The sequence below is a fragment of the Bradyrhizobium shewense genome, from assembly GCF_900094605.1.
In the GTDB taxonomy this organism is placed as follows: Bacteria; Pseudomonadota; Alphaproteobacteria; order Rhizobiales; family Xanthobacteraceae; genus Bradyrhizobium; species Bradyrhizobium shewense.
The window spans coordinates 217,933-275,243 of the sequence record NZ_FMAI01000007.1; the positions used below are offsets into that span (position 1 = coordinate 217,933).

51 protein-coding genes and 1 tRNA gene (2 of these 52 only partly in view) are annotated in these 57,311 nt (G+C 63.3%); 23 read left to right on the forward strand and 29 right to left on the reverse strand.

Annotation, left to right across the window (positions count from 1 at the left end; translation table 11 throughout):
• Both rpsG and rpsL read right to left on the reverse strand, forming a co-directional pair.
• On the reverse strand, nt 1–350 hold the 5' portion of the coding sequence (gene rpsG, locus GA0061098_RS16055; RefSeq protein ID WP_018322260.1) for a 30S ribosomal protein S7. It extends 121 nt beyond the left edge of the window; only the first 350 of its 471 coding nucleotides appear in the window; its start codon is at nt 348–350; the stop codon falls past the left edge of the window.
• Between the two features lie 15 nt (nt 351–365).
• Nucleotides 366–737 carry a 30S ribosomal protein S12 gene (rpsL, locus tag GA0061098_RS16060; protein ID WP_007603006.1) on the reverse strand — a complete coding sequence of 124 codons (372 nt, stop codon included), beginning with the start codon at nt 735–737 and terminating at the stop codon, nt 366–368.
• 685 nt (nt 738–1,422) lie between these two features.
• On the opposite strand from rpsL, the gene GA0061098_RS16065 reads away from it, so the two are divergent.
• Complete coding sequence (locus tag GA0061098_RS16065; protein WP_091957437.1) at nt 1,423–2,667, forward strand: FAD-dependent oxidoreductase; 1,245 nt, start codon at nt 1,423–1,425, stop codon at nt 2,665–2,667.
• Here the strand turns inward: GA0061098_RS16065 and GA0061098_RS16070 are convergent.
• The 14 genes from GA0061098_RS16070 to GA0061098_RS16135 all read right to left on the reverse strand — a co-directional run bounded on the left by GA0061098_RS16070 (nt 2,589) and on the right by GA0061098_RS16135 (nt 23,178).
• Nucleotides 2,589–4,616, reverse strand: coding sequence for an ABC transporter ATP-binding protein (locus GA0061098_RS16070; RefSeq protein ID WP_091957440.1), 2,028 nt, complete (start codon nt 4,614–4,616; stop codon nt 2,589–2,591). The two genes, GA0061098_RS16065 and GA0061098_RS16070, sit on opposite strands and share 79 nt — an antisense overlap.
• Before the next feature lie 134 nt (nt 4,617–4,750).
• Nucleotides 4,751–6,811 (reverse strand): FAD-dependent oxidoreductase, encoded by a 2,061-nt coding sequence (locus tag GA0061098_RS16075; protein ID WP_091957445.1) that lies wholly within the window; start codon nt 6,809–6,811, stop codon nt 4,751–4,753.
• 191 nt (nt 6,812–7,002) lie between these two features.
• The gene (rpoC, locus tag GA0061098_RS16080) at nt 7,003–11,199 is read right to left on the reverse strand and encodes a DNA-directed RNA polymerase subunit beta' (RefSeq protein ID WP_091957448.1); all 4,197 of its coding nucleotides are present in this window, start codon (nt 11,197–11,199) and stop codon (nt 7,003–7,005) included.
• Nucleotides 11,200–11,327: 128 nt separating this feature from the next.
• Entirely contained in the window at nt 11,328–15,446 is a 4,119-nt protein-coding gene (gene rpoB / locus GA0061098_RS16085) for a DNA-directed RNA polymerase subunit beta (protein ID WP_091957451.1), read from the reverse strand.
• Nucleotides 15,447–15,929: 483 nt separating this feature from the next.
• On the reverse strand, nt 15,930–16,307 hold the full coding sequence (rplL, locus tag GA0061098_RS16090) for a 50S ribosomal protein L7/L12 (protein WP_091957455.1): 378 nt from the start codon (nt 16,305–16,307) through the stop codon (nt 15,930–15,932).
• A gap of 54 nt (nt 16,308–16,361) precedes the next feature.
• On the reverse strand, nt 16,362–16,880 hold the full coding sequence (rplJ, locus tag GA0061098_RS16095; RefSeq protein WP_091957815.1) for a 50S ribosomal protein L10: 519 nt from the start codon (nt 16,878–16,880) through the stop codon (nt 16,362–16,364).
• 583 nt (nt 16,881–17,463) lie between these two features.
• Nucleotides 17,464–18,417, reverse strand: coding sequence for a 2-hydroxyacid dehydrogenase (locus GA0061098_RS16100; RefSeq protein WP_091957459.1), 954 nt, complete (start codon nt 18,415–18,417; stop codon nt 17,464–17,466).
• An 89-nt stretch (nt 18,418–18,506) separates the two neighbouring features.
• Nucleotides 18,507–19,199, reverse strand: a complete 693-nt coding sequence (rplA, locus tag GA0061098_RS16105) for a 50S ribosomal protein L1 (protein ID WP_014494487.1) — start codon at nt 19,197–19,199, stop codon at nt 18,507–18,509.
• Between the two features lie 6 nt (nt 19,200–19,205).
• On the reverse strand, nt 19,206–19,634 hold the full coding sequence (rplK, locus tag GA0061098_RS16110) for a 50S ribosomal protein L11 (protein ID WP_006611824.1): 429 nt from the start codon (nt 19,632–19,634) through the stop codon (nt 19,206–19,208).
• A gap of 134 nt (nt 19,635–19,768) precedes the next feature.
• Nucleotides 19,769–20,323 carry a transcription termination/antitermination protein NusG gene (nusG, locus tag GA0061098_RS16115; protein WP_008136441.1) on the reverse strand — a complete coding sequence of 185 codons (555 nt, stop codon included), beginning with the start codon at nt 20,321–20,323 and terminating at the stop codon, nt 19,769–19,771.
• The gene (gene secE, locus GA0061098_RS16120) at nt 20,323–20,514 is read right to left on the reverse strand and encodes a preprotein translocase subunit SecE (RefSeq protein ID WP_026202711.1); all 192 of its coding nucleotides are present in this window, start codon (nt 20,512–20,514) and stop codon (nt 20,323–20,325) included. Before secE ends, nusG begins: the two co-directional genes overlap by 1 nt.
• 366 nt (nt 20,515–20,880) lie before the next feature.
• Nucleotides 20,881–22,149: a class I SAM-dependent methyltransferase gene (locus GA0061098_RS16125; protein ID WP_091957819.1), complete on the reverse strand. Its 1,269-nt coding sequence runs from the start codon at nt 22,147–22,149 to the stop codon at nt 20,881–20,883.
• Between the two features lie 85 nt (nt 22,150–22,234).
• On the reverse strand, nt 22,235–22,543 hold the full coding sequence (locus GA0061098_RS46105) for a hypothetical protein (RefSeq protein ID WP_245323358.1): 309 nt from the start codon (nt 22,541–22,543) through the stop codon (nt 22,235–22,237).
• Between the two features lie 47 nt (nt 22,544–22,590).
• Nucleotides 22,591–23,178, reverse strand: coding sequence for an SIS domain-containing protein (locus GA0061098_RS16135; protein ID WP_245323364.1), 588 nt, complete (start codon nt 23,176–23,178; stop codon nt 22,591–22,593).
• Between the two features lie 158 nt (nt 23,179–23,336).
• On the opposite strand from GA0061098_RS16135, the gene GA0061098_RS16140 reads away from it, so the two are divergent.
• The 16 genes from GA0061098_RS16140 to GA0061098_RS16220 all read left to right on the forward strand — a co-directional run bounded on the left by GA0061098_RS16140 (nt 23,337) and on the right by GA0061098_RS16220 (nt 38,976).
• On the forward strand, nt 23,337–24,362 hold the full coding sequence (locus GA0061098_RS16140) for an SDR family oxidoreductase (RefSeq protein ID WP_091957463.1): 1,026 nt from the start codon (nt 23,337–23,339) through the stop codon (nt 24,360–24,362).
• Between the two features lie 87 nt (nt 24,363–24,449).
• Entirely contained in the window at nt 24,450–26,018 is a 1,569-nt protein-coding gene (locus tag GA0061098_RS16145; protein ID WP_091957466.1) for a PfkB family carbohydrate kinase, read from the forward strand.
• Between the two features lie 28 nt (nt 26,019–26,046).
• Nucleotides 26,047–27,048: an NAD-dependent epimerase/dehydratase family protein gene (locus GA0061098_RS16150; RefSeq protein ID WP_091957469.1), complete on the forward strand. Its 1,002-nt coding sequence runs from the start codon at nt 26,047–26,049 to the stop codon at nt 27,046–27,048.
• Nucleotides 27,049–27,053: 5 nt separating this feature from the next.
• Nucleotides 27,054–27,656, forward strand: a complete 603-nt coding sequence (locus GA0061098_RS16155; protein WP_245323366.1) for an HAD family hydrolase — start codon at nt 27,054–27,056, stop codon at nt 27,654–27,656.
• Nucleotides 27,653–28,702: an aminoglycoside phosphotransferase family protein gene (locus GA0061098_RS16160; RefSeq protein ID WP_165637393.1), complete on the forward strand. Its 1,050-nt coding sequence runs from the start codon at nt 27,653–27,655 to the stop codon at nt 28,700–28,702. Before GA0061098_RS16155 ends, GA0061098_RS16160 begins: the two co-directional genes overlap by 4 nt.
• Nucleotides 28,677–29,525 carry a transketolase gene (locus tag GA0061098_RS16165; protein WP_091957477.1) on the forward strand — a complete coding sequence of 283 codons (849 nt, stop codon included), beginning with the start codon at nt 28,677–28,679 and terminating at the stop codon, nt 29,523–29,525. The genes GA0061098_RS16160 and GA0061098_RS16165 overlap by 26 nt, the downstream gene beginning before the upstream one ends.
• Before the next feature lie 10 nt (nt 29,526–29,535).
• Nucleotides 29,536–30,495 (forward strand): transketolase family protein, encoded by a 960-nt coding sequence (locus GA0061098_RS16170; protein ID WP_091957479.1) that lies wholly within the window; start codon nt 29,536–29,538, stop codon nt 30,493–30,495.
• 8 nt (nt 30,496–30,503) lie between these two features.
• Nucleotides 30,504–31,610, forward strand: coding sequence for a DegT/DnrJ/EryC1/StrS family aminotransferase (locus GA0061098_RS16175; RefSeq protein WP_091957480.1), 1,107 nt, complete (start codon nt 30,504–30,506; stop codon nt 31,608–31,610).
• Nucleotides 31,600–32,718 (forward strand): DegT/DnrJ/EryC1/StrS family aminotransferase, encoded by a 1,119-nt coding sequence (locus tag GA0061098_RS16180; RefSeq protein ID WP_091957481.1) that lies wholly within the window; start codon nt 31,600–31,602, stop codon nt 32,716–32,718. Before GA0061098_RS16175 ends, GA0061098_RS16180 begins: the two co-directional genes overlap by 11 nt.
• Nucleotides 32,715–33,521: a sporadic carbohydrate cluster 2OG-Fe(II) oxygenase gene (locus GA0061098_RS16185; RefSeq protein ID WP_091957482.1), complete on the forward strand. Its 807-nt coding sequence runs from the start codon at nt 32,715–32,717 to the stop codon at nt 33,519–33,521. The genes GA0061098_RS16180 and GA0061098_RS16185 overlap by 4 nt, the downstream gene beginning before the upstream one ends.
• Nucleotides 33,514–33,906, forward strand: a complete 393-nt coding sequence (locus GA0061098_RS16190) for an LIC12192 family sporadic carbohydrate cluster protein (protein WP_018322238.1) — start codon at nt 33,514–33,516, stop codon at nt 33,904–33,906. The genes GA0061098_RS16185 and GA0061098_RS16190 overlap by 8 nt, the downstream gene beginning before the upstream one ends.
• Before the next feature lie 25 nt (nt 33,907–33,931).
• On the forward strand, nt 33,932–34,597 hold the full coding sequence (locus GA0061098_RS16195; RefSeq protein ID WP_091957483.1) for a class I SAM-dependent methyltransferase: 666 nt from the start codon (nt 33,932–33,934) through the stop codon (nt 34,595–34,597).
• Nucleotides 34,575–35,192, forward strand: a complete 618-nt coding sequence (locus GA0061098_RS16200) for a WbuC family cupin fold metalloprotein (protein ID WP_091957484.1) — start codon at nt 34,575–34,577, stop codon at nt 35,190–35,192. The genes GA0061098_RS16195 and GA0061098_RS16200 overlap by 23 nt, the downstream gene beginning before the upstream one ends.
• A 332-nt stretch (nt 35,193–35,524) precedes the next feature.
• The gene (locus GA0061098_RS16210; protein WP_165637394.1) at nt 35,525–36,742 is read left to right on the forward strand and encodes a class I SAM-dependent methyltransferase; all 1,218 of its coding nucleotides are present in this window, start codon (nt 35,525–35,527) and stop codon (nt 36,740–36,742) included.
• The gene (locus GA0061098_RS16215; RefSeq protein WP_091957828.1) at nt 36,735–37,928 is read left to right on the forward strand and encodes a class I SAM-dependent methyltransferase; all 1,194 of its coding nucleotides are present in this window, start codon (nt 36,735–36,737) and stop codon (nt 37,926–37,928) included. The genes GA0061098_RS16210 and GA0061098_RS16215 overlap by 8 nt, the downstream gene beginning before the upstream one ends.
• A gap of 13 nt (nt 37,929–37,941) precedes the next feature.
• The gene (locus tag GA0061098_RS16220) at nt 37,942–38,976 is read left to right on the forward strand and encodes a Gfo/Idh/MocA family protein (protein WP_091957488.1); all 1,035 of its coding nucleotides are present in this window, start codon (nt 37,942–37,944) and stop codon (nt 38,974–38,976) included.
• 1,971 nt (nt 38,977–40,947) lie between these two features.
• Here GA0061098_RS16220 and GA0061098_RS16240 read toward each other — a convergent pair.
• Complete coding sequence (locus tag GA0061098_RS16240; protein ID WP_129590870.1) at nt 40,948–41,169, reverse strand: hypothetical protein; 222 nt, start codon at nt 41,167–41,169, stop codon at nt 40,948–40,950.
• Between the two features lie 204 nt (nt 41,170–41,373).
• On the opposite strand from GA0061098_RS16240, the gene GA0061098_RS45000 reads away from it, so the two are divergent.
• Nucleotides 41,374–41,529, forward strand: coding sequence for an SGNH/GDSL hydrolase family protein (locus tag GA0061098_RS45000; protein ID WP_165637395.1), 156 nt, complete (start codon nt 41,374–41,376; stop codon nt 41,527–41,529).
• A gap of 330 nt (nt 41,530–41,859) precedes the next feature.
• Here GA0061098_RS45000 and GA0061098_RS16245 read toward each other — a convergent pair.
• Nucleotides 41,860–41,935: transfer RNA gene (locus tag GA0061098_RS16245), tRNA-Trp, on the reverse strand.
• Nucleotides 41,936–42,084: 149 nt separating this feature from the next.
• On the opposite strand from GA0061098_RS16245, the gene GA0061098_RS16250 reads away from it, so the two are divergent.
• Nucleotides 42,085–43,317, forward strand: a complete 1,233-nt coding sequence (locus tag GA0061098_RS16250) for a serine hydrolase domain-containing protein (protein WP_165637396.1) — start codon at nt 42,085–42,087, stop codon at nt 43,315–43,317.
• Between the two features lie 170 nt (nt 43,318–43,487).
• Here the strand turns inward: GA0061098_RS16250 and GA0061098_RS16255 are convergent, their stop codons facing one another.
• From GA0061098_RS16255 to GA0061098_RS16265, 4 genes are all read right to left on the reverse strand, one after another.
• Entirely contained in the window at nt 43,488–44,297 is an 810-nt protein-coding gene (locus GA0061098_RS16255) for an IS4 family transposase (protein WP_245323369.1), read from the reverse strand.
• A 10-nt stretch (nt 44,298–44,307) separates the two neighbouring features.
• On the reverse strand, nt 44,308–44,670 hold the full coding sequence (locus tag GA0061098_RS46115; protein ID WP_245323372.1) for a hypothetical protein: 363 nt from the start codon (nt 44,668–44,670) through the stop codon (nt 44,308–44,310).
• A 272-nt stretch (nt 44,671–44,942) separates the two neighbouring features.
• Complete coding sequence (locus GA0061098_RS16260) at nt 44,943–45,710, reverse strand: SDR family NAD(P)-dependent oxidoreductase (RefSeq protein ID WP_091957501.1); 768 nt, start codon at nt 45,708–45,710, stop codon at nt 44,943–44,945.
• A 139-nt stretch (nt 45,711–45,849) separates the two neighbouring features.
• The gene (locus GA0061098_RS16265) at nt 45,850–46,548 is read right to left on the reverse strand and encodes a histidine phosphatase family protein (protein WP_165637397.1); all 699 of its coding nucleotides are present in this window, start codon (nt 46,546–46,548) and stop codon (nt 45,850–45,852) included.
• A 134-nt stretch (nt 46,549–46,682) separates the two neighbouring features.
• Here GA0061098_RS16265 and GA0061098_RS16270 point away from each other — a divergent pair, with 134 nt between their 5' ends.
• The 3 genes from GA0061098_RS16270 (at nt 46,683) to GA0061098_RS16290 (ending at nt 50,033) form a co-directional block, all read left to right on the forward strand.
• A complete protein-coding gene (locus GA0061098_RS16270) occupies nt 46,683–47,468 on the forward strand; it encodes an SDR family NAD(P)-dependent oxidoreductase (protein WP_091957509.1) in 786 nt (261 codons plus the stop codon).
• A 979-nt stretch (nt 47,469–48,447) separates the two neighbouring features.
• On the forward strand, nt 48,448–49,620 hold the full coding sequence (gene argE, locus GA0061098_RS16285; RefSeq protein WP_091957517.1) for an acetylornithine deacetylase: 1,173 nt from the start codon (nt 48,448–48,450) through the stop codon (nt 49,618–49,620).
• Nucleotides 49,621–49,682: 62 nt separating this feature from the next.
• Nucleotides 49,683–50,033 carry an immunity 8 family protein gene (locus tag GA0061098_RS16290; protein ID WP_091957521.1) on the forward strand — a complete coding sequence of 117 codons (351 nt, stop codon included), beginning with the start codon at nt 49,683–49,685 and terminating at the stop codon, nt 50,031–50,033.
• 14 nt (nt 50,034–50,047) lie between these two features.
• Here the strand turns inward: GA0061098_RS16290 and GA0061098_RS16295 are convergent, their stop codons facing one another.
• The 3 genes from GA0061098_RS16295 to GA0061098_RS16305 all read right to left on the reverse strand — a co-directional run bounded on the left by GA0061098_RS16295 (nt 50,048) and on the right by GA0061098_RS16305 (nt 53,183).
• Nucleotides 50,048–50,674, reverse strand: a complete 627-nt coding sequence (locus tag GA0061098_RS16295) for a LysE family translocator (protein ID WP_091957524.1) — start codon at nt 50,672–50,674, stop codon at nt 50,048–50,050.
• A gap of 74 nt (nt 50,675–50,748) precedes the next feature.
• On the reverse strand, nt 50,749–51,807 hold the full coding sequence (locus tag GA0061098_RS16300; protein WP_091957528.1) for a phosphotransferase family protein: 1,059 nt from the start codon (nt 51,805–51,807) through the stop codon (nt 50,749–50,751).
• 140 nt (nt 51,808–51,947) lie between these two features.
• Nucleotides 51,948–53,183: an acyl-CoA dehydrogenase family protein gene (locus GA0061098_RS16305; protein WP_091957532.1), complete on the reverse strand. Its 1,236-nt coding sequence runs from the start codon at nt 53,181–53,183 to the stop codon at nt 51,948–51,950.
• Nucleotides 53,184–53,407: 224 nt separating this feature from the next.
• Between GA0061098_RS16305 and GA0061098_RS16310 the strand changes: the two genes are divergently transcribed.
• Entirely contained in the window at nt 53,408–54,070 is a 663-nt protein-coding gene (locus GA0061098_RS16310) for a TetR/AcrR family transcriptional regulator (protein WP_091957537.1), read from the forward strand.
• 4 nt (nt 54,071–54,074) lie between these two features.
• On the opposite strand, the gene GA0061098_RS16315 is transcribed toward GA0061098_RS16310, so the two are convergent.
• From GA0061098_RS16315 to GA0061098_RS16330, 4 genes are all read right to left on the reverse strand, one after another.
• Nucleotides 54,075–54,467, reverse strand: coding sequence for a RidA family protein (locus GA0061098_RS16315; RefSeq protein ID WP_091957541.1), 393 nt, complete (start codon nt 54,465–54,467; stop codon nt 54,075–54,077).
• Nucleotides 54,468–54,564: 97 nt separating this feature from the next.
• Nucleotides 54,565–54,780: a hypothetical protein gene (locus tag GA0061098_RS16320; RefSeq protein WP_018322217.1), complete on the reverse strand. Its 216-nt coding sequence runs from the start codon at nt 54,778–54,780 to the stop codon at nt 54,565–54,567.
• A 203-nt stretch (nt 54,781–54,983) separates the two neighbouring features.
• Nucleotides 54,984–56,213, reverse strand: a complete 1,230-nt coding sequence (locus GA0061098_RS16325) for a CaiB/BaiF CoA transferase family protein (protein WP_091957544.1) — start codon at nt 56,211–56,213, stop codon at nt 54,984–54,986.
• 191 nt (nt 56,214–56,404) lie between these two features.
• Nucleotides 56,405–57,311 carry the 3' portion of an MFS transporter gene (locus tag GA0061098_RS16330; protein ID WP_091957548.1) on the reverse strand. Its footprint extends 299 nt past the window's final position, so only the last 907 of its 1,206 coding nucleotides appear in the window; its start codon lies beyond the right edge, outside the window; its stop codon occupies nt 56,405–56,407.

Consider the following 57,311-nt stretch of genomic DNA (forward strand, 5'->3'; position numbering starts at 1 on the left):
GTCATGGTCTTCTCGTTGCGATCACGCGCAGCGGAGATCAGCCAGCGGATGCCCAGCGCCTGACGGCGGGTCGAACGAACTTCGACCGGAACCTGGTAGGTCGCGCCGCCGACGCGGCGGGAGCGCACTTCGATCGTCGGCATGACGTTCTCGAGTGCCTGCTCGAACACGCCGAGCGGGTTCTGCTTGGTCTTGGTTTCGATGATACCGAACGCACCGTAGACGATGCCTTCGGCGACCGACTTCTTGCCGGCGTACATCACCGAGTTCATGAACTTCGTGACGATGATGTTCCCGAACTTCGGATCGGGAAGGACTTCGCGCTTTTCCGCTGAGTGGCGACGAGACATGGACCTGGTTCCCGCTTACTTCGGACGCTTCGCGCCGTACTTCGAACGACGCTGCTTACGGTTCTTGACGCCCTGGGTATCCAGAACGCCGCGGAGGATGTGATAGCGCACGCCGGGCAAGTCCTTGACGCGACCGCCGCGGATCATGACCACCGAGTGCTCCTGGAGGTTATGGCCCTCACCGGGGATGTAACCGATCACCTCGAAGCCGTTGGTCAGGCGCACCTTGGCGACCTTACGAAGCGCCGAGTTCGGCTTCTTCGGGGTCGTGGTGTAGACGCGGGTGCAAACACCACGCTTCTGCGGCGACTGCTGCAGCGCCGGCACCTTCTTGCGCGACTTCTGCACTTCACGCGGTTGAGCGATCAGCTGGTTGATCGTCGGCATCCTGGCCTTACCCTTTGTTCTGTCGCAGACCCTTTTCGGATCCGCTGTCTTGCCGCAGCCCGTTGCCGGGACTGCAAATTCTTTCGAGCTACCCGCCCGACGAGGTCGCCTTCCGCGGAACAATCCGCACAAAGCGAAATCGCGCCAACCGCCCCATCAACGGGCGGAAAGCGCTTCGACGCCACAGAGGACCGCAGTATTGAGGCCGGTCAGCATAAAGCCGCGGCCCGCGCACTGAGGTCATGCATCCGAATTCGATCTCAAGAGAATAAGCTCAAGAGAACTAGAATCGCACTGGCATTGCCTAGCTATGATCGACAGCGTTTGAGCGGCATTCGTCGAGGTTGGTGCCCGCCTTGAGCGATCCCTATTGGCTTTAGTCCTTGGGGATCTAACGGGTGGCCCGTTCCGACGCTGGCGATGCTCACCGCCTGTCGTAAGTGAGGCGCTTTCTATAAGTGAGAATCGATCAAGTCAAGGCGAAACGACAGCCACGAAGCGCTTCAGGAGCCTGTCAAAATCGCTGTTTGCCGCCCTCGCCGCGTTACTCCGATATGGGAACGGACTCTCGGTTCCGCCAGCCTGAGAATTATTATATCCGGGTGAAAAGTACTTTTATAACCAGAGCTAAGGCTTTTTTTCCTGTTGATGCGCCAATCTGCGGCCTTCGGCAGGGATCAGCGCCATGCAGTACACCGACATTGCCATTATCGGCGGCGGATTGGCTGGCTCGACCGCCGCCGCGATGCTCGGCCGGGCCGACATTTCGACCGTCCTGGTCGATCCGCATGAGAGCTATCCGGCGGACTTTCGCGTCGAGAAACTCAGTGGCCAGGAGCAGATTGGGCGATTCCTGAGGACCGGAATCGCAGAATCAGTGCTGCGCCGCGCGACCTTTGCCGGCGAGAACTGGATCGCCCGCTTCGGCCGCCTGCTCGACAAGGCGCCGAGCCAGCAGTTCAACATCCTGTACGATTCCCTGGTCAACGCCGTCCGCGACGAAATCCCCACTTCCGTCGAGCGCATCTGTGCCAAGGCCATAGCCGTCGAGACGAGCGAGGAGCGGCAAAGGGTCGTGCTCTCCAATGACGAGACGATCTCGGCCCGCCTGGTGGTGCTCGCCAATGGCTTGAATGTCGGCCTGCGCCACCAGCTCGGCATCGTCCGAAAAGTCATCAGCGCCTGCCATTCGATCTCGATCGGGTTCGACATCGTTCCGGTCGGGTGCCCAGCATTCGCCTTCCCGGCCCTGACCTACTTCTCCGAACGTCCGAGCGACCGCATCCCGTACATCACGCTGTTTCCGGTCGGCACGCGGATGCGCGCCAATCTGTTCGTCTATCGCGCCTGCGACGACCCCTGGCTGCGCGAGCTGCGCCGCGCCCCGACCGAGACGCTGGATGCGGCCCTGCCCCGGCTCAAGGCCATCACCGGCCCGTTCGAGATCCCCGGCGAGATCAAGATCCGCCCTGTCGATCTCTATGTGAACGATTGCCGCGGCCAGCCCGGCCTCGTGCTGGTGGGCGATGCCTTCGCGACCTCCTGCCCCGTCGCCGGCACCGGCTGCGACAAGGTCTTCACCGACGTCGAGCGGCTCTGCAACGTCCACGTCCCGGACTGGCTCGCCTGCGACGGGATGAGTGCGGCCAAGATCGCTGCCTTCTACGCAGATCCGGTCAAACGGGCCTGCGACGAATGGTCGGCGGCGAAGGCGTTCGACTTCCGCTCAGTCTCAATCGCGACGAGCCCCTACTGGACGGCGCAGCGCTGGGCCCGCTTCATCGCCTGGTCGGCTCAAGGCCTGCTGCGGCCGCTTGGAGGCGCCTTCGAGCTGGAGCCGAACTTGCTCGGTCATTCCTCCTCGTCGTCCTCGTCCTCGGCATCCTCGAGGTCGTCTTCGTCCTCATCGTCCCTGCCGTCGTCGGCGTGAGCCGCCGCGCCGTGCGGCTGGTGGATCTGGTCGTTCCAGAGCTTGCGATAAGTCCCGTTCTTGGCGAGCAGCTGGGCATGCGAGCCGCGCTCGATCGCCCTGCCACCTGAGATCACGATGATCTCGTCCATCTCCACCACCGAGGTCAGGCGGTGGGTCGACCAGATCATGGTGCGGCCCTTCGCGACCTTGAGCAGCGTGCGGTTGATGGCGGCTTCCGTGGTCTGGTCCAGCGCCGAGGTGGCTTCGTCCAGCAGCAGCACCGAGGGGTTGCGGATGACCGCGCGCGCGATCGCGATGCGCTGGCGCTGGCCGCCCGACAGGGTGTCGCCGCGCTCGCCGACCGGCGTGTCGTATCGCTGCGGCAGGCTCATGATATAGCGGTGGATCTCGGCCTTCTTGGCGGCCTCCTCCACCTCCTCATCGGTCGCGCCCTCCTTGCCGAGCCGGATGTTCTCGCGGATCGACATGTTGAACAGCATGTTCTCCTGGAACACCACCGCCATGCTCCGGCGCAGCGAATCCAGCGTCACCTTGCGGACGTCGACACCGTCGATGGTGACCCGCCCCTCGTCGGGCACGTAGAGCCGCAGGATCAGGTTGAGCAACGTGCTCTTGCCGGAGCCGCTCGGGCCGACGATCGCGATGCGCTTGCCCGCGTTGAGCTTGAGACTGAGATTGTCCAGCACCGGCGTCTGGCTGCCCTCGTACTGGAAGGTGACGTGATCGAAGGTGATGTCGTTGGTGATGCGCGGCAAATCGGGCGCGCCGGGGCGGTCGGCGGCGCGGGTCGGCTCGTCCAGCAGCTCCTGCATGTGCCGGATCGCCGCCGCCGAGGAGATCGACACCGGGATGAAATGCATCACATGGGCGATGTTGTAGGAGACCTCCCAGAACGCGCTCTCGAAGGTGACGAAGGTGCCGATGGTGATCTGGCCCTTGGTGGCGAGATAAGCGCCGATCGCGAGCACCACGAGGTGCAGCATCAGCACCGAGATGGTGACCGTCCGCTCCACCATGGTCGACAGGAACGCGGCGGAGGCGATCTTGTCGCGCGCCTCGTGGTTACGGAAGGTGAAGAAGCCGAACATCTTGCGCTGCAGGCTGAACGCCTTGATCACGGCCTGCGCCGCCACGTTCTCCTGCACCATGCCGAGCAGCGCGCTTTCGTTGAGCTTCTGCTCGTAATTGGCCTGCACCGCCTTGGGCGTCAGGATCCGCGGGCCGATCAGTGTGATCGGGAACACGAGCAGCGCGACCGCCGCGAGCTGCCAGTTCAGGAACACCATCAGGATGATGCCGGCGATCAGCTCCAGAAACGGCAGCGCGGCACTGTTGGCAAACGTCTTGACCGAGCCTTCAAAGGCCGAGAGGTCGACGGAGAAGCGCGACAGGATCTCCCCGCGCTTGGTGCGGCCGAAATAGGCCGCCGGCAGGTCCTGAACGTGCTCGAACAGGCGCTTGCGGACGTCGGAGATGATGCAGGCCGCCAATCGCGCGTCCCAGCGCTCGTACCAGACGGCGACGATCGAGGTGAAGATGCCGGCGACGGCGAGCACGCCGAGGATCTTGTACAGCGCCTGGAAGTCCTCCTCCCCGAGCGCGTCGTCGATCAGGAACTTGAGGCTGAGCGGCATGATGACGTTGAACAGCGTCTCGACGCAGACGCCAAACGCCACGAAAGACAGCATCCGCTTGTAGTTCGCCAGGAACGGCTTGACGAACCCGACGATGGTCGCGAGCGCGCCGGCGGCTTCGCGGGCGGTAAAGACGACGAGGTCCTCGTCCTCATCATCGTCGTCGAGCTCCACCTCGTCATCCGCCTCGTCTTCGGCATCCTCGTCGTCTTCGAGGTCCGGCTTGGCAGTCGAGGCGAGCTTGTCGTCGAGCTCGGCCGCCTCATCGGCGGCGAGCTTCTGTTTGTCGGGCGAAAGAGGCTTGGATGCCATGAAACCAACCGATGCTGACGGCCGGCATGACCGCAGAGAAAGCAGGACATAGCGGAAAGCCGCTATTGCACCGATTCTATGCGATCAGGATGAATTCGGCAAAACAATTGGCGAATTCAACGCGCGCCCCGCGGCTAGTCCTCGTCCTCCTCCTCGACCTTGTCGAAGAAGGAATAGCGCAGACTGTCGGCGTCGGCGTACCACTGCCCCGGCCCCTTGTTGGCGGCGAGCGTGGCCTCCCAGAGCGCATCGGTGCAATCCTTGCGGTGCATCGAGAGGTCGAAACCGTTGCCGAAGAACAGTTCGGACCATTCCCACCACGTGCCGAGTTTCTTGACCCCGCGCAGGAGGTCGTAGCGGTCGATCAGCGCCGGCGCCATGTCCGAGGTAATCGAGCCGAACACGAGGCCGGTCTTGACCACGCGGTTCAGTTCCTTGATTGCGCGGACCACCTGCTTCGGGGAAACGTGGCAAAGGCTGGTCTCGAACACGAAGTCGAACGCGCCGTCCTTGAACGGCATGTCAGTGATCGAGCCGAGCTTGTTGTACTTCTTCAGCGCCTTCGGCGTCCTGGCGTGGATGGCGCGGTTGCTCTCGATGCCGAAGGCATCGATGCCGCGCTCGCGCAGCGCGCCGACCAGTTCGCCGCTGGCCGAGCCCGCGACGAGCAGCTTGGCGCCCTTGGTCTTGCCCCAGACGATGCCGAGCAGCCGGGTGAGGTAATCGGGATCGGTGAAGTGGCGCCACGCCTCATGATAGGGGCCGAGGCCGCGATAGTTCTCGAAATAGTCGCGATCGATCTTGTCGGAGAGCGGCTTGTCGTCCTGCGCGCGCTCGCGGCGCAGGCGCATCATCTCAGTCAGGATGATGTCGGTTGCCGCATCCGAGGAGTCGAGCAGGCCGTTCAGCGTCGAATCGAACAGATAGTCGCCGACCACCACGATGCCGGGATGCTCCTTCGGCTCGGGCCGGTGATTGGTCATGACGTCGCGCACCGGCAGGCCGCCCGGAATCGCGTTCACCGACGACAACCAGCGATGGATCTTGCCTTCCATGAAATGCAGGCGCGCATCGCCGAGCGAGGCCGGCAGCGATTTCAGCGCGGCATCGATCAGCTCCTGGTCGGACAGATTGGCGAAGGCCAGCGCGTCGGAGCCGGGAATCAGCCAGTTCAGCACGCCGTGCTTGCCGACGTCGTGGCGCGCACCCTCGTTGTAGACGCAGCAGCCGCCGAAGGCTTCCGACATGAACCAGGCGCCGGGAATCTTCTCGCCCCAGAACGGCGTGTCGAACAGAATCGAGACGCGCAAATAGTGCGCGGGACGGTCGAAATAAGAAACGTGCTTGACCATCGACTTGCGGAGCTGTTCGCCTTCCCACCCCATGGTGGCGAGCCAGGAATGCGGCAGGCAGACCAGCACGAGATCGAAGTCGCGCGTCTCCGGCCCTTTGCCGTTCATCATCTTGAGCTGGTAGCGGCCGGTCGGCGCCTTGCCAACGGTGAGCACGCGGTGATTGAGCTGGATGTCGGCGTTGACCTCCGACTGCAGGCATTCGATCAGTTGCTCGTTGCCGTTCTGGATGGAATAGAGGCCGATATAGCCGTCGACATCCATCAGATAGTTCTTGAGCGCATTGAGGCCGTTGGTGTTGTGGCTTTCGGTCGCGATGTCGGAGCGCGCCATCACCTTGAAGAAGCGCTTTGCGGTTTCGTCCTCGACCTCCTCGTCGAGCACCTGCTCGGCGGTCTTGTAGGCCCAGGGATTCTCGTTGTCGTGCGCGCCGACGCCCTCGTAATATTCGATCGGTGACATCGCCTCGGCACAGCGCTTGCGGAACGCCTCGATCGCCGCGGCGGTCTTGGCGCCATACTTGCGGCGCACGCCCGGCACGTCGTCGAGAAGCTCGCCGCCGAACTGCACCTGCTCGGCATCCATCGGAATCGTCTGCAGCCCGAAATGCTGGATCAGCTCGCGCAGCGGATCCGGCCCGGTCATCGAGTAGTCGTAGATCTCGGCAACGCCGGCCTCGTACATCGCGGGCGCGGAATCGAATTTACGGGTGACGATCTTGCCGCCGAGCCGATCGGAGGCCTCGTAGATGGTGACGCGACAGAGGTCGCCGAGCTTGCGCTTCAGATACCAAGCGCTCATCAGCCCACCGGGGCCGCCGCCTACGATTGCGAGATCAAGCATGTGAGTTCCGTGGTCTCCGGCCCGCCCCCTTCACGGGACCACCGGTCTAAACTCTCCTAGCAGAAGCGCTTTTGCGGCTGAAGGAAAGATGAACAAAGGTTGATCCCGCATCGCAACAGACAAGCAAAGCAACAAAAAGGCCGGCTTTCGCCGGCCTTTTCATTGTCCTCGGTAGTCCTACGGATGAACGATCATTCCGCGGGCGGCAGCGCAGGAAGCTCCGCTTCCGGCGCGGGCGACACGACCGCCGCCTGCTTCTCGCGCTCGTCCAGGATCAGCTTGTCGCGCTTCATGGCGACTTCGCGAATCTTGGCCATGGAGGCGCCGGTGCCTGCCGGGATCAGCCGGCCGACGATGACGTTCTCCTTGAGGCCTTCGAGCGGATCGACCTTGCCGTTGACCGCCGCTTCCGTGAGGACGCGGGTGGTCTCCTGGAACGAGGCCGCCGAGAAGAAGGAGCGGGTCTGGAGGCTCGCCTTGGTGATGCCGAGCAGAACCGGCGTACCCGTGGCGATCTTCTTGCCCTCTTCCTTCGCCTTCTCGTTGAGCGCGTCGAACTCGATCTTGTCGACCTGCTCGCCGGAGATCATGTCCGTGTCGCCCTGGTCGGTGACTTCCACCTTCTGGAGCATCTGACGGACAATCACCTCGATGTGCTTGTCGTTGATGAGCACGCCCTGGAGCCGGTAGACCTCCTGGATCTCGTTGACCAGGTAGGCCGCGAGTTCCTCGATGCCCTTGACCGCAAGGATGTCGTGCGGTGCCGGGTTGCCTTCCACGATGAAGTCGCCCTTTTCGACGACGTCGCCGTCCTGAAGGTGGATGTGCTTGCCCTTCGGGATCAGGTACTCGCGCGGCTCGTCGGTCTTGTCCATCGGCTCGATCGAGATGCGACGCTTGTTCTTGTAGTCGCGTCCGAACCGGATGGTGCCCGAGATTTCGGCAATGATCGCCGCATCCTTCGGACGCCGTGCCTCGAACAGTTCCGCCACCCGCGGCAGACCGCCGGTGATGTCACGCGTCTTGGCGCTTTCGGTCGAGACACGGGCCAGGATGTCGCCCGGGTTGACCTTGGCTCCGACGTCGACCGAGAGAATGGCGTCGACCGACAGCATGTACCGGGCATCGCCGCCACGGGCGAGCTTGAGCACCTTGCCGTCCTTGCCCTTGACCACGATGGCCGGACGCAGGTCCGCGCCGCCGCGGGTCGAGCGCCAGTCGATGACCACGCGCTTGGCGATACCGGTGGCCTCGTCGAGCGTTTCCGAGATCGACTGCCCCTCGACCAGATCCTCGAAGCCGATCGTACCTTCGACTTCGGTGAGGAGCGGACGGGTGTAGGGATCCCACTCGACGATGCGCTGGCCACGCTTGACCATGTCGCCTTCATCGACGTGCAGGCGCGAACCGTACTGGACACGGTGCGTCGCACGCTCGGTGCCGTCGGCATCGACGATCGCCACCACCATGTTGCGCACCATCGCGACCAGATGGCCTTCGCTGTTGCGGGCGATGGCCTTGTTCCGGATCACGATCTTGCCGTCGAAGTTGGCTTCGACGAACGACTGCTCGTTGAGCTGCGCCGCACCACCGATATGGAAGGTGCGCATGGTGAGCTGGGTGCCCGGCTCGCCGATCGACTGCGCCGCGATGACGCCGACCGCTTCGCCGTGGTTGACCGGCGTGCCGCGGGCGAGGTCGCGGCCATAGCACTTGCCGCAGATGCCGTTGACGAGTTCGCAGGTCAGCGCCGAGCGGATCTTCACCTCCTGCACACCACCCTGCTGGATGGCGTCCAGATGGCTTTCTTCCATCAGCGTATCGCGCTTGATGATCACCTTGCCGGAGCTGTCACGGATATCTTCGCAGGCCGTGCGTCCGAGGATGCGCGAACCGAGCGAAGCCACCACGGTGCCGGCATCGACGATGGCGCGCATCTTGATGCCGAGCTTGGTGCCGCAGTCGCTCTGCGTGATGATGCAGTCCTGCGCGACGTCGACGAGACGACGGGTCAGGTAGCCCGAGTTCGCGGTCTTCAACGCGGTGTCCGCGAGGCCCTTGCGGGCGCCGTGGGTCGAGTTGAAGTACTCGAGAACCGAGAGACCTTCCTTGAAGTTCGAGATGATCGGCGTCTCGATGATCTCGCCCGACGGCTTGGCCATCAGGCCGCGCATGCCGGCGAGCTGGCGCATCTGGGCCGGCGAACCGCGGGCGCCGGAGTGAGCCATCATGTAGATCGAGTTGATGTCGGCATCCGCTCCGGCCGCCGTCTTCTTGGTGGAGGAGATTTCCTTCATCATCGCCTTGGCGATTTCTTCCGTGGCCTTCGACCAGGCGTCGACGACCTTGTTGTACTTCTCGCCATGGGTGATCAGGCCGTCGTTGTACTGCTGCTCGAAATCCTTCGCCAGCGTACGGGTGGTGTCGACGATCTTCCACTTGGAGTGCGGCACGACCATGTCGTCCTTGCCGAACGAGATGCCGGCCTTGAACGCGTTGTAGAAGCCGAGCGCCATGATGCGATCGCAGAAGATCACCGTCTCCTTCTGGCCGCAGTGACGGTAGACCTGGTCGATGACGCCCGAGATCTCGCGCTTGGTCATCAGCTTGTTGATGATCTCGTAGGGGACGCGCGGGTTCTTCGGCAGGAGGTTACCCAGCATGACGCGGCCGGCGGTGGTCTCGATCCAGCGCTTGGAGATCTTGCCGGTCTCGTCGATGCCTTCCCACCGGTACTTGATCTTGGTGTGAAGGTGGATGACCTTCGCGTGCAGCGCGTGCTCGAGCTCGGCCATCTCGCCGAACACCTTGCCCTCGCCGGGCAGGCCTTCGCGCATGATCGACACGTAGTAGAGACCGAGCACGATGTCCTGCGACGGCACGATGATCGGCTGTCCGTTCGCCGGATGCAGGATGTTGTTGGTCGACATCATCAGGACGCGCGCTTCCAGCTGCGCTTCGAGCGACAGCGGGACGTGCACGGCCATCTGGTCGCCGTCGAAGTCGGCATTGAACGCGGAGCAGACCAGCGGGTGAAGCTGGATCGCCTTGCCCTCGATCAGCACGGGCTCGAACGCCTGGATGCCGAGACGATGCAGCGTCGGTGCGCGGTTGAGCAGCACCGGGTGCTCGCGGATGACCTCGTCCAGGATGTCCCAGACCTCGGGCCGCTCCTTCTCGACCAGCTTCTTCGCCTGCTTCACGGTGGTGGACAGGCCCTTGGCGTCAAGCCGCGAGTAGATGAACGGCTTGAACAGCTCGAGCGCCATCTTCTTCGGCAGGCCGCACTGATGCAGACGCAGCTCGGGACCAACCACGATCACCGAACGGCCCGAATAGTCGACGCGCTTGCCGAGCAGGTTCTGACGGAAGCGGCCCTGCTTGCCCTTGAGCATGTCGGCGAGCGACTTCAGCGGACGCTTGTTGGCGCCCGTGATGACGCGGCCGCGGCGGCCGTTGTCGAACAGCGCATCGACCGCTTCCTGAAGCATGCGCTTCTCGTTGCGGATGATGATGTCGGGCGCGCGCAGCTCCATCAGCCGCTTCAAGCGGTTGTTGCGGTTGATGACGCGGCGGTAGAGGTCGTTGAGGTCCGAGGTCGCGAAGCGGCCGCCGTCGAGCGGCACCAGCGGACGCAGGTCCGGCGGGATCACCGGAACCACGGTCATGATCATCCACTCCGGCTTGTTGCCGGAGTGGCGGAACGCTTCCACGATCTTCAGGCGCTTGGCGAGCTTCTTGTGCTTGATGTCGGAGTCGGTCTCCTGCATCTCGAGGCGCAAGGTCGCCTCGAGCTTTTCGAGGTCCATGCCCTTGAGCAGCTCGCGGATCGCCTCCGCGCCGATCATGGCGGTGAAGCTGTCCTGGCCGTACTCGTCCTGCGCCTTCAGATACTCGTCTTCCGACAACAGCTGGCGGTCCTTCAGCGCGGTGAGGCCCGGCTCGAGCACGACGTAATATTCGAAGTAGAGGATCCGCTCGAGATCCTTCAGCGTCATGTCGAGCAGGAGGCCGATGCGCGAGGGCAGCGACTTCAGGAACCAGATGTGGGCGACGGGGGCAGCGAGCTCGATATGGCCCATGCGCTCGCGCCGGACGCGCGACAGCGTGACCTCGACCGAGCACTTCTCGCAGATGATGCCCTTGTACTTCATGCGCTTGTACTTGCCGCACAAGCACTCGTAATCCTTGATCGGCCCGAAGATGCGGGCGCAGAACAGGCCGTCGCGCTCGGGCTTGAAGGTGCGGTAGTTGATGGTCTCCGGCTTCTTGATCTCGCCGTAGGACCAGGACAGAATCTTCTCTGGAGACGCGATCGAGATCCGGATCTGGTCGAAGACCTGAGCCGGCGTCGTCGGGTTGAAGAGATTCATAATTTCTTGGTTCATCGTCTTCTCCTCGCGTGCCGGTCGCCTCCGGCCGCAAATTCGAAAATCACTTAGCAGGGCGCCCTGCCCTCAAGGCATCGGGAGGGGCGCCAATGCCCGGCCGTGAAGGCCGGGCATGACAGGTCGTGTTACTCGGCCGCTTCCGACGTAGGCGCCGGTCCAACCTTGGAGTTGTGCAGGTCGACGTTGAGGCCGAGCGAGCGCATTTCCTTGACCAGCACGTTGAACGATTCCGGAATACCGGCCTCGAACGTATCGTCGCCGCGCACGATCGCCTCGTACACCTTGGTACGGCCGGCGACGTCGTCCGACTTCACCGTCAGCATTTCCTGGAGCGTGTACGCCGCGCCGTAAGCCTCGAGCGCCCACACCTCCATTTCGCCGAAGCGCTGGCCACCGAACTGCGCCTTGCCGCCCAGCGGCTGCTGGGTGACGAGCGAGTACGGACCGATCGAACGCGCGTGGATCTTGTCGTCCACGAGATGGTGCAGCTTGAGCATGTAGATGTAGCCCACTGTCACCTTGCGATCGAACGCATCGCCGGTACGGCCGTCATAGACGGTCGACTGACCCGAAGCGTCGAGGCCGGCAAGCTTCAGCATCTCCTCGATGTCGGCTTCCTTGGCGCCGTCGAACACCGGCGTCGCGATCGGCACGCCGCGGCTGAGGTTATGGCCGAGCTCGATCAACTCGTTGTCGTTGAGCGTCTTGATCGTCTCGTCCTCGCCGTAGACCTTCTTCAAGGTCTCCTTCAGAGGCTTGATGTCCTGCTTCGACAGGTACGCATCGACGGTCTGGCCGATACGTTTGCCGAGGCCGGCGCAGGCCCAGCCGAGATGGGTCTCGAGGATCTGTCCGACGTTCATGCGCGAAGGCACGCCGAGCGGGTTGAGCACGATGTCGGCGTGCGTACCGTCTTCGAGGAACGGCATGTCCTCAATCGGCACGATCTTCGACACCACGCCCTTGTTGCCGTGGCGGCCGGCCATCTTGTCGCCGGGCTGGATCTTGCGCTTCACCGCGACGAAGACCTTGACCATCTTCATCACGCCGGGCGGCAATTCGTCACCGCGCTGAAGCTTCTCGACCTTGTCGAGGAAGCGCTGTTCCAGCCCCTTCTTCGACTCGTCGTACTGCTTCCGCATGGCCTCGATCTCGGCCATCAGCTTGTCGTTCGGCGAGGCGAACAGCCACCACTGCGACTTCGGGTACTCCTCGAGCACCGCACGGGTGATCTTGGTGTCCTTCTTGAAGCCCTTCGGGCCGGCAATGCCCTGCCGCCCCTCGAGGAGCTCGGCAAGACGGTTGTAGACGTTGCGGTCCAGGATCGCCTGCTCGTCGTCGCGGTCCTTGGCCAGACGCTCGATCTCTTCCCGCTCGATCGCCAGCGCACGCTCGTCCTTGTCGACGCCGTGACGGTTGAACACGCGCACTTCCACGATCGTGCCCTGCACGCCCGGAGGAACGCGCAGCGAGGTATCGCGAACGTCGGAAGCCTTTTCGCCGAAGATGGCGCGCAGGAGCTTCTCTTCCGGCGTCATCGGGCTCTCGCCCTTCGGCGTGATCTTGCCGACCAGGATGTCGCCGGCGCGGACTTCCGCACCGATGTAGACGATACCGGCTTCGTCGAGGTTCTTCAGCGCTTCTTCCGAGACGTTCGGAATGTCGCGGGTGATTTCCTCAGGTCCGAGCTTGGTGTCGCGGGCCATCACCTCGAATTCCTCGATGTGGATCGAGGTGAAGACGTCTTCCTTCACGATCCGCTCGGAGAGCAGGATCGAGTCTTCGAAGTTGTAGCCGTTCCACGGCATGAACGCGACGAGCACGTTGCGGCCGAGCGCGAGCTCGCCGAGATCGGTCGACGGACCGTCGGCGATGATGTCGCCCTTTCTGACGATGTCGCCGACCTTCACCAGCGGACGCTGGTTGATGCAGGTCGACTGGTTGGAGCGCTGGTACTTCATCAGGCGGTAGATATCGACGCCCGACTTGGTCGGATCGAGATCTTCCGTGGCGCGGATGACGACGCGGGTGGCGTCGATCTGGTCGATCACGCCCGAACGACGCGCCGCGATCGCGGCACCCGAGTCACGCGCAACCACGCCTTCCATGCCGGTGCCGACGAACGGCGCCTCGGCGCGAACCAGCGGCACCGCCTGGCGCTGCATGTTCGAGCCCATCAGCGCGCGGTTTGCGTCGTCGTTCTCGAGGAACGGGATCAGCGCCGCGGCGACCGAAACGAGCTGCTTCGGCGACACGTCCATGTAGTCGACCTTGTCCGGCGTCACCGGCAAGACTTCGCCAGCGTGACGGCAGACCACGAGGTCTTCGGTGAAACGGCCCTTCGGGTCGAGCGGCACGTTGGCCTGCGCGACCGTGTAGCGGCCCTCTTCCATCGCCGAGAGGTACACGACCTCGTCGGTGACGCGACCGTCCTTGACCTTGCGATACGGCGTCTCGACGAAGCCGTACTTGTTCACGCGCGCGAAGGTCGCGAGCGAGTTGATCAGGCCGATGTTCGGACCTTCCGGCGTCTCGATCGGGCAGATGCGGCCGTAATGCGTCGGATGCACGTCGCGGACTTCGAAGCCGGCGCGCTCGCGGGTCAGACCGCCCGGTCCAAGCGCCGAGAGACGGCGCTTGTGGGTGATCTCCGAGAGCGGATTGGTCTGGTCCATGAACTGCGAGAGCTGCGAGGAGCCGAAGAACTCGCGCACGGCGGCAGCCGCCGGCTTCGCGTTGATCAGGTCCTGCGGCATGACCGTGTCGATATCGACCGAGGACATGCGCTCCTTGATCGCGCGCTCCATGCGCAGGAGGCCGATGCGGTACTGGTTCTCCATGAGCTCGCCGACCGAGCGCACACGGCGGTTGCCGAGATGGTCGATGTCGTCGATCTCGCCCTTGCCGTCGCGCAGGTCCACCAGCGTCTTGATGACGGAGAGGATGTCTTCCTTGCGCAGCGTGCGCTGGGTGTCGGGCGCATCGAGGTCGAGGCGCATGTTCATCTTAACGCGGCCGACCGCAGAGAGGTCGTAGCGCTCGGCATCGAAGAACAGCGACTGGAACATGGCCTGCGCCGAATCCAGCGTCGGCGGCTCACCCGGACGCATCACGCGGTAGATGTCGAACAGCGCGTCTTCACGCGTCATGTTCTTGTCGGCCGAGAGCGTGTTGCGGATGTAGGGGCCGATATTGACGTGGTCGATGTCGAGGAGCGGCAGCTCCTTGTAGCCGTGCTCGTTGAGCACCTTCATCGACTTGTCGGTGATTTCCTCGCCGGCTTCAGCGTGGATCTCGCCCGTCTTCGGGTTGACGAGGTCCTCGGCGATGTAATTGCCGACCAGCTCCTCATCAGCCAAGCGCAGCGCCTTCAGCCCCTTTTCCTGGAGCTGGCGGGCGGCACGGACGGTGAGCTTCTTGCCGGCCTCGAGCACGACCTTGCCGGTATCGGCGTCGATCAGGTCGTTGACGGTCGAGTAGCCGCGGAAACGGTTGGCGTCGAACGGAACGCGCCAGCCTTCCTTGGTCCGCTTGTAGAGGATCTTCTTGTAGAACGTGGACAGGATCGCCTCGCCGTCGAGGCCGAGGGCGAACATCAGCGACGTCACCGGAATCTTGCGGCGACGGTCGATACGCGCATAGACGATGTCCTTGGCGTCGAACTCGATGTCGAGCCAGGAACCGCGATACGGGATGACGCGGGCAGCGAACAGCAGCTTGCCCGAGGAATGGGTCTTGCCCTTGTCGTGATCGAAGAACACGCCGGGCGAACGGTGCATCTGCGAGACGATGACGCGCTCGGTGCCATTGACGATGAAGGTGCCGTTCATCGTCATGAGCGGGATATCGCCCATGTAGACGTCCTGCTCCTTGATGTCCTTCACCGACTTCGCGCCGGTTTCCTCGTCGATATCGAACACGATGAGGCGCAGCGTCACCTTGAGGGGAGCCGCGAAGGTCATGCCGCGCTGGCGGCACTCGTCGACGTCGTATTTCGGCTGCTCGAATTCGTAACGGACGAATTCCAGCATCGAGGTGCCCGAGAAATCGGAGATCGGAAACACCGAGCGGAATACCGCCTGCAGACCCTCGTCGAGACGGCCACCCTGGGGTTCATCGACCATCAGGAACTGGTCATAGGACGCCTTCTGAACCTCGATGAGGTTCGGCATCTCGGCGACTTCCTTGATGTGTCCGAAGAACTTGCGAACGCGTTTGCGACCGGTGAATGTCTGCTGCGCCATCGTGGCCTCTCATTTTCGTCGCCCGCTCTGGGCGCGCCCTCCGGAACGCGGCTGCCACCGCTCCCCGGGTTGAATTTTTCGAACCCGCTTTGGGGGCCGGAGACTCAAGTTCAGGCCGGAATGTCCTGAATCTGTTCTTCAGACCTTCAAAACGCAAAACGACGCGCGGGGCGCTGATGCGCGCCCGCCCGTCACAACCATCCTCTTCACGGACTGCAAAAGCCCGAAATAGCCTGCTCTCCCAACGGCTTACAGGGAATCCGGTATCCCTGCCCACCGCGCTTTCGTGCTGCCGAACCGATATGGGGCGACAATAGTGGAGATTCGAGGGGTGAACCCTCAAATCCCCACACTTTTTCGTGTTCGACCTGCGTCGGGACGTTCCGTCGCACGCCTTTTGCATCAGGCTCCCCCCTTTTTGAGGGGCAAGCCAGGATCTCGGGCCTGCTTACGCTCGCCCGAGACCTCGCCAGTAAGCGGTGCTTACTTGAGCTCGACCTTCGCGCCAGCCTTCTCGAGCTGGGCCTTGATCTTCTCGGCTTCGTCCTTGTTCACGCCTTCCTTGACAGGCTTCGGCGCGCCCTCGACGAGGTCCTTTGCTTCCTTCAGGCCCAGGCCGGTGATGGCGCGGACTTCCTTGATGACCTCGATCTTCTTGTCGCCGGCGCTGGCGAGAACGACCGTGAACTCGGTCTTCTCTTCCGCCGGAGCGGCGGCAGCGCCACCACCAGCCGGGCCGGCCACGGCGACAGCCGCGGCAGCCGAAACGCCCCACTTCTCTTCGAGGAGCTTCGCGAGTTCAGCAGCTTCGAGCACGGTGAGGCTCGAGAGGTCGTCAACGATCTTCTGCAAGTCAGCCATTGTTCAGTTTCCTTACGTGTAAGTCTGGTTCGGGTTTGAGTTTTGCGAAGGGCGTCAGGCCGCTTCGCCCTTTGAGGCATGAGCCTGGATGACGCGCGCGAGCTTGCCCGCGGGCGCATTGGCGAGCTGAGCGATCTTGGTCGCCGGGGCCACAAGCAGGCCGACGATCTTGGCGCGCAGTTCATCAAGCGACGGCAGCGAGGCGAGAGCCTTCACACCGTCGACATTCAGGACGGTCTTTCCCATCGAGCCGCCAACGATGACGAACTTTTCGTTCGCCTTGGCGAATTCGACGGCGACCTTTGGCGCCGCTACCGGATCGTTCGAAGTGGCGATCACAGTCGGTCCCTTCAGCATGGGGCCGATGGCAATGACGTCAGTGCCTTCAAGAGCAATTTTGGCGAGACGGTTCTTCGAGACCTTCACCGAGGCGCCAGCCTGCTTCATCTGCATGCGCAGCTTCTGCATCTGGGCAACGGTCAGGCCGGAATATTGAGCAACGACCGCGACGCTCGTGGTCTTGAAGACCCCGTTGAGCTGTTCGACCGCTTCCTTTTTTGCCGCTCGTTCCACAGCAAGCTCTTTCCGGTTGGCGGTCATCGCGAAAAGCGGGACCGCCGGGTTGCACCCATCGTCCCACCCAAAACCTGAACCTCCGGGTCAATACCCATCGGACACGCGCCGGGCGAGACGACGATTCAAAGCCTGCCCTCCGGGAGCTCGTGAGAGCCCACGGCGTGTCGAGGTCCGAACCAAACCCATTCCGCAACCACCTTAAGGCGGAACGCGAAGTGAAAATTCGGTCTTCACCCGTCTATGCAGGCCATGCGATTAAGCCGTTGAGAAGTCGAAACTTCCCGCGAGCGCCTGCAGTCTTGGACAGGACAAGGTCAGCCGGCGAACCGTCCGACCTCTGCCCGCACTCCACCAACCGACGGGTTTTCCTTCCTTTTCGGGCAAATCCTCACGGACGTCCTGAAAAGGAATGATCTCCTGTCTTGTCGGGTTTTCGGAATGCGTGCACGAACGCGCCAGCCGAGGCCGGCACGTCCGGAAGCGGTTCTTTAACCGCTCTCCGCCTGCTTGCCAAGAGCAAAATTCGCACCAGTTCCAATCTGTTGCCCTGGGCGCTTGATCCGGGCCGATAAGGACCGATTCAGACCGATTTGACCGCATAAGGCAGCGGCTTGCCCTCGAAGAATGCGGTCAGGTTCGCCAGCACGCAGTTCTGCATGGCGACGTGCGATTCGAGGGTATGGCCGCCGATGTGGGGGGCGAAGACCACGTTCGGGAGCGCGGTCAGGGCGTCGGGGGCGTGCGGTTCCTTCTCGAAGACGTCGAGGCCGGCGCCGGCGATGGTCTTGTCGGTCAGGGCCGCCACGAGCGCCTTCTCATCGATAACAGAGCCGCGGGAGATGTTGACGACGTAGCCGTGCTCCCCGAGGCGCTTGAGGATATCGGCATTGACGACATGCTGAGTCTCGGCCCCTGCCCGGACCGCGATCATCAGCACGCTGCACCAGTCGGCCAGGGCCTCCAGCGTCGGGAAATATTGATAGGGCAGATCGTATTTGCTGCGACTGAAATACCCGACCTCGCTCTCGAAGGCGGCGCAGCGGCCTGCGATCTTGCGGCCGATCTCGCCCATGCCGTAGACGCCGATGCGGCGGCCGGGCATGCCCGCCTGCGGGCGCATCATCGGCGATTGCTTCGACGCCGCCCAGTCGCCGCTGCGGACATATTGGTCGGCGACCAGGATCCGCCGCGTCGTCGCCAGCATTAGGGTCATCGCGATATCGGCGACCGAAGCCGCATTGGCGCCGGGACTGTGACCGACCGCGATATCGCGGCTCGCTGCCGCCTTCAGATCGACGCCGTCATAGCCGGTGCCGTAGCAAACGATCGCGCCGAGCTTGGGAAACAGGTCCATCGCCTCCGCGCCGAGCGGCGAGCCGCCCGCGGTCAGCATCGCGCGGATGCCGCTCAGCTCCTCCGCCGAAAACACCTCCCCGGCGGGCTTGCCGCCGGTGTCGAGCAATTCGAACCGTTCGGCAAAGCGCGCCATCATCGTCTTGGGAAAGCGCGAATAGATCAGGACCTTGTCAGTCATTGTTCTTGTTTCCGGTGAGCCCTGCCACAAACGACGAGGGGCGGAATCGGTTGCCCAATTCCGCCCCTCGCCTCATGCAATTTCCAGACTTAGCCGAGAATGGTGCCCGGCTCGACCTTCACGCCCGGGCCCATCGTCGAGGACACCGCAACGCGCTGGATGTAGGTGCCCTTGGAACCGGCCGGCTTCGCCTTCGAGACAGCATCGGCGAGAGCCTTGATGTTCTCGACCAGCTTCTCCTCGGAGAACGAGGCCTTGCCGACGCCGGCCTGCAGGATGCCGGCCTTCTCGACGCGGAACTCGACCGAGCCGCCCTTGGCACCCTTCACCGCACCGGTGACGTCCATGGTCACGGTACCGATCTTCGGGTTCGGCATCAGGCCGCGCGGGCCCAGCACCTTACCGAGACGGCCGACGAGCGGCATCATGTCGGGGGTGGCGATGCAGCGGTCGAAATCGATCGAGCCATTCTGAACCTTCTCGACCAGGTCTTCGGCGCCGACGACGTCGGCACCTGCAGCCTTGGCCTCATCGGCCTTGGCGCCGCGGGCAAACACGCCGACGCGGAGCGTACGGCCAGTGCCGTTCGGCAGGGTCACGACGCCACGGACCATCTGGTCGGCGTGACGCGGATCGACGCCGAGATTGATCGCGACCTCGATGGTCTCGTCGAACTTCGCTTTCGCGCGTTCCTTGACCATCTTGATGGCGTCCGCGAGCGGATAAAGCTTTTCGCGGTCAACACCTTCGCGGGCTTTGTTCAAACGCTTTCCGATTGCCATGACCAATTACCCCGCCACTTCCAGGCCCATCGAACGGGCAGAGCCCTCGACCATCTTCATGGCCGACTCGATGGAATCGCAATTGAGATCCTTCATCTTCTTCTCGGCGATCTCGCGCACCTGCGCCTTGGTCACCTTGCCGGCCTTGTCACGGCCCGGCGCCTTCGAGCCGGACTGGATCTTGGCGGCCTGCTTGAGGAAGAAGGACATCGGGGGCGTCTTCATCTCGAACGTGAACGAACGATCGGCGTAGATCGTGATCACGACGGGAATCGGGGTGTTCTTCTCTTCCTTCTGGGTCTGCGCGTTGAACGCCTTGCAGAACTCCATGATGTTGAGACCGCGCTGACCGAGCGCGGGACCGATCGGGGGCGAAGGATTCGCCGCACCGGCCGGGACCTGAAGCTTCAGGTATCCGGTCACTTTCTTTGCCATGTATCACTCCTGTTGTGCCGGCTGGCTGCCAGCGGTTTCAGGTTCGTGGTCTGGGTCGGATGCGGCTGGCAACCGCCCTCTCCCTCCCACGGCCTCTCTTTGCGCGAAGCTTTTCGGCTTCACGCGCTACCCGGTCAGACCTTCTCGACCTGACCGAATTCCAATTCGACCGGCGTGGCACGGCCGAAGATCGACACAGCGACCTTCACGCGCGAGCGCGCCTCGTCGATTTCCTCGACGACACCCGAGAACGAGGCGAACGGGCCATCGGCCACGCGCACGTTCTCGCCGATCTCGAACGACACCGACGCCTTCGGCCGTTCCACGCCTTCCTGCACCTGGTGCAGGATGCGCATGGCCTCGGATTCCGAGATCGGCATCGGCTTGTTTTCGGCGCCGAGGAAGCCCGTGACCTTCGGCGTGTTCTTGATCAGGTGAAACGCTTCGTCGGTCAGCTTCATCTTCACCAGCACGTAGCCGGGGAAGAACTTGCGCTCGGCGTCGATCTTACGGCCGCGGCGCACTTCGGTGACCTTCTCGGTCGGAACCAGCACCAGTTCGAACAGCTCCTCGAGCCCGCGCTGCTTGGCCTGCTCGCGGATCGATTCGGCGACCTTCTTCTCGAAGTTCGAGTAGGCGTGGACGATGTACCAGCGCTTGTCGGACAGTTGAGCGGTTGCGGTTGCCATCAGTGAATGCCCAGAAGGTAAGTGATGAGGACACGGATGATCTGGTCGGCGGCGAAGAAGAAGATCGAGGCCACGGCGACCATGACGAACACCATGATGGTGGTGATCGTGGTCTCGCGGCGGGTCGGCCAAGTGACCTTGGCGGTCTCCGAGCGCACTTCCTGCAAGAACTTGAACGGGCTGACTGCCATCGTTTTGATGTCCAACGTCCGTCGACAGACGCGAATGAATTTCAGGGATCCGAACAGCCGCCGTTGGCCCAGCCCTCTGTCTCGAAGGATGAGCCGGAAACCGGGCTCGATTGTTCGGGGATTTCAAAGCCGCGCCGGAGATCCGCGTCTAACGGGCCGGCTGCGAGTGCGGGGTATCTACTGCGGATAGGACCAAAGGTCAAGATATAGAGGGCCCGACTGGACCAGCCGACCTTCCCGGGCGCTAGAGTAGAGCCCAGCCGGATCAACGGCTTATCCACCCACCCTTCAGGGCGCAATCGCAGCGCCCGTCCGGTTCCTCCCAGACGCTCCCCCGGAGCGTCCGCCTCGGCCCTATTGCGCGGGTCAGTCGGCCCGCTCGACCATGGAAATGCCCGGCAGCGGCACCACGAACTTTCCGCCTTCGGCGAAGTAGCGGGCGTGCTTGGCCCGGATCGGGTCGACGTAGCGCCAGGCGAAGACGACGACGAACGCCGGCTTGCGCTCGTAAAGGGCGGCAGGCGGCAGGATCGGGATATCGTAACCCGGGCCGGCCATCACGTTCCCCTTCTTGGGATCGTCGTCGACCAGGAAGTCGATCTTGTTCTCCAGACCGAACTGCGGCAGCAGCATCGTGGTGCCGACCGAGACGCCGTAGCCGGCAACGAGCTGCCCGCGCGCATGAGCGGCATCAGCCATCGCGACCAGCTCGTCGCGGATCGCGGCGATCCGCTTCACATAGGGCGCATAATAGGCCGGCTGATCGACGCCCAGCCGTTCTTCCTCGGCGACGAAGCGCGCGACCTCAGCCGACGGCTTCTTGGCGCCGCCGGCGCGCTGCACGGTCACGCGGATCGAGCCCCCCTTGGTCCAGATGTGCTGGACGTCGATCAGCTCCATGCCGAGCCGGGCAAAGAAACGGATCAGCGGCTTGATGTTAAAATACGACAGATGCTCGTGATAGACGGTGTCGAGCAGGTTCTTCTCGGTGACGTCGACGCCGTATTGCGTTTCGAAGACGAACAATCCGTCCGGCGCGAGCACGTCGCGAACCCCGATCACCAGTGGATCGAGATTGTCGACATTGGCGATCATGTTGTTGGCGATCACGACGCTCGCCGCACCGTGGCTCTGCAGGATGCGGTGACCGATGGCATCGGTGAAGAAATCGCCGATGGTCTCGATCCCCGCCTCGGTCGCGCGCTTCGCGATATCGACAGCGGGATCGACACCCAGCACCCGCATGCCGCGCTCTTTGAAGAAGCCGAGCAGCGATCCGTCGTTGCTGCCGAGCTCGACGACCAGCGAGCCCGGCGCGACGCCGAAGCGGCTGACGACGTCGTTGGCATAGCCCGCGAAGTGCTCCCGCAGACCGAGCGAGAGCGAGGTGGTGTAGACGTAGTTGCGGTACTGGATCTCGGGATTACCGACATGGAGAATCTGGAGATGGCCGCAATCCCTGCACAGATGCAACGCCATTGGCACCGCAGCGCGGAACACGGGATCGTCGACGCTGGCGTCCGGGACCTGGAAGTTCGGCGTGCCGATCGGCATGCCTGCCATCGGGACGACAAGCTCCTGCTTGTCCGAATGACAGAGGCGGCAGGTGTGGCGGACGTAGAACAGGTTTTTCATTGCGGAACCAGAAAACGGAGACATGCGCGCGGGTGAGGCAATCCCATACCGTAGAGATGAGATCGACGGCAATGGTTCAAGCGACTCAAGGGTGTGGCTCGATGCCTCCTCGGCCTTCGCCAGCAACCAGGTCAGCGATTCGTCCGCGGCCTTCGCCGCTGAATACAAGCCGCGCTCCGGATTGACCAGCCAGATCACGCCCCCAGCGAGACTGCGATCGCGGGAAGCACGATGAGGCGCGTGGACCGTTGAGCACGAAGGTCTGAAAGAAGATCAGCGCCAGCGCGAGGACGAACAGCAAGGGATCGACCGAGACGAGATGGTTGCGCAACTGGGGCAGGTCGAGACCGCGCGCGATGTAGACCAGCGAGGCAATCGACAGCAGCAGCTTCACCGAAAACGGGGCCGCCTGCTTGCACCGCGACTGCATCGGATGCCGCCTCAGGATGCCGGATATTCCGCGCGACCGATGACGAGGTCGATCGCGGCCATCATCCAGAACTGGTGCGTGGTCTCGACAATATTGTAGCTGCGGCTGTCGACGTAAAAATTGACGTCGCCGAGATTGCGCAGCGGATTGCCCGCATTCATGCCCGACAGCGTGATCACGTCGAGCTTCATCGTCCGCGCCTGCGCGACTGCATTAAGGATGTTCTTCGAACGTCCCGACGAGCTGATCGCAACGAGGCAGTCGCCGATACGCGCGCTCAGCCGCACGGCGTGCGCAATCCAGTCCTCGAATCCATAATCGTTGGCGAGGCACGACATCATGCTCGCGTCGCTGAAGCAGAGCGCAGGCACCGACGCGTTCTTCGCTAGATCGATCGCGAGATGCGAGGCGATGCCGGCCGAGCCGCCATTGCCGATGAAGATGACGCGACCGCCCTGCTCGCGCGCGCGCAACCAGGTCGTGCGGGTGGCGGAGATCCTGGCGAAAACCCCGTCGTCAATCGCGGTCGCGCGATGGAGGCGCCCCACGTAATCGTCGAGAAAAGACTTGTGATCGGGATCGACGGACTCGGCGGGCATAGGTTGGCGGCTCGACTGCAACATGAGTCGTGATACCGATTATTACTAGGGATTGCAAAGGTATCTTGCTTGCAAAACACGCGAACCACTGTTAGTCGGCGTCAGGGTTCACTTAACATTGGCGACGCCCGCAGGGCATTCGCGCATGGATGTTCCCAATGAAATGCATCGTTACTGGCGGCGCCGGCTTCATCGGCAGTCATCTCGTCGATCGCCTCCTTGACGACGGCCACGACGTTGTCGCACTCGACAATTTCGTCATCGGACGCCCCGAAAATCTATCGTCGCGCGCCGATTCGGGACGGCTGAAGATCGTGCGGGCCGACGTCACCGACCTCCAATCGATCAAGCCGTATTTCTACGGTATCGACTGGGTCTTCCACCTCGCTGCGCTGGCCGACATCGTTCCCTCGATCGAGTCACCGATCCCGTATCACCGCGCCAATGTCGACGGCACCGTGAATGTGCTCGAGGCTGCGCGGCTGGCAGACGTCCGCCGCTTCGTCTACGCCGCGTCGTCGTCCTGCTACGGAATTCCCAACGCCTATCCGACGCCGGAGAGCGCCGAGATCAGGCCGATGTACCCCTATGCGCTGACCAAAAATCTCGGCGAGCAGTGCGTCATGCACTGGTGCCAGGTCTACAAGCTGCCCTCCGTCGCGCTGCGCCTGTTCAATGTGTACGGACCGCGCCATCGTACCACGGGCACCTACGGCGCCGTGTTCGGCGTGTTCATGGCGCAGAAGCTCGCCGGAAAGCCCTTCACGGTGGTCGGCGATGGCGAGCAGACCCGCGACTTCACATTCGTCAGCGATGTCGCCGATGCCTTCGTGACCGCGGCGCGCTCCGAGGTCTCGAACGAAATCTTCAACGTCGGCTCCGACAACACCTACAGTGTCAACCGGCTGGTCGAGCTTCTCGGCGGCGACAAGGTCCACATTCCTAAGCGTCCCGGCGAGCCCGATTGCACCTATGCCGACATCACCAAGATCAAGCGGATCCTGAAATGGACGCCGATGGTGAAATTCGAGGACGGCGTCGCGACGATGCTGAAGTCGATGGATCAGTACAAGGACGCGCCCCTGTGGACGGTGGACAAGATCGCGAACGCCACGAAGGACTGGTTCAAATATCTTGGTGACGACAACGACGCGTCCGGCACGCCGCGGAACGCAAGCTATTGAACAGGTTCGCTAGGTATCGTTGCCGCGAATCGATCAATTCCGGGCCCGCCGGCCGAGGCGGACCGGCGCCTTGGGGTAATATGATACATGGGTAATTTTCCGACCGACAATCCGGCGTCGACCGACCAACTGGCGCACGAAAAGATCAAGACAATCGAGGAACTGGGCGAGATCGCGCGGTCCGCACAAGCGCATGGCCGGGCGGTCGCACTCTGCCACGGCGTCTTTGACCTCGTGCATCTCGGCCATATCAGGCACATCCAAGCGGCGCATAACGAGGGCGACATCGTCATGGTGACGATCACCGCCGACCGTTACGTCAACAAGGGCCCGGGGCGGCCGATCTTCCCCGAAAACATGCGTGCCGAAATGCTGGCCTCGCTCGCGAACGTCGATTGGGTCGGTATCAATCACGCCTCGAGCGCCGAGCCGATCCTGGATACGGTGCGGCCGGACATCTACGTGAAGGGGTCCGACTACGAGAACCCCAAAGACGACGTGACCGGCAAGATCCGGACCGAGCGCGAAGCCGTCGAGCGTCACGGCGGACGCATCGTGTTCACGCGCGACCTGACGTTCAGCTCCTCGTCACTGGTGAACCGCTATTTCGACATCTACGATCCGCCACTGCGCGACTATCTGCAAAAGGTCCGTGAAGGTGGCGGCTCCGATCGCCTACTGAAGCTGATCGACAAGGTGCAGGACATGCACGTCGTGCTGGTCGGCGACACCATCATCGACGAATACCAGTACGTCACTGCGCTCGGAAAGTCCTCGAAGGAAAACATCGTCGCCACGCTGTTCAAGAACGGCGAGCAATTCGCCGGCGGCGTCATTGCCGCGGCCAACCATGTCGCGAGCTTCTGCAAGTCGGTGGAGATCGTCACGACGCTGGGTGGAAACGACTACCCCGAAGAGTTCATCCGCGCGCATGTCCGCCCGAATGTCATGTTGACGCCGATCCGCATTCAGGGCCGTCCGACGACCCGCAAATCGCGGTTCGTCGAGCTGGGCTATCTGCACAAGCTCTTCGAAGTCTACACCATGGACGACACGCCGCTCGACGAGGCCGATCGGAATGAGATCGACCGTGTCATCGCCGATCGCGTTCGTGGCGCCGATGTCGTGATCGTCACAGATTTCGGTCACGGGATGATCGCCTCGAGCACGATCGATGCCCTGAACGCTAATGCCAAGTTCCTGGCGGTCAATGCCCAGAGCAACAGCGGCAATCACGGCTACAATCTGATCACGAAATATCCGCGCGCTGATTATATCTGCATCGACGCGCCGGAGGCGCGTCTGGCGGCAACCGACAAGTTCAGCGACATCGCGTCCGTGATCGAGACCGGCCTGCACGGCAAAATCGACTGCGACAACATGATCATCACGCACGGTTCCTTCGGCTGCTACCCGTTCTCGTCGAAAACCGGCGTCGCGCGCGTTCCCGCTTTCACCAAGACCGTCGTCGACACCGTCGGCGCGGGAGATGCTTTCTTGACGATCACCGCGCCACTGGTCGCCGCCGGCGGCAATATCGAGGACGTCGCCTTCATCGGCAACGCGGCCGGCGCGATCAAGGTTGGGATCGTCGGCCACCGCAGCTCGGTCGAGAAGGTGCCGCTGGTCAAGTTCGTCACCGCGTTGTTGAAGTAGCGCGAACGGCAAATACTGGAGAACGACAGTGATCGATCAAAAATGGAATGTGATGGTTACCGGTGGCGCCGGCTATGTTGGCAGCGTGCTAGTTCCCCAGTTGCTCGCTGCGGGCCACAAGGTCACCGTGCTCGACCTGTTCATGTATGGCGAGGACGTTTTCGATGCGGTCCGCAACAATCCCAATCTGCGCCTAATCAAGGGCGACATCCGCGATGGGGCCGCGATCAACAAGGCCCTGCGCGGCAACAACGCCGTGATCCACCTCGCTTGCATCTCCAACGACCCGTCGTTCGAGCTGGATCCGGAGCTCGGCAAATCCATCAATTACGATTGCTTCCGGCCGATGGTGCGGGCCGCCAAGAAGGAAGGCATCAAGCGCTTCATCTATGCCTCATCGTCCAGCGTCTACGGCATCAAGGACGAGGCCGAGGTGACCGAGGAACTGTCCTGTGAGCCGCTCACGGACTACTCCAAGTTCAAGGCGATGTGCGAGACCGACCTCGCCGAAGAGGCTGCGTCCGGCTTCGTCACCTGCACGGTTCGTCCCGCCACCGTCTGCGGCTTCGCACCGCGGCAGCGACTCGACGTCGTCGTCAACATCCTGACTAATCTCGCGGTCAACACCGGCCGCATCCGCGTGTTCGGCGGAACGCAGCGCCGGCCCAATCTGCACATCAAGGACATGTCCGCCGCCTATCTGTTCCTGTTGCAGCAGGGCGATGCGAAGATCGACGGCAAGACCTACAATATCGGCTACGAGAACCACTCGCTTATGAAGATCGCCGAGATCGTCAAGTCGGTGGTCGGCAGTAATGTCGACGTCGTCGTCGAGCCGACCGACGATCTCCGCTCGTACCATGTTTCTTCGGAGAAGATCCGCCGCGAGCTTGGATTCGCACCGACGCACACGATCGAACAGGCCGTCTCCGGCCTCGTGGACGCGTTCAAATCCGGCCGCCTGCCGAACTCGCTCAACGACCCCCGGTACTTCAACATCAAGATGATGCAGAACATCAGCCTGAAGTGAGCGGCGTGCGCATCGGCATCGATTTCGACAACACGATCATCTGCTACGACAAGGTCTTTGCTTCCGTCGCGCGTCAGCGTGAGCTGGTGCCTGATGGGTGGGAAGGGCTGAAGACCGATGTACGGGATCTCTTGCGATCCCGCGCGGGCGGCGAGCTTGCCTGGCAAGGACTGCAAGGCTTCGTCTACGGCAAGGGAATTCGCGGCGCCGAAATCTATCCGGGGGTGCGGGAATTCCTCGCGGCGTGCAGGCAGGCCGGCGCGAAGGTCTACATCGTCAGCCACAAGACCCGGTACGGTCATCAGGACCCCGATCGCACCGACCTGCGCGACGCCGCGCGCAGCTGGCTGCTGAGAGCCGGCCTGATCGACGCGGCGCTGGCCGTTGGCGACGTCTATTTCGAGGACACACTGGCCGCCAAGGTCGATAGACTTGTGCAGCTGTCGCTCGATGTCTTCATCGACGATCTCGTCGACGTTTTCGAGCACCCCCATTTTCCGAAGGCCACGCGATCGATCCTGTTCACGCGTTCGCAGCCTCCCCACCCTGCGCGCTGCAAGCCGATCGCGACATGGGCCGATATCCGCCGCGAGGTATTTGCTGCATGAGCCAGCCCGACATCACCGAGTCAGATGCGACGGCGATTGGCAGCCGCCTGGCCGGGGCACGGGTCGCTGCCGCCCAACCGGCACGGTCCGGCGGCAACAACAGGGTGTTTCGGCTAGAGATGGCGGAGGGACCGCCCCTCGCCCTCAAGCATTATCCGTCCGACGGACGCGATCGCCTAGGACAGGAATATGACGCGCTCTCGTTTCTGTCGCGCCACGGCATCATGTCGACACCGCGGCCCGTGGGGAAGGACGCGGATGCGTTCTGCGCGCTGTACCAATGGTTCGACGGCGAGGCCGCGGGGCTGCACCCCCGGGGCGACGATGCCGACCAGCTCGCCGATTTCCTGATCGAGCTGCAGAGGTTACGCGACGCCGACGGCGCGCAGAATTTGCGCAACGCCTCGGCCAGCATCTTTTCACCCGAGCAAGCCATCGCCCAGTACGAGCAGCGCTTGGACGGACTGAGACGACCCGCGGATGATCATCCCGACCTGCGTGCGTTCTTGGAACGCAGCCTGATTCCTGGCACTGATGCCACGATTCGCAAGCTCCGCCGACGCTACGCGGAACTGGGGCATGATCCCGCAGCGGACCTTGCGCCCGCCCATCGCGCCCTAAGTCCGTCCGATTTCGGACTGCACAACGCGCTGCGTGCCGAAGACGGGTGCTTGCGATTCATCGATTTCGAATATTTCGGCTGGGACGATCCGGTCAAGCTGGTATCCGACGCCGCCATTCACCCCGGGAGCGATCTGCCCGAGGCGAGCGCGAATCGATTGATCGAACGGCTGTCGCGGACCTTCGAAGCGAGCGATGACGCGTTTGCGATCCGCCGTGACGCACTGTATCCTCTGTTTGGGGCGATTTGGTGCCTGATTGTGCTGAATGCCTATTTGCCGGAAAGCCGCTCCCGGCGCGCAATGGCTGCGCAAGGTAGCGATGTTACGATTCGCCTTGTCGGTCAGCTCGACAAAGCTCGCCGGCTCCACCAAACGATTTGCCAAGCGAGTCGCCGACGTGATCCAGATCTCACCCCACGCTGAAGCCGCCCTCACCTGCACGCTGGACGAGCGCAGTCTTTATTTGCGCCGCCTAGTCCTTGGTTCTGTCCGCTCCGCCGGACGCGGCCATGTCGGTCCGGCCCTGTCGCTGATCGAAATCGTCCGCGTGCTCTACGACGACATCCTGCGGATCGATCCGAACAACCCGCGCGATCCCGAACGCGACCGCGCCATCCTCAGCAAGGGACACGGTTGCCTGGCGCTCTACGCGCTGCTCGCCGATCGCGGCTTCTTCCCGCTGTCGGAGCTCGACGGCTTTTGCGGCTCCGACAGTATCTTGGGCGGACATCCCGAATACGGCATGGTGCCGGGTGTCGAGGCGTCAACCGGCGCGCTCGGACACGGTCTGTCGATCGGCGTCGGCCTTGCGCTCGCCGCCCGCATGCGCGAGCGCAATTACCGGACCTTCGTGCTGCTCGGCGACGGCGAGATCAACGAGGGATCGGTGTGGGAAGCTGCGATGGGCGCGGCCAAGCACGGGCTCGACAACCTCGTCGCGATGATCGACTACAACAAGCTCCAGAGCTACGGCCCCACCGACTACGTGCTGCCGCTGGAGCCGCTCGCGGACAAATGGCGCAGCTTCGGCTTTGCCGTGCAGGAGCTCAACGGCCACGACGTCGGCGCCCTGCGCACCGTCCTGAAGCAGGTCCCGGCCGTTCCGGGCAAGCCCACCGCGATCATCTGCCATACCGTCAAGGGCAAGGGTCTGCCGGCCGCGGAATCCAACGCCGATTGGCATCACAAGAACAAGCTGTCCGACAGCGAGCTCGACGCCATCCGCGTCGCCGTCGGCGATTTTTGATCGGCTCCCCATGCGCAACACCGCGATGAACATGGTCCACAAGCTCGCCGCGCGCGACGAGCGTGTGCTTTACATCGGCTCCGATCCCGGCGCCGGCACGCTGCGTGCGATGAGCAAGGAGTTTCCCAAGCGCCATCTGATCGAGGGCATTTCTGAATCGCACATCATCGGCATGTCGGCTGGCCTGGCGATGGAAGGCTTCGTGCCCTACGTCAACACCATCGCGACATTCCTCACCCGCCGCTGCTACGAGCAGGTGGCCGTCGATCTCTGCCTGCACAATCTGCCGGTGCGGCTGATCGCCAATGGCGGCGGGCTGGTCTACGCGCCGCTCGGCCCGACCCACCAGGCGATCGAGGACATCGCCATCATGCGGGCGCTGCCGAACATGACGGTGGTCTGCCCGTGCGACGCCGACGAGGCCGCGCGCATGATGGACAAGACGCTTGACTGGACCGGACCGATCTACATCCGGCTCGGCAAGGGCGGAGACGCCGTCGTCTCGAAGGCCGAGCACGGCTTTGAGATCGGCAAGGCCATCCTGATGCGTCCGCCGGGCGACGTCCTCATGGTGACAACCGGCATAATGCTCCAGCGCGCCATCGCCGCGGCTGACCTGCTGGCCGCGCAAGGCGTTCGCGCCGGCATCCTGCACATGCATACGGTGAAGCCGCTCGACACCGAAGCCCTGCTGCAGGCGATCCGCGGCATCAAGCTCGTGGCAACGCTGGAGGAGCACGTGCCCTCCGGCGGCCTCGGCAGCGCGGTCGCGGAGACACTGATCGACAAGCTCGGCTCCGGCCTGCCAGCAATGCTGCGGCTCTCGCTGCCGGACCGCTTCATGCACAATTACGGCTCGCAGGACTCGCTGCTGAAGAAGCACGGCCTCGCGCCAAACGCCATTGCGACCTCGATCGAGCACGCGCTCGCGGCGTCGCGCACCTCCGCTCCTCAACTTCATTCCACCTGACGGGTCACATGTACGACGTTCGATATTCCTATCTGCTCGAGCAATTCTCCGACCCCGCCCCGATCCTGGCCGAGATCGGCCGGCTGGTTGCGACCGGTGACTTCACCCTTGGCAAGCCCGTCGCCGAATTCGAGAAACGCTTTGCCGAACTGATCGGCGTGCGTCACGCCATCGGCGTCGGATCCGGCACCGATGCGCTCAAGCTGCCGCTCAAGGCGCTCGGCATCGGTCATGGCGACGAGGTCATCACCGCCGCCAACACCTTTATCGCCACCGTCGGTGCGATCGCGGAAACCGGCGCGACGCCGGTGCTGGTCGATTGCGACGATTCCTTCTGCATGAACGTCGACCAGGTCGAAGCCGCCATTACCAAGAAGACCAAGGCGATCATGCCGGTTCAGCTGACCGGCGAGGTCACCGACATGGGCAAGCTGATGGCGATCGCGCAGCGCCATAATCTCCCCGTCGTCGAGGACGCCTGCCAGGGCATCCTCTCGGAGTTTGCGGGAAAGCGCTCCGGCACCCACGGCATCGCGGCCGGTTTCTCCCTGCATCCGCTCAAGAACCTCAACGTCTGGGGCGATGCCGGCGTCGTCGTCACCAATGACGACGGCATGAACGAGAATCTCCGCCTGATCCGCAACCACGGCATGAAGAACCGCGACGAGATCGCGATCCTCGGCTGCAATTCGCGGCTCGATTCCTTGCAGGCCGTCGTCGGCAACTGGCTGATCGGCCAGACCAGCGAGATCACGCGGCGCCGGATCGAGAACGCGGCCTATTACGACGCGGGCCTTGCCGGCCTGCCCGGCCTGCGCGTCCCGCCGCGCCGGCCCAACGTGAAGCACGTCTACCATCTCTACATGGTGTTCGCCGAGCGCCGCGACGAGCTCTACCAATACTGCCTGGACAACGGCATCGAGGCCAAGATCCACTATCCGATCCCGCTGTATCAGCAGGAAGGCCTCAAGCATCTCGGCTACGCGCCCGGCACCTTCCCGGTCACCGACCGCCACGCCAAGGAAGTCATCAGCTTCCCCGTCGACCAGCATCTGACGCGCGCGCAGCAGGACCGCGTCATCGAAACCGTCAGGAAGTTCTGCCATGGACGCTGACACCGGCCGCCGGCGCATCGGTTACGTCAATCTTCCCGCCCAGTTCGAGGAAGAGCGCGCCGAGATCATGCAGGCGGTCGAGGGCGTGTTCCAGCGCGGCGACTTCATCGGGGGCGCAGCGGTTGGAAAGCTCGAGGAGGAGTTGTCCGCCTATCTCGGCTCGCCCCATGTCGTGACGCTGAATTCCGGCACCGACGCGCTGATCCTCGCCTTGCGGGGGCTCGACATCGGTCCCGGCGACGAGGTGATCACCCCGCCGAATTCGTTCGTGGCATCGACCGCCGCGATCGTCGCGGTCGGCGCCACGCCTGTCTTTGCGGATGTGCTGCCGGACCAGAACATCGATCCCGCCGCGGTCAAGGCGGCGGTCACCTCGCGCACCAAGGCGATCATGCCGGTGCACCTGACCGGGCGCATGGCCGACATGACCCCGCTGATGGCGATCGCGGAAAAGCATGCGCTCGCCGTGATCGAGGACAGCGCCCAGGCCGTCGGCTCGACCTATGACGGCCGGATGAGCGGCACCATCGGCACATTCGGCTGCTTCTCCGCCCATCCGCTGAAGAATCTCAACGCCGCGGGCGATGCCGGCTTCCTCGTCACTGCCGACGCCGAGCTCGCCGCAAGAATCCGCCGGCTGCGCAATCACGGCCTCATCAACCGCAGTGACGTCCAGGAGTGGGGCATCGTGTCCCGGCTCGACACGCTCCAGGCCGAGGTGCTGCGCATTCGCCTGCGTCACCTGCCCTCGGTGATCGAGCGTCGGCGGCGCAACGCCGAGCAATACCGCGCCGAGCTCGCCGGGCTCTCTCTGTTCATTCCGCCCTGCCGCAACATCGAGTTCAACACCTTCCACACCTTCGTGGTGCAGACCGACCGCCGCAACGACTTCCAGAAATATCTGGCCGACAAGGGTATCGAGACCGCCATCCACTACCCGGTCCCGATCCACCTGCAGCCGGCGGCGGCGCATCTGGGTCAAGGCCGCGGCGCGTTCCCGGTGACCGAGCGGCAGGCGGACCAGATCCTCACGCTTCCCATCAACCAGTTCCTGTCGGCCGCCGATATCAGCTATATCTGCGCGACCGCCCGGGAGTATTTTGCATGACGGATACGGACTTCTTTCAGGCCGACGAGCAGGCTCTGGCGCAGCGCTTCATCGACAACGGCTTCGTCACCACGCCGACCGATGATCGCGCCGGGCTCGATCGGATCCAACGGCGCGCCGCGGAGCTTGCCGCGGACTATCTGAAGCTGCCGCACAGCAACGATCCCTATGCGATGCTGGACAGCATCCACACACGGGTGAGCGTGGACGATCTCAACGGCCTGCGGCTGCACGTCTTCAACGGCCTCAACGCCGAGGCGTGGTTTCGGCCGACCTATTTCCGCCTGGCGCGCTCGACGATCGAGACCATCGTCGGCAACGAGCTCTGCATGCAGCGCCGCGTCAATCTCAGCATCCAGATGCCCGGCGACGATTCCTCGCTGCTCGCCACCCATTCCGATGTCTGGTCGGGCGACTCGCCGTTCGAGGTCGTGGTGTGGGTGCCGCTGGTGGACGTCCACCACACCAAGGCGATGTATCTGCTGCCGCCGTCGCTGAACGGCGACATGCAGGACCGGATGGCAAGCCTGCGCAGCGCCGAGGAGCTGTACAAGTCGATCAAGCCGCACGCGACCTTCATCGAGATCCCCTACGGTCACGTGATGCTGTTCAACCAGACCCTGATGCACGGCAATCGCGTCAACGAGGAGCCGGGCACGCGCTGGAGCATGAACTGCCGCTTCAAGAGCATCATGTCGCCCTATGCGGACAAGCGCTTCGGCGAGTTCTTCGAGCCGATCCTGCTGCGCCCGGCGACGCGGGTCGGCATGCAGTACAAGCTCCCAGGGGGCTTCCATGGCTGAGCGAGCCGGCCATCGCGGCTATATCGGCGCGCGGCCGCTGAACGGCAGCCGCACCCCGCAGCACGTCCAGAACATCGTGATCCGCGACTACGCGCGGCGGAAGAATCTGCAATTTCTGCTCAGCGCCGTCGAGCACATCATGCCCGGCAGCTACATGGTGCTCGAGGACATCCTGGACGAGTTGCCCCGCTTGAATGGCCTGATCCTCTACAGCATCTTCATGCTGCCGCCCGACGAGGCACGGCGACGAGAGATCTACGACCGCGTTCTGCGCGAGGGCTGCGACCTCCACGCCGCCGTCGAGGAGATTACGCTGTCGTCGCAGAAGGACATCCAGGCCGTCGAGGACATCCTGCTGGTCAATAAATACGCCACCATACTGTGACGATGCCGCGGACCGGTTCGGCCCCATGAACGAGATCAAACTGCTCCAACCGATGCACGCATCGACCAGGCGGAACTACGTTCAGCGCGTGGTCGAGCACGACAAGGCGGAATCCGCCACCGTCGCGCGGCAATGGGGGCCCGACTACTGGGACGGCGACCGGCGCTACGGCTATGGCGGCTATCATTACGACGGACGCTGGCGCCCGCTCACCCAGACCCTGATCGATCGCTACGGCATCAAGCCCGGCATGAGCGTGCTCGATGTCGGCTGCGGCAAGGGCTACCTGCTCTACGAGTTCACCCAGCTCGTCCCCGACCTCACGATCGCCGGCATCGACATCTCCGACTACGGCATCGCCAACGCCAAGGAGGAGGTGCGGCCGCTGCTGAAGGTCGGCAGCGCCTTCGAGCTCCCCTACCCCGATCACAGCTTCGACCTCGTGGTGTCGCTCGGCGTGCTGCACAACCTTCCGCTTGAGGACGTGTTCCGCGCGGTGTCGGAGATCGAGCGCGTCGGGCGCGGCGCCTCGAAATATCTGATGGTGGAATCGTTCCGCAACGAGCGCGAGAAGGCGAACCTCCTCTACTGGCAGCTCACCTGCCTGAGCTTCCACGGCCCGGAAACCTGGGCGTGGATCTACGACAAAGGCGGCTATCGGGGCGACCATGGGTTCATCTTCTTCGAGTGAAGCCGGCCTGCGCCGGCCGACGTCGCTACGCGCGCAGAATCCGGAAGTGTATTATTCGGACGACGCCATCGTCACGGTGGACGACGCCACGATCGCGGAGCTGAAACGCATCGCCGCCGGCAACCCGCGTCTCCGCAGCCGGCTGTGCACGCACCCCGATCCCGCGGCCGGCCTCCACGAGATGCTGATCGTGCATCATCGCGAGGCCTATGTCCGGCCCCACAAGCATTTTGGCAAACCTGAATCGTTTCACGTGATCGAGGGCACTGCGCAGGTCGTGATCTTCGAGGATGACGGCCGCATTCGCGACGTGCTCGAGATGGCGCCGTACGGCCAAGGCGCCCACTTCTATTACCGCATGCCGGAAAAGGTCTTCCACTCGATCCTGATCACCTCGGAATGGCTGGTGTTCCACGAAACCACCGCTGGCCCGTTCGATCCCTCACGCACGGCATTTTCCGACTGGGCTCCCAACGGCAACGATGCCGCCGGGGTCCAGGGCTATGTCGCAGAGCTTGGTGGGCTCGTCATGCAGCATCTGGCGAGACAACAGACTTCAACTGCTATCGCCGCTCCGCGAGCCCGCCGTGACTGATCGAGGACGACGCACTTTTTCAATCAGGTGCTGCCCGCGAGCGGCGACGCGGTCCGGATATGGATGTTGCGGCGTCATGGCAAGCGATGGTCGCCGACCATCAGCAGCATCGTCGCCCCGCACCGGATCGCGCCAATTTCAGCGCAGACCAGGCGCGGGCCGTCGCCGAATGACAGACGCTGCGCCGGTCTAACCATGACAGAAATGGGTTTTACCCCGCACGGCAACTTAAGAATTGTGACACGACCTGTAGGGCGATATAGGCTTCAACTGCGTCGCGCATCGCCTGGGGCGCCGATGTTTCCTTGTTCTTCCTGCACAGAGCCAAACCAGTGACCGATCATTGCCGCCTCTGCCATTCGATCAATTTGCGCCCTGTCATTGACCTCGGACTGATGCCGATTGCGCATCGGCTTCGGCATAGCCGAAACGAGCAGGATGAACGATATCCGTTCGAGGTGCTGGCCTGCGGTGATTGCGGCCTGCCCCAGATCGTCAAGCCGATCGATCCCGACATTCTGTACCGGCAGTTCAACTACAATTTCAGCAGCTGGAAGCCGGAGCCGCACCAGGTCGACGAGCTCGATACCATCGCAAAATTCTCGAGCCATCAGTCCGTGTTCGAGATCGGATGCAACGACGGCCTGTTCATGGACAGGCTTCGTGAACGCGGCGCAAAGGTCTTGGTCGGTGTAGAGCCCAATCAGGTGTCGGGCAAGATCGCTCGCGAGCGCGGCATCAAGGTCTATGCCAACATGGTCAGCCCGGAGCTGTGTCATGACGCGGTTGCCCAGGCCGGCAAGTTCGACCTCGTAGTCTCGCGCCAGGTGCTGGAGCACATCGTCGATTTCGAGAACTTCTTCGACTGCGTCAAGATCGCGCTCAGCGACGACGGACTGCTGTTCATCGACGTGCCGGATTTCGCGCCCGGCTCGGCAGTGGGCGACCTCTCCGTCCTCTGGGAGGAGCACGTCAGCTATTTCACCGAACCGACCCTGCTCACGCTGCTGGCGCGCCACGGCTTCGAGGCGGTGTCCGTGAAGAAATACAATTTCAGCGGCGGCACTCTCGCGATCGCCGCCCGCCGTGCCAAGGGCGACGTGACGCCGCCGCCCGCGCCGTCCGGCGTCGGCGAGAAATTCGGTCAGCACGCACGCGAGTATGGCGCACGTCTCCGCCCGATTCTCACGAAGGCCCGCGCCAACGGCGCCGAGATTGCCATCTACGGCGCCGGCTGCCGCGCCTGTACCTTTACCAACGCCCACGAGCTGGCGGATCTCGTCGACCTCTCGGTCGACGACCAGAAGGAGCGCCAGGGACTGTTCCTGCCCGGCACCGGCATTCCGATCCGCTCGCCCGAGGATCTCGCCGGCAAGCCGGGTCCGCTCGTCTGTCTCCTGGCCGTGAACGAGGAGAACGAGGCCAAGGTCAGTAGCGGGCTGCGCGAGAGCGTGAAGCGCCCGCTGCAGATCGTTTCGATCTTCGCGCCCTCCGATATCTGGAGTGAGCTCGACCGTCTCGAGGCGGCCGCAGGGTCGCGGCATGGCTGAGGACAAGCTCTTCAACTATTACGAACGTCAGGATGTTCTGCCGACGTTCGGGAATTTCAAATCGTCCACCGAGCTAGAGGCTTACGCCAGCCAGCGGCGCGAGCTGTTTTCGGACAAGCTGGTGCTGCCGCCGCGGCTGTTCCGCGATGCCGATGTGCTCGAATTCGGTCCCGATTCCGGCGAGAACGCGCTGGTGTTTGCCGGTTGGGGCGCGAACATGACGCTCGCCGAGCCGAACCCGCATGCACACCCGAAGATCCAGGCCTACTTCGCACATTTCGGTCTGACCCAACGTCTCCGCGAGCTCGCACTGGCCGACGTCGAGGGCTTCAGCAGCGATCGCCGCTTCGACATCATCGATGCCGAAGGCTTCATCTACACGGTGCAGCCGAGCGAAATATGGCTCGGCATCTTCCACCGCCTGCTCAATCCGGACGGTTATGCCGTCGTGTCCTATTACGAGCGCTATGGCGGCTTCTTCGAGCTCGCGCTCAAGGCGATCCATGCGGCCGGCAAGGCATTGGGCGGTCGCGCTCCGCTCGACACGGCAAAGATGCTGTTCGAGGCGAAGTGGGACAGCATTCCGCACACCCGCAGCTTCGAATCCTGGCTGATGGACGTATTGGAAAATCCGTTCGTCCGGCATCGCTACTTCCTCGACGCGGCCACCTTGTGCGCGGCGGCGCATGAAGAGGGCTTCGACGTCCATTCGGCATGGCCGGCCTATCGCGACAGCCTGAACATCTACTGGCACAAGAAGGTCCTGTCCGATGACGGGAAGCTGCACCGCGCGACGCGCCATCTCGACCGCAGCCGCCTGAGCTTCCTCGGCGGACGAAAGCTCTATCTGGTCGGCAAAGCCGATGCCGTGCAGGCGATCTCGGCATCGATCGAGGCGCTGGTTCTCGACGTCGATGGCATGATCGACGACCCCTTCGGCGAGAGCCTGCCGCGCGTGGTCGCGGGCCTTGCGTCGCTGCGCGAGACGATCCGGACCACCAACATTTTCGCCGACGATGCCGCCGACATCGAAGCCATCATTGCGACGCTCGACAGCTTCCATCGCATCTTTGGCGCGATCGGGCGACGGGATGCGTCCGCGGTCACCGCCCTCACCCAGTCGGATCCGACCTTCATCAACACGTGGGGACAGCCGGCGCATTTCCTCGTGATCCGGAAGCGCTAAAGGATCTTAGCCAATGAAACCCGGCATTGGCATCATCGGAACGGGCATGGTCGGCCAGATGTGCCACCTCGCCAATTTCGCTGCCAATCCCGCCTGCCGCGTCGTCGCGATTGCCGATCTCCGGCCGGACCTCGCTGCCGCCGCGGCGCAGAAGTTCGGCATCCCCCGGGTTTACGGCACGCATCGGGAGCTGCTCGCGGACAGTGCGGTGTCCGCCGTCGTCGTCGTGACGAAGCGTCGTGCCACAGGACCGATCGTCCTGGACGCGTTGAACAGCGGCCGGCACGTGCTATCGGAAAAGCCCATGGCCTACACGACGGCCCAGGCCAGTTCGCTGGTCGAAGCCGCGCGGCAGCAAAACCTCGTCTACAGCATCGGCTACATGAAGCGTCACGATGCCGGTGTGGCACGGGCGCTTCAAGTGCTGACGCGCTTGCGCGAAGACCAGTCGCTCGGACGCATTGTCCGGGCCAAGGGCTGGTGCTTCGGCGGCGACACGGGCCGGTCGCACGACAATTTCGTGATGACCGGCGAAGCGCGACCGGACGGAATCGAACTCTGGCAGGATGGTCCCGACTGGCTGCCGCCCGCGATGCGTCCCGGCTACGACAATTTTCTGAACGTCTTCAGCCATATCATCAATCTGTCGCGCTACCTGCTCGGACCGTCGCCGACGGTCGCCGAAAGCTCGATCGAGATTTCGGGAGCCGCGCGCATCACGCTCGACTTTGACGGCATCGCCTGCACGCTGGATCTCGTGGGCGGCTCCGAGGGCAGCTGGCGCGAGGGGCTAACGATCGATTTCGAGCGCGGCGCAGTGGCCCTGGAATTGCCGCCACCTTTCGCCGAGCAAGAGGCGGAGGTCATCGTCGATCACGATGGTCAGAGCACGCGGCTGACGGGTGATAAGAGCTGGGCATTTCGGCGCCAGGCCGACGCCTTCGTTTCCGATATCGCCGCGCGAGGCGTACCCTTGGCCTCCGGCGCGGATTCTATCACCGACATCGCGCTTGCCGAGACCGTTTGGAAACAGCGCGCTAGCGGCTAAGCGCGACATCCTTCTCGAGCGGCAGGATGTACGCGATGGGCCCCAAGCTTGATCGTGACCTGCGCAAGTTGAGCAAGGAACTCTGCAACGGCGCAGCGCGCCAGCAACCGACACGCGTAATACCCCCGCACCAAGGTCGTCTGGTTCGGCGCCGTGCCAGGGTCCGGCTGGAACGAATCGTCGCCGCGGCCCCGACGGATCGAAATGATGGAGGCGCTTCTCGGAGCCTTCCGCGCCTCGTCCATTCCCCGCAGGATGTCGGGCCGCTCGGCGCGCAGTGCAAATCCGAAGAATGGCCGATTGCCCCAGGCAAGGAGGAGCATGCCGGTGACCTCGGTGAGGCGGAACGGCGCGTGCGGCGACGGATATGCGCGTCAATTTCCCCATCCCACAGAAGCACGCTGATGAGCGACACCCCGCTGTCCGAACCGACCGAGGCAGCTTGATGCCCCCCTTAGGCCCTCGCGATCGCCCGCGATTACGACGGGATGCATGCGGCATTTAGCGATGGCGATCAATCAAAGCATATGCGACAAAGCATTTTGCCGCCGTACTGTATCTCGTGCGGGAATCGGCCGCGTCGCAGCCGTCGGCGCCGATTATTCTGGAAGCCCATGGCCCTGACGCTTACGAACCAGCGTTCTCAATGAACACCTATTTGCGGAGTCTTGGCGTTCACAATCCCATCGCCGTAAGACTTCATCGTGATCGACAAGCGAATGATGCGCTTAGCGTCTCTTTGTGCAGGACATCCAGGATGGATGCGATCCAAGATTTGTTGGTATGAGCACTTTGTCGAGCAAAGCTCCCTCGTGTATAACCATCGAATTATGCGGTGTCGCAGAGGAGTCCTGCTCGGCATTCGAGATCAGGAGGAACCAATAGACAAATTCCGTCTAATCACAGCGGCATCCCTTAAGCTGCTAACCACGCGCACCGACATTGCGGCAAGGTATGCGCAGTTGTCATTCGAGCAACAGGCGATCGTGTCGGCCGAGATGCGCCGCATGGCGGAGCGCGATCGATGAAGTGCGGGCGATGAACACGAGGCCCGCCGATTCACGCTGGCGGGCCCTCGTGCTGCTGTGCTTGTAAGGCGCTCGCAGATGGAGACAAGATCAGGGATGATCCAAAATTGGTTTCTCGCCGTCTTTTCTGGCCTATTGGTGGGGGCATGTGCCTTGGCCGCTATCTTGGCTGACAAGCTCATCAGCAGGATCAGAGAGCGGAGATCTAGCCTGCGAGTTCGCGCGGTCCCCCCCGAGAAATTCCTGGGATTCTGGCGCGCATTCGAGCGCGCAAATTGCGGTGGTCTTGCCGCTCGAAATCCGCCTGACCTCAGCTCCGCGGTTGCCGCATCCACCGCAGACGAAACGTGGCTCGATATCAGACAAGCGAACATCGTCAGACCAGCGATCGGCGCTGATGGCAACATGATGGCCGCAATGGCAGTAGATTAGCACGCCGCGCAGGCCCGTCCCGTGCATCTCGCCGAAGGTGATCTTGAGCGGCCTACCGTCCGCGTGGGTAGGTGTGTGGCGTTTGATCGGGCGAGGCATGCCGCCATCAAAGCGGCATCGTCCGTACCTCGCAAATCATCAATCCCTTGGGCCTCAGAGCGCGCGCGAGCTAACGCGTCGTGGGTGTGGACAACGCCGACTCTTGACGATCCCCATCAGTCGGAGTCTGATCGGCTGCATGGGGCAACATCTGCACGATATCGACGAACTCGCGATCGCGTCGGGCGCAGCACCGTAGCCAGCAGCCAACCGTCCGAAAGTGCCAGGAAAAGAACGCGCCACTGCTTGGCGATTGAGCGGGCTTGCCTGGAGATGAAACCGGCTAATTTGCGCGTGTGATACGGACTGCCACCACTTTGGCGGGCATCATTGGCCGTTGCCGTTCTGGCAACGGTCGGCCTCGCCATGACGCTGCCGAAGCTGCATCGGGCGAACGGTTATCTTCAAACACTCAGTCTCCCAGCTTGCCGGCATCAAGCCAGCCACCGGCCACAAGCACGCCGACATCAGGCAATGGATGTTCCGACAAGCGCTGAGCCGCGTTGGCCCGATCACCGTCCTCGGCGACAGCATCACCGAGGCGACACCATTGCCCGAGACGATCTGCGGCCGGGCGGTCGCCGGACAATGCCCGTTCGCTGTTGTCGAACACATCTCCGGCCCTGATCGTCATCGCCCTCGGCACCAACGACGCGGTTCCACCGCGCCACCGCGTCGCCACGTTTGCAAAGGCGCATGCCGCTCTGCTCAAGGTATCCGACAGCATCGCGGCCCGCACTGCTATCGTGACGATCCCATCGATAGAACCAGGTGACGTCACTCGCGGGGGCGGCTTCGACCCGGCCTAGCGCCCCAGCTCAACCAGGAACTCGCGCGGATGGCCGAGGACATCAGCGTAGAGATGATCGATGTCCGGACCGCCATCGACAAAGCAGTTCCGGCCGGATCGACAATCGACGGGGTCCATCTTTCAAATCGCGGCTACGACGCGTGGGTCGCCACACTGCAGTCCGGCATCCGCAAGATGATGTGATGCGAAGAAATGGCGCACGTCACGTCTCCGACGAACTAGTACTGGGCACCCGACGCACCTATGTCTGCGCGCATGCCAACACCGTTCGCTATGTTCCGAGGGCGGCGAGAACCATGCCCGCTCCGCGAAGTCAAGTATATCGGTTGCCGCGCCGGCAATCGACGTCCCAGAAGGTTGCAAACATGATCAATATGGCGCGCGTCCACGAAGACTCGGCGCCGGCCTCTGGAGATGGCAAAGGACTACCGCACTGCTACCCAGACGCTACCCACGGGGAAGTAGCCGGTAGCATGACCTCGACTAATTTCGCGCTAAGTCATTGAAATTTCTTGGCAGGAGTGGCAGGGCTCGAACCTGCGACCCCCGGTTTTGGAGACCGGTGCTCTACCAATTGAGCTACACTCCTACAGACCCTGCCTCGCCTTAGGATCAGGGCTGCTTTCAAGCACAGGCGACGACCGGTTTGCAAGCGTGAACCGCGCCGGCTTCGCTTGTTTGTACCGGGGTTTCTGGGCCACAGTCGCCTCCCGACAATGAAGAACAATGGGAGCGCCTATGACCGCTACAGCGACCGCTACCGCCGCACAGGCCACGATCGGGCCGCACACCCCGCCCTTGCCGGAGGCCCGCCCGGAGACGCTGGGGCTGTCGCGGCTGCGCCTGCAGGCCATGTCGGAGGCCTTCAAGCGCGAGATCGACAAGGGAACCGTTCCCGGGGTCACTGTGCTGGTGGCGAGGGGCGGCCAGATCGGCTGGTTCGAGGCGCTCGGCAGGCAGAGCCCGGCGTCCGCCACGCCAATGGCGCGGGACTCGATCTTCCGGATCTTCTCGATGACCAAGCCGATCGTCTCGGTCGCCATCATGGCGCTGGTCGAGGACGGCCACCTCCTGCTCAGCGACCCTGTTGCAAAGTTCATCCCGGAATTTGCCAGCCAGCAGGTCGGCATCGTCAAGGACGGCAAGCTGGAGCTGGTGCCGCCGGCGCGGCCGATGACCGTGCAGGACCTGCTCCGCCACACCTCGGGCCTCACCTACGAGCACCAGGGCGACGGCCCCGTGCACAAGCTCTACCAGGAGTCCCGCGTCCGCAGCCGCAAGATCACCAACGCCGAGCACGCCACCCTGGTGGCGAGCTTCCCGCTGGTCTGCCAGCCCGGCGCGGAATTCAACTACAGCCGCTCCACCGACATCCTCGGCCGCATCATCGAGGTCGTCAGCGGCAAGTCGCTCGGCACGTTCCTCACCGAACGCGTGCTCGGCCCGCTGCAGATGGCCGAGACCGGCTTCTCGACCTCCGAGGCCAATGCGGGCAGGCTCGCCGAGCCGTTCGCGGCCGATCCCTGGACCGGCGACAAGGTCGCCCTCTTCAATGTGCTCGAGCAGCCGGTGATGGAGTCCGGCGGCGGCGGGCTGGTCTCGACCACGATGGACTATGCCCGCTTCTGCCTGATGCTGCGCAACGGCGGCACGCTCGACGGCCACAGGATCATCGGCCGCAAGACGCTGGAGCTGATGGCGTCCGATCATCTCGGGCCGCACGTTCAGACCAACGGCACCCTGCTCTCGCCCGGCCACGGTTTCGGCCTCGGCTTCGCCGTGCGCCGTGAGGCCGGCATCGCGCCGTTCCCCGGCAGCGTCGGCCAGTATTTCTGGAGCGGCATTGCGGGGACGTTCTTCTGGATCGATCCGAAGGAGGATCTGTTCGCGGTGTTCATGAGCCAGGGCCCGGGCCAGCGCGATTTTACGCGCACGCTGGTGCGGGATCTGGTTTACGCGGCGGTGGAGTGAGGTGGCGTCGCTTGAGTTGAATGATCAAGCGCCAAGCTCGGTGCAACCTCTCCCGCTTGCGGGGGAGGTCGGCGCGCACAGCGCGCCGGGTGGGGGCTCTCTCCACATTGGGGCTCTCGTCCGCGGAGATACCCCCACCCCGGCCCTCCCCCGCAAGCGGGCTACCAGATTCACACATCGCTCTGGTCTTGGCGGTGGGGCATCATGAGGTTCGTGCCACGTTTCAGGGCCTGGAACTCAAGCCAGCCCTCGAGCATGACGACGGGACCCGGCTTGCCGTAGTAGCCGGTCCATCCGCCCAGACGCGCGCAGACCCAGGCTGCGCGCGCGAGCGATCCCTTCGGATGGGGGTTCTTCTGCCGCTCCGTCTTGCCTTCAAGGTCGGCGCAGCAGGCCTCGAGCAGTGAAATGTCTTCGGGCTCGAAAGCATCACTCAGAGGCCGCAGAGGTCCCGGACCACCGTCACGGGCGTGCACCAATTGCTGGATGCGCACAGCCGCGATCAACGTCGCAGTTATCAACCGGTCACGAGGCGCCTTGTCTTCGATTTGTACGCGCTCGATGTCGAAGCCTGCGGTCTTGAGGGTGCGGAACAGCTGCTCAATGGCCCAGCGTTGCCGATAAAGATCGACCGTCGCCCAGGCTTCCGTTTCGCTGGTTATTGCGTGTGTCGTCAAAAGCCGCCAGTGGATCGGAGCCTCGCCAGCTGGCGGGTTGGTCTGGCGAACATCAATGACGTTCACGGCGACGCTTTCCGGCCAGTTGGCGCGCAATCCGTTCTTGGGTCGCGCAAGCTGCGCCGACATGAAGCGTATTTCGAGCTGTGCGATGCGCCGCCTGCGCCCGGACTTGGCGGGCAACTCCAGTTCCGCCCGCCCCATCGCAGGGAGTGCATCGGCTCGTGCAAACAGCGCATGGCCATCGGCAAGCGCACGGTCATGCGCCGCACGCACCAGCAAATCAACGCGTTCGGGACGCAACGCAAACGCTTCAAAAAATATAGCTCTCGCGATCGGCAATCACCGCGATTGAAGCCGCGCCGGCGCACACCGACGCCGCCTGGTCAGCGCCTTCAAGCCACCGGAAGCTCTCTTTCTCTTCAATCGGTACGGATCGCCGCGCTGCCCGCCGGCCGCCCTCACGCTCCAGGAAGCAACCGTCGATCAGTCCAAGGATCGCACCGTCCTGTGCATCCAGAGCCAATACGGCATGCAGATACTCACCCCCGCCACCCTCCGAGCGCAGCACAGTCGTGTCCTGGATCGCCAGAACGTGCCGTCCCATGCAGCGTTCCGCCGTCCGCCCGGCTGCTTCCGACAGCATCTCCTCGCAGCTGAAGGCTTCATTACGCAAGCGCCGGGTCAGGCGAATCTCTCCCGCCCGAGTGCCGCCCAATCGACGCACCCGCAGCCTTCTACCGCCCGACGCGATGAGGCGGCCCAGAAGAAAGGCCCCCCTTTTTCCAGGCGACGCTCGCCAAACCGCCCCAGTCCAAGCTCTTCAGGAAGACCACATGGAATCAGCCATTCTTTCGCTCTTCAACCGCGATGTGTGAATATCGTAGCCCGCGAGCGTGAGAGGGAGCGCACCGTCACTCGCGGCCACACCGTGGCCTACAACGCTTCTCAACTGATCGTCGCGCCGCCGTCGATTACTATGGTCTGGCCGGTCATGAAGTCGCCGGCCTTGGACCCCAGGAACACAGCGGCGCCGGCGATCTCGTCGGGGATGCCGATGCGCAGGAGCGGCGAGCGCGCGGTCGAGGCCTTCAGGTTCTCCGGATTGTCCCACAGCGCCTTGGCGAAGTCGGTCTTGATCAGGCCGGGCGCGATGCAGTTCACGCGGATGTTGTCCTTGCCGTATTCGCAGGCGAGGTTGCGCGCGAGCTGCATGTCGGCGGCCTTGGAGATGGCGTAGGCGCCGAGGATGGTCGAGCCTTTCAATCCGCCGATCGATGACACGATGATGATGGAGCCGTCCTTGCGCTCGATCATCTGCGGCACCACCATCGAGATCAGCCAGTTGTTGGCGACGATGTTGTTGTCCAGGATCTTCCTGAACTGATCGTCGGAGATGCCGGCGAGCGGACCGTAATACGGGTTCGAGGCGGCGTTGCAGACCAGCACGTCGATCTTGCCGAAGGCGCGGTTGCTCTCGTCGACAAGGTTTTGCAGATTCTCTTTCGATGAGATGTTAGCGGCGACCGCGACCGCGGCGCCCTTGCCGAACTTGTCGTTGATCCCCTTGGCCACCTGCTCGCAGACGTCGGCCTTGCGCGATGAGATCACGACCTTGGCGCCGTGCTCGGCCATGCGCTCGGCGATCGCAAGCCCGATGCCGCGCGTCGAGCCGGTGATGACGGCGACTTTCCCCTTCATGTCGAACAAGGTCATGTTTCTCTCCCAGATTGATTTTCGTTTTCTAAGTCATTCCGGAGCGGTCGGCAGGACCGAACCGGAATCTCGAGATTCTCAGGTGCGCAATTGCGCACCATAGTTCGCGACTTCGTCGCGCCCCGGAATGACGGGTTCGTCAGGCCAGCTTCTTGACTTCCGGTCCCGCCGGCTGATGCATCGCCGCGTGCGCGGCATCCGCGATCCACGGCTGCTGGTTCACCATCGGCAGCCGCCAGACCTTGCGCTCGGGAGTTGCGAAATAATCCAGCCGCGTCACCGAGCAATTGTCGATGTCGAACGACAATCCCCGCTCCGGCTGGCCGTCGAGTGCGAGCCCCAGCGCCGCCTTGATGGTGCCGCCATGGGCGACCGCGATGATGTCCTGGCCTCCCGCCTCAGCGTTGATCCGCTCGATGGTGCGGCGCGTGCGGTTGTAGAGATCCATGAAGCTCTCGCCGCCGGGCGCGGGCTCGTTGATGTCGGCGAACCAGCTCGTTCCAACGGGGCGGCTGGCGATGAACTGCGCGCGGTTCATGCCCTGCCAGCGGCCGAGATTTTGCTCGGCGAGGTCCGCTTCCCATTTCATCGACGCGGGCCTTGGGAAACCCGCCGCCCAGATCGCTTCCGCGGTCTGGTGCGTGCGCATCAGATTACTCGAATACCAGACCGCCGTGCGTGGCAGCACCTTGGCAACAGCGTTGAACACATAGGTATCACTGGTGTCGCAGGCGATATCGCTCTGCCCGTAGATGTTGCCGCCGTCGTTGCGCACCGGCGCGTGACGGACCCACCACCACCGTGTCATGACCACATTGGGCTTGTCTGCGCCTGCCATCGAAACCCTTCCATCCCGTTTGATGTCGCTGTACGTCAGGTGTGAACGTGTCTCAAGACACTTTACCGTTTGAAATCTTGTTTGAAATTCCGTCGCGCGGCAAGCGTCGCGCGGGGCACCACAGGGAGAAACGCATGGGCCGCCTGCAAGGCAAATCCGTCATCATCACCGGCGCCGGCAGCGGCATCGGTCGCGCCGCCGCGCTGCTGTTCACCCGGGAAGGCGCCAAGCTGATCGCGGTCGATCGCACCGAGGCGGTGAAGGAGACCGTCGAGGAGGTGAAGAAGGCCGGCGGCGTCGCGGAAGCCATGATCGCGGACGCGGGCTCCGAGACGGACGTCATCGCCGTCATCGACAAGGCGGTGAAGACGCATGGCCGGCTCGACGTGATCTGGGCCAATGCCGGCGTCTCCGGCGGGCTCGTCCCGCTCGGCGAGCAAACCGTAGAGCATTGGCAGGAGGTGTTGCGCGTCAATCTGATCGGGCCGTTCCTCGCGGTGAAGCATGCGATGCCGCACATGGTGAAGCAGCAGTCCGGCGCGATCGTGCTGACCGCGTCCGTCGCGGGCCTCAAGGCCGGCGCCAGCGGACATCCCTATGCCGCGAGCAAGGCCGGTGTCATCAGCCTAGTGCAGACCACGGCGTATTCGCTCACCGGCACCGGCGTGCGCATCAACGCGGTGTGCCCGGGCCTGATCGAGACCGGCATGACAAAACCGATCTTCGACCGCGCCAAGGAGCGCGGCACCCAGGACAAGATCGGCCAGCTCAATCCGCTCAAGCGCCCCGGCCAACCGCATGAGCTCGCGGCGATGGGCCTGTTCCTGGCCAGCGACGAAGCCTCGTATGTGAACGGCCAGGCGTTCCCGGTCGACGGCGGCCTCACCGCGTCGATGCCGTATACGGGCAAGCCGGTTTAATCTCGTCGCTGATATCAGCTCCGTCATCCTAAGGCGCGAAGCTTGTGATGCGCACGCATCGCAAGCTGAGCCTCGAAGGATGAACGGCCGAGATGCAGCCGGGCTGTCGCCCTTCGAGGGCCGCTGAAGAATCGGCCGCCTCAGGGTGACGGTCTCGGATGATACTTGCGGAAGCATTCGATATTCGCCTTCGACGTGCAGACAAACGTCCGCATCCTCGCGGCTTGTTCGCCCGAGCTTTGCTTCATCGCCTCACCCTCATTGAAAGAGGGCGCAGGGAAGGCCGGGAGCCGGTTGGCTCCCATGGCCGCCTGTGCGCAAGATCTGCGTGTGCAGAAAAGCACAGGCGGAAAGACCACAGGGCAACCAGGACATCCCGGCCTTCCCTGCGCAGTGGCTTTACGGCTTATGTCGTGCTCTCCCCGGGGAGCGTTGCACTATTGCCCCCGTCGCCTTGCGGATGGCTGATGCGCGTGCCCGGTTGGGCCGCCACATCACCGCAACACTTGACGCACAGACCCCGGGCGCCAGGACCACACGATTTTGCCGTACGCGGATCACACCGGTCGTGTGCGCGACACCCTCGCTCACGGTTGCCCGCCCTGCGAAGTCCTTCGCGCCGATGTCACCTGCGTCCACCGCCGCCCGGCCCGCGTTCGTGACGATCGCGATACGCCCCTCTTCCTTGGGCCGGGTTGCCGCGACACATACGCCATTTCCGAATTTCGGTAAAGTGGAATATTTTTGGCAACGCGGATTGACCGACCAATTGGGTGTTTTGCCCGTCGGGCAGCGCGACATCTTGTAGCCCGGATGGAGCGCAGCGCAATCCGGGGGTCCCGTCATGAGGCACGAAGGCCCCGGATTACGCTTCGCTCCATCCGGGCTACGGGCCTGTGTTGATTTGCGCAATCAGCCACCGCGTTGGTATGGTTCCTGCAAGCACCTCAGCCTCCATACTCCCTGACAGAACGAGACAATGCCAAGCTCAAGACCCGACCGTATTCGCAAACTCCTCGCCGACCTCGTCGCCTTCGACACCGTCAGCGACCGCACCAACCTGCCCCTGATTGCCCATATCGAGAGCTACCTCGCCGCGTTCGGCATCAAGGGCGAGCGCATCACCGACACGACCGGGCAAAAGGCTTCGCTGTGGGTCACGATCGGCCCCGAGGACCGCCCGGGCCTGGTGCTGTCGGGCCATACCGACGTCGTGCCTGTGGTGGGCCAGGACTGGAGCCACGATCCCTTCAGGCTGATCGAGCGCGACGGCAAGCTCTACGGCCGCGGCACCACCGACATGAAGGGCTTTGTCGCGGTGTGCCTCGCCATGGTGCCGGAGATGCTGGAAGCAAAGCTCGCAACGCCAATTCATCTCGCGATCTCCTACGACGAGGAGATCGGCTGCGTCGGCGTGCGGCCGATGCTCGGCGAGGTCGCGAAGAAACGGATCATACCGCTCGGCGCCTTCATCGGCGAGCCGACCGAGATGAAGGTCATCATTGGCCACAAGGGCAAGCACGGCGTGCGCGCGACGTTTCGCGGGCTCGCCCGCCACTCCTCGATCGCACCTGACGGCGTCAACGCAATCGAATATGCCGCCGAGCTGATCGTCGAGATCCGCCGCCGCGCCGTGGCGCTCGCAGCCGTGCGAGCGAGCGACAGCCTCTACGACGTTCCGCATTCGACGCTGCTCACCAGCATCGTGCACGGCGGCGCCGCGCTGAACATCGTGCCCGATACCTGTACGGTGGACTTCGAATGCCGCGGCATCGGTATCACCGAGTCCAGGGAGGTGACGGATGCGATCGTCGCCTGGGCCAAGGCCGAGCTCGAACCGGCGATGAAGAAGCAGCATCCGGAGTGCGGCATCGATTTCGAGGAGATCCTCGACTACCCAGCGCTCGACACCGCCGCCGACGCCGCGATCGTCACGCTGGCCAAGAGCCTTGCCGGGCGCAACGACCACGCCAAGGTCGCCTTCGGCACCGAAGCGAGTTTGTTTGCCAGCATAGCCGACATCCCCTCGGTGGTGATCGGCCCCGGCTCGATCGCACAGGCGCACACGCCGGACGAATTCGTCGAGATGGCCGAGCTGGAAAAGTGCGCGGGGTTTGTGGAGAGACTGATCGCGCATTGTGCGAAGGATTGAAAGCGTAGGGCGGATTAGCGCAGCGTAATCCGCCCTACGAAAGTGCTTAGAATGGCGCGCTCATGATTACTGCCAAACTCAGATTCTTACACAGCCCGGACGCGGACCCGTTGGAGACCTTCGCGCCAGATGGACCATTTGGGATTCTGGTAATGGCTATCGTCGGCCCCGCCGATGGGCCAGGACAAGAATCCTTCGACTTCATGCTCTGCACACCCGACTGGTTCAGCTCGACTATGGAGCACGACATCACGATTGGGCGGCACCATGTGTTTGTGAAGCGATACGACTATGCTCGACTGCAAGCGTTTGTCGAAACCTATTGTGCGGAATGCTCGGGAGCATCCTGGAAGAACGTGGCAGACAAGCTAGGCCGCCTCGGAAAATGGGAATTCGAAGACTACATTCCCTAGGGCCTCCACGCCCCTCATCGCTCCTGCAAGGCCAGCCGCACCCCGACGGCGCAATAGATGGTCCCGACCACCTTGCCCTGCCACCGCACGACCGCCGGGTGATGACGCAGGAGGTTGCCAAGACGACCGGCTCCGACGGCGAACACGACTGTGCTCAACAGGCCCAGCAACACGAAGACGACGCCGAAGACCGCAAGCTGCAGCGCTATCGCGCCGTGTTCCGGCCGGACGAACTGCGGCAGGAACGCCAGGAAGAACAGCGCGGTCTTCGGATTGAGCATCTCGGTCAGCACGGCCTGCCGGAATGCCCGTCCCACGGAGATCGAGGGCGCGTCGCCGGTGACCCCGAGTGGCGCCTTGTCGAGCATGGCGCGAATGCCGAGATAGATGAGGAAGACCGCGCCGGCGTATTTGATGACGCTGAACAGCAGCGCGGAGGTGGCGATGACGGCCGAAAGGCCGACGATTGCCATCGTCGTGTGGAACAAGTCACCCGCTGCGATCCCTGCGCCGGTCGCAATGCCGGCCTTTGTCCCCGAGCTTGCCGCTCGCGCCATGGTCAGCATCGTGGCTGGCCCGGGGATGAAGACGAAGCCGAGGACGATGAGGGTGTAGGTGATCAGGGTCGTTGGATCGATCATGGGCGCATGTCCACCCGATAAAGCGTTGCGAGACAACGAAAAGGCGCGGCCCAACAGCCGCGCCTTTGTCTCTTCTAAACCGCCCCCGCCTTCTGCGCGTATTCCCATGAGGCCTGCGACAGCGGCACGGTACGTTTGGCGGATTCGAGCGCCTTGGCATTGGCGGCGGTGCCGTCGCGGACGCGGCCGGCGATGCCTTGCGTGATGCCGGCGAGACGGAACAGATTGTAGGCGAAGTACCAGTTGAGATCAGGCACCGTCATCTTGGTGACGTTGCAATAGATCTGCGCGGCCTCTTCCACGCTCGGGATGTTGAGCGCCTTGAGGTCGGCGCCCTGCAGACCCGGCATGATCCACTGCATCAACAGGTAGGTGAAGTCGGCCATGGGATCGCCGAGCGTCGACAGCTCCCAGTCCAGCACCGCCTGCACGCGCGGTTCCGTCGCGTGGAAAATCATGTTGTCGAGGCGATAGTCGCCGTGGACGATCGAGACGCGCGCCTGCTCCGGCACGGTCTTGGGCAGCCATTCGGCGACCTTCTCGAACTCGGGAATGTGCTGCGTCTCGGACGCGCGATATTGCTTGGTCCAGCGGTCGATCTGACGCGCGAAATAGTTACCGGGCTTGCCGAACTCGCCGAGCCCGATCGCCGTGGGGTCGTACATGTGGAGCTTCGCCAGCGTCTCGATCTTGCTGGTGAAGATTTTTCGACGATCCTCCGGCGTCTGGCTCGGCAGCGTCGGATCCCAGAACACCCGGCCCTCCTCCATCGACATGATGTAGAAGGCGGCACCGATCACGCTGTCGTCCTGGCACAGCGCATAGGCGTGCGCGACCGGGAAACCCTGCTTGCCGAGCGCTGCGATCACGCGATATTCGCGATCGACCGCGTGCGCCGAGGGCAGCAATTTGCCGAACGGCTTGCGGCGCATCACATAGGAGCGCTTCGGCGTGTTCAGGCGGTAGGTCGGATTGGACTGGCCACCCTTGAACTGGAGCACGACCAGCGGCCCCTCATAGCCTTCGACGTTGTCGCGCATCCAGGCTTCGAGCCGCATCTCGTCGAAGCGATGACGCTCCTCGACCGGCTTGGTGCCCGAGAACTCTTCGTCTTTCCTGACGCCGTCAGCCACGATGACGCTCCCTCTTCAGTCCTGACCATTTCAGGTCGAGCATGATCCTAATCGGTAACCGCTGACGCACTTGCGTCAAGCGGTCACCGCATCATGCCCTGTCGTTTCTTCAGATCGGGAGCGCCTCCCGGCCCTCCCTCTCAATGATTGGGAGAATTTGCATACTTCCGAACCTCAAGTCTGGCAATGGCGCGATTGTGCACCTCGTCCGGACCGTCGGCGAGACGGAGCGTGCGGATGTGGGCGTAGTCCTTGGCAAGGCCCGCCTCATCCGAGACACCGGCGCCGCCGAAAGCCTGGATCGCCTCGTCGATGATCTTCAGCGCCATGTTGGGCGCTGCGACCTTGATCATGGCAATTTCGGCCTGCGCGGTCTTGTTGCCGACCTTGTCCATCATGTCGGCGGCCTTGAGGCAGAGCAGGCGCGTCATCTCGATGTTGGTGCGGGCATCGCCGATGCGCTGCTCCCACACAGAGTGCTCGACGATCTTCTTGCCGAAGGCGCTGCGCGAGGACAGACGCTTCACCATCTTCTCCAGCGCCTCCTCGGCCTTGCCGATGGTGCGCATGCAGTGATGGATGCGGCCGGGGCCGAGACGGCCCTGCGCGATCTCGAAGCCGCGGCCTTCGCCGAGCAGGATGTTCTCCTTCGGCACCCGGACGTTGTCGAGCAGCACCTGGGCGTGGCCGTGCGGGGCGTCGTCGAAGCCGAACACCGGCAGCATCTTCTCGACCTTGATGCCGGGGGTGTCGAGCGGAACCAGGATCTGCGACTGCTGCTGATGCTTGGCCGCCTTGAAATCGGTCTTGCCCATCAGGATCGCGATCTTGCAGCGGGGATCGCCGACGCCGGACGACCACCATTTGCGGCCGTTGATGACGTAATGATCGCCGTCCTTCTCGATGCGGGTCTCGATGTTGGTCGCATCCGACGAGGCCACCGCCGGTTCCGTCATCAGGAAGGCGGAGCGGATCTCGCCGTCCATCAGCGGACGCAGCCATTTGCGCTTCTGCTCCTTGGAGCCGTAGCGGATGAACACCTCCATGTTGCCGGTATCGGGCGCGGAACAGTTGAACACTTCCGAGGCCCAGGTGATGCGGCCCATCTCTTCCGACAGCAGCGCGTATTCCAGATTGGTCAATCCCGCGCCGCGGAATTCATCATCCTCATGCTCGGACGGCGGCATGAACATGTTCCAGAGGCCTTCGGCCTTCGCCTTCTTCTTGAGGTCCTCGAGGATGGGGATCACCTTCCAGCGCTCGCCGGCGTGATCCTGCTGATCATAGATCGGCACCGCCGGGCGCACGTGCTTGGCCATGAAAGACCGCACGCGGTCGAGCCATTCCTTCTGCTTGGGCGACAGATCGAAATCCATGGGACGCTCCTCGTCTCTCTTTGCGAACCTGTTTGCTTCGCGAGCCTGTTTTGCGCCGGACCGTCCTCCCGCTGCGCGCAGCCCGCAAGCGCGCAGCTTGCGGACGCTTCGGAACCGGCTTCGCAAGTTGCGAACGAATCCCGATTGCGATTGACATCTCCGGCCTTCAAACGATAGTTTCATACAACTGTTTGAATTGCAACTCCCTCCCTCAGGGACTTCCCATGGCCAGCGATCACACGAGATCTGCCATTCTCGCCGCCGCCGAACGGCTCTATGCCGATCGCGGCTTCGGCGACGTGACGCTGCGCGACATCGTCGCGGAGGCGGGTGTCAACCTCGCCGCGGTGAACTATCATTTCGGCTCGAAGGATGAGCTGATCGCGGAATTATTCGTCACCCGCTCGATCGCCACCAACCGCGAGCGCCTGCGAGAATTGAAGGCGGCGGAAGAGCAAGGCGGCGGCCGTGCGCCGATCGAGGTGATCTTGCACGCGCTGGTCGGGCCGACGCTGCGCGGCTGCCTCGGGCCTGAGAACCAGCGCTCGACCGCAGCGCGCTTCATGATCCGCGCCTCGATTGAATCCGTGCCGCCGATCCGCCGCATCAAGAACCGCGAGATCGACCATTTGCGCAAATTCGCAGGCGCGATGCGCCGCGCCCTGCCCGACCGCAGCGACGTCGATATCTATTGGGGCCTCAACTTCGCGCTCGCCATGGCACACCACACCATCCGCGAAAGCGAGCGGCTGACAAAGCTGTCGGAAGGCAAATGCGACCTCGACGACGTCGAGGACGTGGTTTCGCGCGTGGTCAGCGTGGCGACGATGGCGCTGACGGCGGGAAAAGCCGAGACGAAGGCACCGGCGCGGGTTGCGGCGCGGTAGTCCCTCACGCCATCGCGATGCAGTCGATCTCGACGTCGAAGGGGCCGAACCATTCCGGCGTGCAGACGAAGATCCGCGCCGGCGGATCGATCGGGAAATTGCGCGCATAGATGGCGTTGAACGCGGCGAAATATTTCGTCGAGGTGCAGTAGACGTTGCACTTCATGACGTTGTCGAGCGAGGCGCCGGCCGTCTGGAGGCACAGCTTCATCTGCTCCATGACGATCTCGCTCTGCCGCTCGATCGGCATTTGCGCAATCTCGCCCGTCTCCGGGTCGAACGGCGGCAGGCCGGCGACGAAGATCATGTTGCCGGCGCGCGTCACCGGCGAGACCGGTGCGTTGCGGCGGTCGAGAAAGGTCGAGATCGGTTCGACGCGGAGCGCTTCGCGTTTCATGCAGCCACCTTCGGTTCAAGCGAGACCGACGCCTGACTACATTATCCTGCAGCCGGCATGCTTCGCTTTTAATCGAAGTGTGGTTGTCGCGACGGGTTCAGGCCCGCTGCGGCATCTCCTCGGCCTCTTCCTTGGCGAGCAGCAGCAGCATCTCGATGCCCATCTCGCCTTCCTGCGGCGAGCGGATGAACTTGATCTCCTCGGCACTCTGCCGCAGTGCGGCAACGATGGCGACGGCCTGATTGGCGGTTGCTGCCTCGGTCGCCAGAATTGCCTTCTGGTCCTTGGCCTGGAACCCGATCGTGTAGGACATCCATTTCCCTCCCGACGTTAGTGGAGAGATCGAAACAGAGTCTCGCGCGGAACGGAAGCCTGTGAGACTACGGACCGGGACTATCTGGGGATGGCGCGCAAGCCTCAGGCAAGGCCTAGCATCGCGCGCGCGTCCTCAGCGGCCGCCGCTTTGCTGCGAACCACCCTCTCCCACGAGGGAAGAGGGTAAGAGCTTCTGATGAGTTAGATGATCCCCTGCTGCTTCAGCGTCTCGATTTTGCCCGCATCATAGCCGAGCTTGCCGCCGAGGATCTCGTGCGTGTGCTCGCCGAGCAGCGGCGGGGCGCGATATTCGGTGATGGGGGTACCCGAAAGAGTCAGCGCGTTGCGGATCAGCGAGAGCTCCGGCTCGAACTTGTGCTCGGTCTTCACCCGCATGCCGCGCGACTGGACATGCGGATCGGAAAACACTTGCTCGAAATTGTTGATCGGACCCGAGGGCACGCCGGCCTCTTCCAGCTTGTCCAGCCAGTGGGCCACCGGCTGCTTCAGGAACAGGCCGGCGAAGATCGCCATGATCTCCTTGCCGTGCACGACGCGGTCGTTGTTCTTGATGAAGCGCGGGTCGCTCGCCAGCTCCGGCTCGCCGAGCACGGCACAGGTTTTCCGGAACTGGCCGTCATTGCCGACCACCAGCATCAGCTCGCCGTCGGTGCAGCGGAACACGCCGGCCGGCATGCCGCCATTGCCCCAGGTGCCGCGTCGCGGCGGCGTCTTGCCGTTGACGAGGTAGATCTGCAGCCAGTGCGACAGCGATGCGATCACGGTGTCGAACAGGCAGACGTCGATGTGCTGGCCCTGCCCGTTATTGACGTCGCGGTGATAGAGCGCCGAGAGAATCCCGATCGAGGTGTTCATGCCGGTCATGTAGTCGACGATCGAGGGACCGACCTTCATCGGTCCCTCGCCCGGCTCGCCGTCGATATGACCGGTGACGCTCATCAGGCCGCCCATCGCCTGCAGGATGGCGTCATAGCCGGCGCGCGGCGCATACGGTCCGGTCTGGCCGAAGCCGGTCACCGAGCAATAGATGATGCCGGGGTTGATCGCCTTGATCGTCTCGTAGTCGAGGCCGTAGCGCTTGAGATCGCCGACCTTGTAGTTCTCCATGAAGACGTCGACGTCCTTGGCGAGCTCGCGGATGATCGCTTGCCCCTCGGGCTTGGCGATGTTGACGGTGACCGACTTCTTGTTGCGGTTGGCGCAGAGATAGAACGAGTTGTTGTTGTTCGCCTTGCCCTCGGGGTCGGTCAGGTAAGGCGGCCCGAACGCGCGCGCGTCGTCGCCGGTGCCCGGCCGCTCGATCTTGATCACCTCCGCGCCCAAATCGCCAAGCATCTGGGCCGACAAAGGCCCGGCAAGCACGCGCGTGAGGTCAAGGATCTTGATGCCTGAAAGCGGCAGGGCCGACATGTCGATTTCCTCCGGGGAACTGAATCTTAGAGCTGATTTTGGCGCGGCGGCTCTGAGCGGCCGCGCTCCCCAGCGGATACACTATTTTGGCGCCTTGAGCACTGCACTGGCGGCATACGGCTATCCCCGGCTCCGGCAGCAAGCCAATTCCTGTCCGCAACTTTCCGCGCCGCGAATATTGCCTGATCGGCTCAGGACACGGCCGCCGCCACCACCCGCGGCCGCCGCCGGCCGAGCAGGACCAGGATCAGCACCGTCGCGCAGGAGCAGACAAAGGTGAGACCGAGCGCGCCGCGGCTGCCGAATTCGGTGAGCAGGCCGACCAGAAGCGGCGGCGAGATTGCGGACGCCAGATTGAGCGGCAGCGCGATCATCGACACCGCCTTGGCGAACTCGGCCTGGTCGTAGAACACGAGCGGGATGGTGGCCCGCGCCACCGCCATCGCGCCGCTGCCGGCGCCATAGAGCAGGATGAAGACCGCGACCGCCCAGGTCGCGCCTTCACTCAGCATCAGCAGCAGCATCGCGACGGGCAGCGCGGTGCCCGCGACGAGCCCGGTCGTGATCCCGTCCCATCGCCCGCCGCCGAGGAGATCGAGCCCGCGGGCGCTGACCTGGATCACGCCCAGCATCGAGCCGAAGAGGAGTGCCTGCGCCGGCGCCAGCCCCTCCGCCCGCAACAGCTCGATCATGATGGCGCTGATGCCGAAATTGACGAAGGCGTTGAGCGTGATCGCGGCGACGACGAGGCCGAACGTGCTCCTCGGAATCGCAGGCACATCGGCAGCCCGGGCCGGCGTGCCGCCATCGTCCCTCGCAAGTCTCCGGCGCGGCGCCACGAATGCATAGAGCGGAAGCGACACGAGGATCAGCATGGCCGCGTAGACCAGGCACGTCCCCCGCCAGCCGAGGTGCCCACTGAGGAACGACGTCGTCGGCCAGAAGATGCTGCTGGACAGGCCCGTCACCAGCATCAAGGCCCCGATCGCGTTCTTGGCTTGCCGCCCGGCGATCTCGTTCAGCATGATATAGGCGCCGGTCGAGAGCGTGGCGCTGCCGGCGACGCCGAGGACGATCCAGGCCGCGAAATAGAGCATC

What these genes read in the sequence shown, in the direction of transcription:
- GA0061098_RS16260 (WP_091957501.1), bottom strand. Translation starts at nt 45,710, where the DNA reads ATGACCTTGTTCGACATGAAGGGGAAAGTCGCCGTCATCACCGGCTCG.
- GA0061098_RS16265 (WP_165637397.1), bottom strand. Translation starts at nt 46,548, where the DNA reads ATGGCAGGCGCAGACAAGCCCAATGTGGTCATGACACGGTGGTGGTGG.
- rpoC (WP_091957448.1), bottom strand. Translation starts at nt 11,199, where the DNA reads ATGAACCAAGAAATTATGAATCTCTTCAACCCGACGACGCCGGCTCAG.
- rpoB (WP_091957451.1), bottom strand. Translation starts at nt 15,446, where the DNA reads ATGGCGCAGCAGACATTCACCGGTCGCAAACGCGTTCGCAAGTTCTTC.
- rplL (WP_091957455.1), bottom strand. Translation starts at nt 16,307, where the DNA reads ATGGCTGACTTGCAGAAGATCGTTGACGACCTCTCGAGCCTCACCGTG.
- GA0061098_RS16270 (WP_091957509.1), top strand. Translation starts at nt 46,683, where the DNA reads ATGGGCCGCCTGCAAGGCAAATCCGTCATCATCACCGGCGCCGGCAGC.
- GA0061098_RS16145 (WP_091957466.1), top strand. Translation starts at nt 24,450, where the DNA reads ATGGGTAATTTTCCGACCGACAATCCGGCGTCGACCGACCAACTGGCG.
- GA0061098_RS16215 (WP_091957828.1), top strand. Translation starts at nt 36,735, where the DNA reads ATGGCTGAGGACAAGCTCTTCAACTATTACGAACGTCAGGATGTTCTG.
- GA0061098_RS16315 (WP_091957541.1), bottom strand. Translation starts at nt 54,467, where the DNA reads ATGAAACGCGAAGCGCTCCGCGTCGAACCGATCTCGACCTTTCTCGAC.
- GA0061098_RS16200 (WP_091957484.1), top strand. Translation starts at nt 34,575, where the DNA reads ATGGGTTCATCTTCTTCGAGTGAAGCCGGCCTGCGCCGGCCGACGTCG.
- nusG (WP_008136441.1), bottom strand. Translation starts at nt 20,323, where the DNA reads ATGGCAACCGCAACCGCTCAACTGTCCGACAAGCGCTGGTACATCGTC.
- GA0061098_RS45000 (WP_165637395.1), top strand. Translation starts at nt 41,374, where the DNA reads ATGGCCGAGGACATCAGCGTAGAGATGATCGATGTCCGGACCGCCATC.
- GA0061098_RS16160 (WP_165637393.1), top strand. Translation starts at nt 27,653, where the DNA reads ATGAGCCAGCCCGACATCACCGAGTCAGATGCGACGGCGATTGGCAGC.
- GA0061098_RS16170 (WP_091957479.1), top strand. Translation starts at nt 29,536, where the DNA reads ATGCGCAACACCGCGATGAACATGGTCCACAAGCTCGCCGCGCGCGAC.
- GA0061098_RS16310 (WP_091957537.1), top strand. Translation starts at nt 53,408, where the DNA reads ATGGCCAGCGATCACACGAGATCTGCCATTCTCGCCGCCGCCGAACGG.
- GA0061098_RS16190 (WP_018322238.1), top strand. Translation starts at nt 33,514, where the DNA reads ATGGCTGAGCGAGCCGGCCATCGCGGCTATATCGGCGCGCGGCCGCTG.
- GA0061098_RS16320 (WP_018322217.1), bottom strand. Translation starts at nt 54,780, where the DNA reads ATGTCCTACACGATCGGGTTCCAGGCCAAGGACCAGAAGGCAATTCTG.
- rplK (WP_006611824.1), bottom strand. Translation starts at nt 19,634, where the DNA reads ATGGCAAAGAAAGTGACCGGATACCTGAAGCTTCAGGTCCCGGCCGGT.
- GA0061098_RS16175 (WP_091957480.1), top strand. Translation starts at nt 30,504, where the DNA reads ATGTACGACGTTCGATATTCCTATCTGCTCGAGCAATTCTCCGACCCC.
- GA0061098_RS16075 (WP_091957445.1), bottom strand. Translation starts at nt 6,811, where the DNA reads ATGCTTGATCTCGCAATCGTAGGCGGCGGCCCCGGTGGGCTGATGAGC.
- GA0061098_RS16325 (WP_091957544.1), bottom strand. Translation starts at nt 56,213, where the DNA reads ATGTCGGCCCTGCCGCTTTCAGGCATCAAGATCCTTGACCTCACGCGC.
- rplA (WP_014494487.1), bottom strand. Translation starts at nt 19,199, where the DNA reads ATGGCAATCGGAAAGCGTTTGAACAAAGCCCGCGAAGGTGTTGACCGC.
- GA0061098_RS16100 (WP_091957459.1), bottom strand. Translation starts at nt 18,417, where the DNA reads ATGACTGACAAGGTCCTGATCTATTCGCGCTTTCCCAAGACGATGATG.
- GA0061098_RS16135 (WP_245323364.1), bottom strand. Translation starts at nt 23,178, where the DNA reads ATGCCCGCCGAGTCCGTCGATCCCGATCACAAGTCTTTTCTCGACGAT.
- GA0061098_RS16070 (WP_091957440.1), bottom strand. Translation starts at nt 4,616, where the DNA reads ATGGCATCCAAGCCTCTTTCGCCCGACAAACAGAAGCTCGCCGCCGAT.
- GA0061098_RS16065 (WP_091957437.1), top strand. Translation starts at nt 1,423, where the DNA reads ATGCAGTACACCGACATTGCCATTATCGGCGGCGGATTGGCTGGCTCG.
- GA0061098_RS16125 (WP_091957819.1), bottom strand. Translation starts at nt 22,149, where the DNA reads ATGAAAAACCTGTTCTACGTCCGCCACACCTGCCGCCTCTGTCATTCG.
- GA0061098_RS16140 (WP_091957463.1), top strand. Translation starts at nt 23,337, where the DNA reads ATGAAATGCATCGTTACTGGCGGCGCCGGCTTCATCGGCAGTCATCTC.
- GA0061098_RS16195 (WP_091957483.1), top strand. Translation starts at nt 33,932, where the DNA reads ATGAACGAGATCAAACTGCTCCAACCGATGCACGCATCGACCAGGCGG.
- GA0061098_RS16290 (WP_091957521.1), top strand. Translation starts at nt 49,683, where the DNA reads ATGATTACTGCCAAACTCAGATTCTTACACAGCCCGGACGCGGACCCG.
- GA0061098_RS16240 (WP_129590870.1), bottom strand. Translation starts at nt 41,169, where the DNA reads ATGACGATCAGGGCCGGAGATGTGTTCGACAACAGCGAACGGGCATTG.
- GA0061098_RS16180 (WP_091957481.1), top strand. Translation starts at nt 31,600, where the DNA reads ATGGACGCTGACACCGGCCGCCGGCGCATCGGTTACGTCAATCTTCCC.
- GA0061098_RS16295 (WP_091957524.1), bottom strand. Translation starts at nt 50,674, where the DNA reads ATGATCGATCCAACGACCCTGATCACCTACACCCTCATCGTCCTCGGC.
- GA0061098_RS16185 (WP_091957482.1), top strand. Translation starts at nt 32,715, where the DNA reads ATGACGGATACGGACTTCTTTCAGGCCGACGAGCAGGCTCTGGCGCAG.
- GA0061098_RS16305 (WP_091957532.1), bottom strand. Translation starts at nt 53,183, where the DNA reads ATGGATTTCGATCTGTCGCCCAAGCAGAAGGAATGGCTCGACCGCGTG.
- GA0061098_RS16250 (WP_165637396.1), top strand. Translation starts at nt 42,085, where the DNA reads ATGACCGCTACAGCGACCGCTACCGCCGCACAGGCCACGATCGGGCCG.
- secE (WP_026202711.1), bottom strand. Translation starts at nt 20,514, where the DNA reads ATGGCAGTCAGCCCGTTCAAGTTCTTGCAGGAAGTGCGCTCGGAGACC.
- argE (WP_091957517.1), top strand. Translation starts at nt 48,448, where the DNA reads ATGCCAAGCTCAAGACCCGACCGTATTCGCAAACTCCTCGCCGACCTC.
- GA0061098_RS16220 (WP_091957488.1), top strand. Translation starts at nt 37,942, where the DNA reads ATGAAACCCGGCATTGGCATCATCGGAACGGGCATGGTCGGCCAGATG.
- rpsL (WP_007603006.1), bottom strand. Translation starts at nt 737, where the DNA reads ATGCCGACGATCAACCAGCTGATCGCTCAACCGCGTGAAGTGCAGAAG.